The following is a 57671-nucleotide window of genomic DNA, read 5'->3' as shown; positions in this document are numbered from 1 at the left end:
TTCAATACCTGTTACAGTAGAAGTTAACTTTTCAGCTCCCATTCCAATAATCTCTACAGGATCTCCAGTATTTGCTACACCAGTCTCAATACGACCAGTTGCTACAGTACCACGACCAGTAATTGAGAATACATCTTCGATAGGCATTAAGAAAGGCTTATCTACTTCTCTTACAGGCTCTTCAATCCATGCATCTACTGCATCCATTAATTCCATTACAGTATCTACCCATTTTTGTTCACCGTTAAGTGCACCTAAAGCAGAACCAGCAATTACAGGTCCATTATCTCCATCATACTCATAGAAAGATAATAAATCTCTAATCTCCATATCTACTAACTCAAGTAATTCTTCATCATCAACCATATCCACTTTATTCATGAATACAACCATACGAGGAATTCCTACCTGACGTCCTAATAAGATATGCTCACGTGTTTGTGGCATTGGACCATCTGTTGCTGCTACTACTAAAATAGCACCATCCATTTGCGCTGCACCAGTAACCATGTTCTTTACGTAATCGGCGTGACCTGGACAGTCAACGTGAGCGTAATGACGATTTGCTGTTGCATATTCTACGTGAGAAGTATTAATTGTTATACCTCTTTCTTTTTCTTCAGGAGCGTTATCAATTTGATCGAAATCTTTTGCTTCTGATAAACCTGCATCAGCTAATACTTTAGTAATAGCAGCAGTTAAAGTTGTTTTACCGTGATCTACGTGTCCAATTGTACCAATGTTTAAGTGTGGTTTTGAACGATCGAAAGTTGCCTTTGCCATGTTTAATTTATTTTAATCTATTTATATTATTGTTCAATTTATTCTATACTATACTTTAAAAAGAGCCAATGACGGGAATTGAACCCGTGGCCTCTTCCTTACCAAGGAAACGCTCTACCCCTGAGCTACACCGGCTAAATATTAGAGCGAGAGACCGGGTTCGAACCGGCGACATTCAGCTTGGAAGGCTGACGCTCTACCAACTGAGCTACTCTCGCAATTATTTATAATCCATAATATTTATAACCTTCCTTTTAAAACTACTTTACTGGTATCGCAGTTAAAAAAGTGGGGAGAGTAGGATTCGAACCTACGAAGTTAAAAACAACAGAGTTACAGTCTGTCCTCGTTGGCCGCTTGAGTATCTCCCCAATTATAAATATTTCACTCTGTTAAAGAACTTGAGCCGATGGAGGGACTCGAACCCACGACCTGCTGATTACAAATCAGCTGCTCTAGCCAGCTGAGCTACATCGGCATTTTTTTTAATGCCATTTGGCTATAAAAAAAGCCCGCTATTTCTAACGGACTGCAAATGTATATATTTATTTAATTATTCAAAACATTTTTTCGATATTTTTTTTATAAATGTGCTCTTAATTTTTCTTTTCGCTTTTTTAACTGTCTTTCAAGCGACGCAATCGCCACATCTGTACCCTCTTCGAACGATTTACATTGTTTTTTCACAACGAAACTATCTCCGGGTACACTTACTCGTGCTTCAAAAATTTTATTTTCCTTATCACTGGTATTATCTAATTTCAAAAAAACGTCTGCTTTTATTATCTTATCGTAAAAGGTATCTAACTTATCCATACGTTTTTGGACAAAGTCTAATAGTTTTTGGTCTGCATTGAAGTTGACGGATTGGGTGTTTACTTTCATACTTCTAATTTATTATAGGTTAAACAATTATGCTATTTTTTTTTACTTCTTGGATGTGTGTTTAGATACACTTTTTTTAACTCTGCTATACTATTATGTGTATACACTTGTGTTGCAGCTAAACTAGAATGCCCAAGCAATTCTTTTACAGCATTTAGGTCTGCACCTTGATTTAGTAAATGTGTCGCAAATGAATGTCTTAATATATGCGGACTCTTTTTTACTTTAGTAGATGCTAAACTAAAATACTCATTTATTATTCGGTATACAAGTGTTTCGTAAATTTTAACTCCTTTTTGGGTTAAAAACAAAGACTCTTTATCTTCTATTATTTCTAATTGCTTTCTCGCTTCTAGATATTTGTTTATAGTTTGTATTACAGATTCTAATAATGGCACAAATCTTTCTTTGTTACGTTTGCCTAATACTTTTAATGTTTTATTGGAGGTATCGACATCTTTTAATTGCAACTGCACCAGCTCTATACGTCTAATTCCTGTAGAATAAAATAACTCTATGATTAGTTTATCTCGTATTCCCTTATAATCTTCTTGAAAGTTAAGCTCGTCTAATACGATTGCTATTTCGGCTTCAGAAAATGGAATCTGTATTTTCTTACTTGTTTTTAAAGCTTTGTGTTTTGCTAATGGATTTGCTTCTATTTCTCCTATTTTAAGAAGGAATTTATAGTAGGTGTTTAAAGCCGAAATTTTTCTATTAATACTTCTATTAGAAATTTCTTTTTCTACCATAGCGACTATCCAACTTCTTATTTGCGAATAGTTTGCGTCTTCTATACTTTCTTGATCGAATGCGGAAGCATTAAACATTAAGAAATCGGAAAGATCTTTTTCATAGGCTTTTATGGTCAGCTTAGAATAGTTTTTTTCTAACAAGAGATAATCGATGAAAGCGTTAAATAGCATTATTGAAGTTAATAGTTAATAGTTAAATGTACTAAAGTTTTACTGGAATTGATTTTAAAACAAAAAAATCCTACTAGTTATTACTAATAGGATTTAATATTCTATAAATACTTCTGCTTAATATTTTGTCGATCTCTCGCAAAAACGATAGAACGGTTTGTTTGAGCTCTTTTTATTTTTCATAAAAAAGCGAGTAGTGAAAGCGTGGTGCTCCTTCGCTAAAGCTTCGAAACATATAAATGCCTAATTTAAAAATTCACAGTCTTATTACTTAGTTGTAAATGATAAAGTTTGTTTGCTTTAGCGAAGGAGTATTTGCCCAAATAATTAATCTTTATATAAGGACGCTCTTTTGCTTAGATCTAAAATAAGCTGCTCATCTTCTTCACTTTCTAATAAGACGTTGTAACTCTTCCAGAAGTCTTTGTTGTATGGTTTTGGCGCAAAGATGTCTGCATCCCAATCTTTTTGTAGCTCGCTTGCTATTTCTTCTTTGTCTAAAATAATTTCGGAAAACAGAATTTCTTGTACCGTATAATAGTAACGTTCTTCTTTATTATAACGTGCTTCTTCTACTTTTGAAATCTTTAAAGATGGTTTCATTCCTACATTGACCAACTTTGGTGTTTCGTAATAGATATAGTTTGGATACATTTTGTCTTTATACTCCATGTAGGTGATTACCAACTTGTGATTGGTTTGCGTATCAAAAAGTCTTTTACTTCTATCTTTTTGCGCTGGAGATGCTGCTACCAGCTCATACTCTATTTTTTTAAAGGCATAGTTATCATAATAAATATATAACCAACCTTGTGCGTGATACCCTTCATTAAAGATTCCTTTGGTATCTAAACCTACAAAGTCTTTAGAATCTTCTATTTTAATTTTATATAGTTTACGCTCGTTATCTACTAAAATAGTATCTAGTTCAAATTGGTGCTTCTCTAGTATGTCGTCACCAAATATAGCTTTAGCATTGTTTGCATTACGCAGTACATTTAATTTTCCTTGAAAAAGATTTTGCAAACCGTTTATTCTATTATCATTCCATTTAATGGCTGTTAATAGTTGGTCTGTAGTAACCGATCTTCGGCTTATGTCTTTTGCTTTGAGTTTTTTCTTGGTATTTTGATTCTTATAAGATGCAAAAGTGAACAAACTATCCACATCACGAAGGTCATAACTTTTACGGACTTGGTCTACATAATTTTTAAATAGTCGGCACTTTTTGACGTATAACCAGAATCATAAACCGTTATCGCACTTTCGATTAGCCATTTAAATTCGTTTTTGTTACGTTCTTTATGTCTTAAGAATCCTTTTTGAATGTAGGAGGAATCCGGAAGGTTTCGTTCTAATTTTGAAATTGCTTTGACTACAATTTCGTTTCCTGTTTTTGGTCTTGCTTCTGCTATTAAAACCACTTCGTCTAAAGAAGCTTGCTCTTCGGATAGAAATATTGGAGCACTAGCATCAAATTCTTGAATTGGAATTCTAAAGGTAGAATACCCTATAGAAGAAACGACAAGTGTGTCTTGCTCGTGCTTTTCTGGCACTTGCAGTACAAAATTACCATCTATATTGGTTACGGTACCAATGGTTGTATTTTTAATATAGACACTTGCGCTTGCAATAGGAAAAGAGTCTAATGTATCTACAACGGTATTTTTAAGTTCGGTTTGCGCGTAACTGGTAACTCCTAAAAAAAGTAAGATAACAACAGCTAATTGTTTTGTGTTTTTAAATTGCATAGTATAAGTTTAATAGTTTCAGGGCCATTTTCTTAGTTAACGATTTGGAATACTAATTAGTATTTCATCTTAAAGGATTCTTAAATCGCCACATTATTTTGTAAAAAAAACAATGTAGCGATTTTTAAAATACTACTGAAATAATTTTTCAGCAGGTTTATATACTTTGAAATCTATTACCATTTCATCAAAATTGGGCTACAATTTTAGTGAAAATGGTAATGGAATTATTTTGCAGCAGGTTTATATTCTTTTTTATCTATAACCATTTTTGCTAATATTTCACGAAGAATCTCGCTTGTCCCTCCACCAATTGGTCCTAATCTGCTATCACGCAAAAGTCGTGCCATTGGATATTCTTCCATATAACCATAACCTCCTAAAAACTGCATACATTGGTATGCAACGTCATCTGCCATTTTTGTAGACTTCAATTTAGAGATGGTTGCTTCTTTTACCACATACTCTCCTTTATTAAGTCTGTTAGCCACCGAGTAGTTATATTCTCTACACATATCCATATCGGCATACAGATCTACAAAGCTATGACGTAATGCTTGAAACTTGTCTATTGTTTTTCCAAATGCGGTACGTTCACTCATATATTGTCTTGCATACTCTAAAGCATAATCTGCTCTTGCGTGTGCATTAATTCCCATAATTAAACGCTCTAAAGCAAAATGTTGCATGATATATGGAAAACCTTTTCCTTCTTCACCCATTAAATTACTTGCTGGAATCGTTACATTATCGAAAGCAATTTCTGCAGTATCACTTGCTCTCCATCCTAATTTATCTAGTTTGGTAGCAGAGATTCCTGGAGTATCTCTATCCATGATAAACATACTCATTCCGTTATGTCCTGCGTCTGGATCTGTTTTAGCAGCAACTACTAAATAGTCACTATATACGCCATTGGTAATAAAGGTTTTAGAACCATTAAGTACATACGTATCTCCTTTTTTAATTGCCGTTGTACGCATTCCTGCAACATCAGATCCTCCAAAAGGTTCTGTAATACAAAGACAACCTATTTTATCTCCAGTGATACTTGCTGTTAAATATTTTTCTTTTATTTCGTGGCTTCCTTCTTTATTAACATGTGTCATTGCTAAATAGGTATGTGCCCAAATATTAGCTGCAAATCCGCCAGAATTTATTTTTTGTAATTCTTCTAATAAAATAACGGTATAGAATAAATCCAGGTTTAATCCGCCATATTCTTCTGGATATGCTAAACCAAAGAAACCCATTTCTCCGAATTTCTTCCAAATGAAACGTTCTACAGTTCCAGTTTCTTCCCATTTATCTATATGTGGAACCACTTCTTTTTTTAAGAAGTCTTGTAAACTTTGTCTAAATAATTGATGCTCTTCTGTGAAGTACATGTTGTTCATAAAGTTGATTTTTTATTATATTCTAGTTTAGAGTCAAATATAATTTAATTATCTCGATTTTTTTTACTGGAAAGCCTTTAACTTTTGTTAATTCTTCAATAGATTGAAAACCGTCCCGCAACACTCTTTGTTCTATTATTTGATGTGCAACCTCGTAATCGATATACGGTATATTCACCAACTGATCCCTTGTTGCTTTGTTAACAGATACTTTATCTATTGCTTTTGGGGTTTTTACAGTAAATTCATTAGTAATACGTGTAATGACTTCTGGTTTTAGTCCGTAGACTTCCTGTAGTTGCACGTCTGCAATAAAACCGTTTTGCTTGTCTCTATATTTTACTATGCGATTGGAGTATGCTTCGCCAATCCCTCTTACCTTTTGTAACTGACTAGCGGTTGCGGTATTTAAGTCTATTTTCTGCTGAAATGTTTTTAGGGTATCAGAATCGCTCTTCGTTGTATACTTGGTATAGGTCTTCGGTTTTGGATTGGTAACCCATTCTGGGAATTTAAAAAATGGAGATATTTTATCTAATAGGGAATCGGAAACTTTAGTGACTTGCTGAAACTGTTTCACCGAGTTCACCCATTTATCTTGTTTTCTAAACTGAAGCAATCTATTAATTTCGATGCTTGTCATTCCTAAAGTATAGCCTTTATAATCGGTAATAAAGTTTGGGTTGAAGGGATATATCTTCGGTTTCCGGTTTTCTATTTCTACTGTACGAAGGGAATCCATTTCCTTTTCAAAAAGGGCTAATTGCTTTTGGTTTACGGGAATTTCTTCCGAAGAAAAATCGTTAAAAAAAGAAAAACACTGTACCGCAATGATAATTGCTAACCATAGAAAAATCCCATTTCGTTGTTTTTTAGTAAACACAAAATGGGATTTAAAAGTATTCATCTTAAACAGTTTAGTTTAGATGAAGTTACAAAAAAATATTTATTTTTCTATAACTCTATTTTTTATAGCGTCTTTATATTTAATTAATTCTTCACGTACTCTTGGCGCTAATAAAACTAGACCAATCATATTAGGAACCATCATAGCAAAGATCATGGCGTCTGAAAAACCAATTACAGAACCTAAACTTGCTGCAGAACCAATAACTACAAACACACAGAATAATAATTTATATGCATATTCCATTTTTTTAGATCTACCAAAAAGGTAAGCCCAACCTTGAAACCCATAATAAGACCAAGAAATCATGGTACTAAATGCAAATAATACTACTGCAACAGTAAGTACATACGGGAACCATGAAATAACAGATTCGAATGCTCCAGAAGTTAATAAAATTGCTTGTGCATCATTTAATCCTGCATTTGCAGCTGTTACATTACCAGTAATAATTAATACTAAAGCGGTCATAGTACAAACAACTACAGTGTCAATAAATGGTTCTAATAAAGCAACCATACCTTCACTTGCTGCATATTTAGTTTTTACTGCGGAATGCGCAATAGATGCAGAACCAACACCAGCTTCATTAGAGAATGCTGCACGTCTAAATCCTTGTACTAAAACTCCAATTGCTCCACCGGCAACACCTTCAGGGCTAAATGCGCCATCCCAGATAGCTGCAAAAGCATCACCTACCATATGGTAATTTGCAAATATTACAAATAAAGAAGCTGCTACATATATAACAACCATAAAAGGTACAATCTTATCGGTAACCTTAGCAATCTTTTTAATTCCTCCAATAATAACAATACCAACTAGTACAGCCATTACTACACCAAATAACCATCCTCTACCATGTAAAAAAGAAGCGTCTCCACCTGTAATACTTTCAACTAGTTGAAAAGCTTGATTTACTTGAAACATGTTTCCACCTCCAAAAGATCCTCCAATTACAAAAATCGCGAATAATACCGCTAGTACTTTTCCTAAACCTGCAAGTCCTTTCGCTTTTAATCCTTTCGTTAGGTAGTACATTGGTCCACCATAAACGGTTCCATCTTCCCCTATATCTCTATATTTTACACCTAATGTACATTCTACAAATTTAGATGCCATTCCTAAAAATCCTGCAACAATCATCCAAAATGTAGCTCCTGCTCCACCAATAGATACAGCAATTGCAACTCCTGCAATATTACCTAAACCTACGGTTGCAGATAATGCTGCTGTTAATGCCTGAAAGTGGCTTACTTCTCCTTCATGCCCTTCTACTCTAATCGTATCTGGATTATCATCTTCGTCTGTAAATTTTGATTTTTCAATTTCTACTTTATGATCTTCTCTTCCTTCTAAATCATCATACTTTCCTCTAACAATATTTACAGAAGTAACAAAACTTGTGAAGTTGATAAATTTAAAATAAAATGTAAAGTATAATGCTCCAAGAATTAAAGGGAACAATACCCAAAACACTTTAACCTCACCACCAAAATCTATCTGATAGAATATAAAATTCACAAACCATCCTGTTGCATCGCCAAAAATTTGGTCAATTTTCTGGTCAATACCAACCTCTTGCGCCTCTTGCGCAAAATTTATAAATGGTAAAATGAATGTAAAAATGGTAAGAAGATATTTCTTCATGATATAATTTAGTTAGTTAAAATTTTGATTTAAGTTAGCAAGATGCTAAAAAAAAATGATTTTTTAAAGCATAAGCTGTTAAAATAGGAGTCTAGTGTAAGTTGTACACGGTATTTAATTCTTTGATTTGTTCTGGTCTGCCAAGCACAATTATCTTAGCATTAGCTTCTAACTTCTGATCTGCTTCTGGATTTACAATATATTCTCCGTCTCCATTTTTATATCCTATTACATTGCATCCTGTCTTTCTACGTAAGTCTAAATCTCTTATTGTTTTAATACTTACATTGGTATCGTATAGTTTTTCGACTACTATTTCTTCAATGTTTATATTAGAGTTTCCTACAATCCCTAAATTATCTATAAATTCGATTAAATCTGGAACCACCACTAAAGATGCCATATGATCGCCACCAATTCTATCTGGAAGTATCACATTATTTGCACCTGCGAATTTCAGTTTTTTATAAGATGTTTCTTCAGATGCTCTACTAATTATACGCATATTGGTATTCATTTGTCTAGCAGAAAGCACCACAAACAAATTATCGGCATCACTTGGTAATGCAGAAATTAAAGTATTTGCTCTATCTATTCCTGCTTCTAATAAAATTTCATCTTCATTTGCATTACCATATATAAAAGGTATTTGCTCACTTTCAAATTTATCAATAACTTCTTTATTCTTTTCAATGACAACAAAAGGCTTTTTATAGGCTAGCAGTTTTTTTGCTGCTTGCTTCCCGTTTCTTCCATACCCACAAATAATAATGTGATTAGCAAGTGTATCTATTGTTTTTTGCATCTTTTTTTGTTTTAATTCTTCCAAATTATTTTTGCTTAAAATATATTCTGTGATTACAGATAAGGCATAACCAACAATGATAATACTCGTTAATATTAAAAAAATAGTGAATATTTTAGATACTGGATCTAGAGGTTGCACTTCTCCAAAACCTACTGTTGTAATGGTTATTACGGTCATGTAAAACGCATCAATCCAAGAAAAATGAGACAACAGTCTAAAACCTAATACACCAACAGCGAGTAGTATTACTAGCAAACTTATTGCAGTATAAATTCTAGTTCTAAAAAATCTTATAAAAGGGCTAATCATACGTTATAGGTCGAAAACCGAGGTTCGTTTGGTGTACACGATATCTTTTATTTTTATCCAGAAAGCTAAAAACAAATACAAAGCAAAGCCAAAACCAACGGTAACAAAAGTTAGATATATAAACGAAGTTCTTACCACTTTTGCTCGCATACCAAATCTATCTGCAATACGCTGACAAACATAATAACCATGTTTTTGAAAATATAAGAGAATGCGATAAAAAATGTTCATGACTGCAATTTAGTTAATTGTCCTGAATTTATTCTAAATCCGAATTTAAAATATAGAAATCCATAGTTATTGTTTGTTCTAACCACGAATACACAAATGTTTTTCTGAAGAATTATTTCTAAATTTTAGATATTAACTCGGCATACGGAAACTGCCTCTGAATACTAAGACTGAATACTACCCCTTAATCAAACTACTACCAATTGCACATTGCAAACATTTATTTTTATCGCAATATTCGGTTTTGAGTTGCAATAATGCCTGACTATGCATGGCCGATTTCCCTAAGGGTTTTAATTCGTGAAACTTGGTAACAATGCTATTTTTCTCGGAAGCTATTTCTTGAATAATACTAATAATAGCATCCGCAACATCTTTACCTTGTTGTTTTGCATAACTAAACTGAATGGGCACAATAGTATTTATAATGAGTAAATCTATAAACGACTTTGTAATTCTCTTTTTAGATGTTTTAGAAACTTTACCAAATGTAAAATGATTTTCCCAATACGAAGAAGTAGTAACCGCAAACAAGTTATAAATTTCGGCTTTTGTAGTTGCGTTTATTATTTTTGAAAACAAACTGCATTGTGAAGCATACACACTTGCTAGTTGTGAAATACGAATGGTCGGAAAATTTGGAGGTCGCAATCTAAAAAACTGAAAAGGAGTTACGCTTGCTCCCGACAAGTTATGCTTCTGTTTTAAAAATTGGTATTCCTTTTTAAGTTCCAGATAATACAAATCCTGTACATTGCCTTCTAACAAATCTGCTTGTCCAAAAAGCAAAGCCTCTAAACTACTTTGTTTGGTTTGTAGCTTTTGCACCAAGTTAAAAGGAAACGAGCTCGCCAGACTTAGAAAAGCATCCCCATTTACTTTTAGTCCGAAGTTTTTAGCAAGCATTTTAAACAGCACAGCCTCCCAATTATTTTTACTGACTTGTAGTAATTGTGTAATTGCTGTAGATTTTCGTTCTAAACGCTCAAAATACAAACGTTCTAACCAATTACTCAATACAAAATCGCTGATACTAGCAAAATCATTTTCGCAATTAATCCATTTTTGTTTTTTACTAAACAGCTTTTGGTAATTCTGCAAAGCCGTTTTACTAACCACATCTTTTAGTACTACTGTTGGAATTACGGTATTGTCTTTTCTGTGTATTTCAATATCATGTTCCCAAACGACATGCAAGATAACACTATCATAATTTTTGTCTTGCTCATGATTGTGTAAAAACCAATCGCTAGATTTTATATGAATCTCTACATTGCCTGCCCAAAGTTGGTCGTCAATTTTAATTTGTGCGTTAAGAAAATCTGGACCTGTATTATGGTTATGTGTACCAACTTGTAGCACAAAAACTGGTTCTTGGGCTGCTGTTTTTAAATTGCTATGCGTAAACTTTTTGTGCTGCCAAATATAATGTAGAAAATTTTCTATCATTATACTAAAATACATAATGTGATTTACATGGCAAAAAAGACTTCGTTCTTTGTTTTTTTATTTTTCAAAAAAATAGGATAGTTTTGTTAATCATAGCTATTATAAAATGATCCACCTCATCCTAGGCAACACTGGTTCCGGAAAAACCACCTACTCCAACCAACTAAAGAAAGCAACAAAAGGAATTATATTTTCGATAGACACCTGGAACAACACCTTATTTCTTGCAGATAAAAAGCCAGATGACGGATTGGATTGGTTTTTAGAAAGAATAGAAAGAGCAGAAACAATCATTTTAGATTTAGTGACGCAATTAGAAAACGCAAATACCGATGCTATTTTAGATTTAGGTCTTTCTAAATTAGCGCATCGTGAAAAGTTTAGAAAATTTGCAGCTTTGCATGACTTCCAAATAAAAACACACTTTTTAGATATTAGTAAAGCAGCTAGATTAGAAAGAGTATTAAAAAGAAACGAAGAAAAAGGAGATACTTTTGAATTTGAAGTCAGTAAATCCGATTTTGATTTTATGGAAACGTGGTTTGAAAAACCAACCGAATTAGAAATGAAAGACGGAGTAACGATTACGGAGTAAGCCTATAATAACCACATCATCAAGCCGAAAACACAAATAAATGTTAAAACGTTTTTTTATTTCTAAACGATTGGTTAGTTTTGTCCTGTAATTAGAAATATATCTAATTATACAGAAAGTAAACATGGCTAGAAAGAAACAATATATAGAATCAGAAGTTATAGACAAAGCAATGCTTTTGTTTTGGCGTAATGGTTATGAAAACACTTCTATGCAAATGCTTGAAAAAGAAATGGGCATTAATAAGTTTTCTATCTATTCTAGTTTTGGTAATAAGTATGGTGTTTTTTTAGAAAGCCTAAAAAGCTACAAAGCTAAAACAAAAACAATGTTTGATACATTTAAAGAAGCATCTAATGGTGTGGAAGATATCAAGCAGTTCTTTTACGACTCGGCAAAAATATGTGAGCAAGAAGGAAACGAAAAAGGTTGCTTATTAACCAATACCTATAATGAGTTTTCAGGAATAGAAGATGCATTAATAAATGAAGAGATGACTTCCTTTATGGAAGGTGTTAAAAATTTGTTCATTGAAAAATTAAAAATGGATACTTCTAAAGATGAAGAAACCATATTAAAACAGGCTAACTTTTTAGTTCTAGCAAAGCATGGTTTAGCTGCTGCAACAAGAGTAAATACTCAAAAAGAAATTGAAGATTACATAGAAATGACATTTATGAATATCTAAACTTTTTTTTATCAAATAACTAAACGATTGTTTAGAAATAAAACACAATTAATAACAAATTAAAAAAGAAAAATTATGACAACATTAAAAGTTCACAACATCGAGTCTGCACCAGAAGGTAGCAAAGCATTATTAGAGCAATCTCTTAAAGCAAACGGGATGATTCCTGGTTTACATGGTGTATTAGCTGGAGCTCCTGGAATTTTAGAAGCGTACCAAACCATTCATAAATTATTTACAGAAACTTCTTTTAACAAAGACGAATTAACTGTCGTATGGCAAACCATTAATGTAGAGCACGCATGTCATTACTGTGTACCTGCACATACAGCAATTGCAAAAATGATGAAAGTAGATGATGCTATTACCGAAGCATTACGTAACGAAACACCTCTTGCAGATGCAAAATTAGAAGCTTTACGTACATTAACATTAGCAATTACTCGTAACCGTGGTCATGTAAATCAAGAAGATTTAGCTGCCTTTTATGCAGTAGGATATGGTGAACAACAAGTATTAGAGATCATCTTAGGTTTATCTCAAAAGGTAATTAGTAATTACACAAATCATATTGCAAATACTGCAGTAGATGCACCTTTTAAACCTTTTGCTTGGTCTAAAGAGAATGTGGTTTCTTAATCCCTAGAACCACAGATATTGATTAATAGCTGTAAACCTTCCGTTAATTCGGGAGGTTTATTTTTGAAGTACAAATGCAAGAGTCCCCAAATTTTTAACATTAGAATGAAAAACATAAAAGATCAAATAATAAATATAATAGCCATAGGTCTCATGACCTTTTTTGCTATACCTAAATTACTAGGAAAACCACAAAGTGTTGCAGGCTTTAATCAGTTTGAAAAGGCATTGTATATTGATGCAGACTTTTTTAGAATATTTACTGGTATTTCTGAAATAGGCTTAGCACTTCTTATCTTATTTTTTGCTATTCAAAAGAATAAAACTATTGGAAAAATAGCATATACTTTATTATTAATCACCATGATAACCGCTTTATCTTTAGAGTTTTTCGCTAGACCTGAGCCAAAGATCGTTCTAGTCATTATTGCAGTAATACTTGCATTATTGGCTATTTACAAACTAAAGAATATTAAACAGTAAACACCATTTTTCTAATGAAAAAGTCTCTCAAAATAATCCTTGTTATATTTTTAGTTTTACTCACCTTTATATTAATTAGTACCTTTTGGGTTGCCGACTTAAGAACTCCCGAGATAAAAAACAACACACAAACCGAAGCGCAAATTACACATGCCAAAACCTTACTTAAAAATGCTATTAAGAAACAAGGCATGGATAAAATAAGTGATTATACAACCTATACTATGGAAGCTACAGACCATTGGGCTGGTATGCTTGGTAAAATAGGAAATCCGTATCGTTGGAATGGAGATAAAATGGCTTTACGTTTTAGTGTTGGAGATTTTGACGGACAAATAGAGGTTCTTGAAGGGAACCAAAAAGGCTTTAAAGCTGGTATACAGTCTTGGGATTATTATGAAAGTACGGATAATGCGTTTAATACAAATGTAACCGATAATGCCGGATTAACGTTTATAACTGCTGCTTTACATTATTTTATTGAAATTGGAAACCGATTAGATACTGCTCCGTTTATTAGATATGCAGGAACAGCCGAATTAAAAGGCAAGCAAATAGAAAAAGTATTTGTCAGTTGGGGAAATGCAGCAACCAAAGACTACGATCAATATGTAGTTTGGGTTGGTAAAGAAAGCGGATTAATTGAGGCTTTAACCTTTACCACTAGAGATAACTATAAACCAACACCAGCTTTTATGTATGGTTCGCTGCACTTTGACGACTACAGAAATATAGATGGCATCTTAATTCCTTTTAAGCAAACCGCACAAATTGGAGAACCATCTAATGACATTACAAATTATGTACATCAATTGCTAATAAGCGATTTTAAATGGAATAGTTTTCCGTTAGAAGACCTTCGTCCTTTTAAAAACATACCGTCTATTGGTAATGATAAACCAAAAAAATAAATAGCAAAATGAAAGAGAAATTAAAAATAGATATCGTTTCAGATGTAGTATGTCCTTGGTGTACTATTGGATATAAACGTTTAGAGAAAGCAATTTTAGAACTAGGAATTCAAGATCAAGTAGAAATTGAATGGCAACCTTTTGAGTTAAATCAGAATATGCCTGCAGAAGGACAAAATGTACAAGAACATATTGCTGAAAAATATGGTGCTACTTTAGAACAACAAAAGCATCACAACAACAAATGATTGAAGCTGGTGAAGAACTAGGTTTTACTTTCGATTATTTTGATGAAATGCGTATGTCTAACACTTTTGAAGCACATATTCTATTAGAATATGCCAAGTACTTTGGTAAGCAAACCGAATTAAAAATGCGATTAACGACTGCTTTTTTTAGCGAACGAAAAGATGTTTCTAAAAGAGAGGTTTTAAAACAAGCATTATTAGATGTTGGTTTAGATGCAACAGAAGCGATGTCTAAATTAGATGATCAAGAAATACGTGACGAAATAAAAAACAAAGAAGCTTTTTGGCAAAATGCAGGAGTGAATTCTGTACCAACTATTGTATTCAATAAAAAGAGTGCAGTAACAGGAGCACAACCTGTAGATGTTTTTAAGAAAGTATTAACCGATTTGGTTAATGCATCTTAAAACATAAAAAACAATGAAAAGAAAGTAAAATAGTTAGGTATGATACCTTAAGATTTTTACTTTTGAATATTCAAAAAATAATACAAATGAAAAACTTAAAAAATAAAAAAGCAATAATTACTGGAGGCGGAAGAGGTCTTGGTAAAGCGACTGCAATTGCTTTTGCAAAAGAAGGAATCGATGTAGCTATCACAGGGAGAAATGAAGCAGGTTTAAAAGAAACCGTTGCCGAAATAAAAGCTTTAGGTGTAAACGCTGTTTATGCTGTTTTTGATGTTGGTAATTATGACGAAGTAAAAAAAGGGATTAAAGATTTAGTAGATGCACTTGGATCTGTAGACATTTTGGTAAACAATGCAGGAATTGCTGCTTTTGGTACTTTAAATGAAATGGATGTAGAGCAATGGAGTGCGATAATACAAACCAACGTAATGGGAATGTATTATGTTACTAAAGAGGTTTTACCTTATTTAATAGATAAAAATGAAGGAGATATTATAAACATATCTTCTACTGCTGGTTTATCTGGAAATGCAACTACCTCTGCATATTCGGCATCTAAATTTGCAGTAATTGGTATGTCGGAATCTTTAATGAAGGAAGTTCGTAAAAACAATATTAGAGTTTGTACATTAACACCAAGTACTATCGCATCAGATATGTCAATAGATTTAGGTATTGCAAGTAAAGATTCGGAAGATAGCGTTTTACAACCTGATGATTTTGCAGAATTAATAGTTGCTGGATTAAACTTACCAAGAAGAGCGATGCTTAAAAGTGCTGCTTTATGGTCTACCAATCCGTAATGTATTGTTGGATATACATTTGAAAACATAAAAAAACCTCCTAAAATTTAGGAGGTTTTTTATTTATTATAGATGCTGAGACCCGTTCAGCATGACAATATGATTTCGTTTAAATAGTGAAATTGCTTCCTTCGAGGGAATTAAAAAACTAATCTAAATAACCCATTTTTTTCATCCAATCGTTATTGAACATTTTTCCAACGTAACGACTTCCATGATCATGAAAAAGAACAACTACAACATCGTCTTTTTTAAATTCGTCTTTTAATTGTAGTAGCCCTTTTATTGCTGCTCCTGCACTATTTCCTAAAAACATACCTTCTTCTAACGCTAGTTTTTGTGTGTATACAGCTGCATCTTTATCGGTTACTTTAGTAAATCCATCAATAATAGAAAAGTCTACATTTTTTGGTAAGATATCTTCTCCAATACCTTCGGTTACATAAGGATAAATTTCTTTCTCATCAAAGATTCCTGTTTCGTGGTATTTTTTAAATACAGATCCGTAGGTATCAATTCCCCAAACTTTTACATCTGGATTTTGTTCTTTTAAGTATTTACCAACTCCAGAAATAGTTCCTCCTGTTCCTACTCCAACCACAAAATGCGTAATCTTTCCTTCGGTTTGTTTCCAGATTTCTGGTCCTGTACTTTGGTAATGTGCTTTTGCGTTACTCGGATTATCATATTGGTTTACATACCATGAATTTGGTGTTTCTTCTCCCAAACGTTTAGAAACCGAATAGTAAGATCTTGGATCTTCTGGTGCAACATCTGTAGGACAAACAACAACTTCTGCTCCATGTGCTCTAAGTACATCTGTTTTTTCTTTAGATTGCTTATCGCTAATTACAAAAATACATTTGTATCCTTTTACAATGGCAGCAAGTGCTAATCCCATTCCGGTATTTCCTGAAGTTCCTTCTATAATAGTCCCTCCTGGTTTTAAACGTCCGTCAGCCTCTGCATCTTCAATCATGGTTAAAGCCATTCTGTCTTTAGCAGAATTTCCTGGATTAAAAGTTTCGTATTTAGCTAGCACCAAACAAGGTAAGTCTGCTGTTAATTTATTTAGTTTTACTAATGGTGTGTTACCAATAGTTTCTAGTATGTTATTTGCGTATTCCATGTGTTCTTCCCTTAAAAACGGGAATCTTTTTTTAATTCAACCTTTTATTCGAAGTGCAAAAATAGTTAAAAGGGAATAGTTAAAAGTTAAAAGTGAGTTTTTATTTTGCGTTAGCGATTGAGCAATTGTTGGAGCTCCTTGAAAAGAGCGACTTGTGAAAGCGCGGTACTACGAAGCTTTTGCGCAGTAGTAAACGCCCAACTTATAAAAACACTTCTGGCTGGCTTGTATGTTCTTGAAAAACCATTTCACTGAGATACACAGAGAATTGCCGAGTTTTCACAGAGAAAGATTAACTAGACGGAAGACAGAATACTGAGACTGTTAAGAAAAACCTACTCGAAACGAATGGCTTTGACTGGCGAAATTTTGGTAATGAGGTAAGACGGAATTAATAGCATGAGTAAACACAGAATAAAGGTTCCAATATTTAATGCTATAATATAACCGAAACTGATATAAACAGGCACTTCACTTACGTGATATACGGCAGGATCTAACGGGAATATTTTTCCATATTTTTGTGCGAATAGTAAGGTTAGTCCTATTAGGTTTCCCAAAAACAATCCTTTTAAAATAATATAGCCTGCGTTGTATAGAAACATTTTACGAATGCTCCAATTGTTACTTCCTAGCGCTTTAAAAATACCTATCATTTTTGTGCGTTCTAGTATTAAAACCAGTAATGCGGTTATCATGTTTATTCCTGCAACTAGAATCATGATACCTATAATACCATAGGTGTTTTTATCGAAAATACGAATCCACTCAAAAATAGAAGCATGTTTTTGTTCTACCGTTACTGCGTTTAATAAAGACGGTGTATTTTGAAAGACTTCTCTGTATTTATCGTTTAATTGCGAATAATCTTCTAATAAAACCTCGAAGCTTCCAACTTGGTCGGCTTCCCATTTGTTTAAACGTTGTATATGACGAAGGTCTCCAATAACATAGGTTTCATCAAATTCTTTTAATCCGGAATTGTAAATACCAACGATATTATATCGCAATGGTATTGGCATTGCGTTAGGATCTTCTTTTCTAAAGAAAGTGGTAAACGTATCGTTTAAAGAAAACTGCATGCGTTTTGCTAAATCTTCTGAAATTAGCACGTCTTGATTTCTCTCTTTGGTATAATCTGGTAATCTGCCTTCGATTAAAAATTCTTGAAAATAATCCCAATCATAATCTGCTCCTACCCCTTTTACAATGATGGCTTCAAAATCGGTTTCGGTTCTAATAATTCCGAATTTAGATGCCACTGCTTGCACGTTTTTTATGCCATCTACATTTTTAAATGTTGGGTAGAAATCTTGTTTTGTAGAAATTGGTTTTCCGCTTTCTTGCGAGTTATTACTATCGAAATTAGAAATAATAATATGTCCATTAAAAGCCGAAACTTTATCTCTAATTTTTTGTTGCAGACCAATTCCTGTGGCAACCGCGATCATCATCACTATGATACCAACAGCAATTGCCGCGATTCCAATTTTTATTATTGGTGCCGAAACACTACTTTTATACGCTTTACTATCAATAATGCGTTTAGCTATAAAAAACTCGAAATTCAAACTAGATTATGCGATTTAATGTTTTCAAAAATACAGTTTTATTATTTGTTTTGGTATTAATTTCTTGCGGAAGTAAGGCAAAATCTGAAGCTAGCAGTTCTAATATGGAAGTTATGGCTAAAAACGAGATCCTTCTACAAGGGCAGCAGGATAGCATACAGCAGATTATTAGCAAAGAATTAATTCTAGGTGCAAACCAAACCGAAGCCTATTTGCCTTTACTAAACGGAAAACGTGTTGGTATTGTCGCCAATCAGACTAGTGTGGTATTTAAAGAAACAAGTAAAAAGACAAAAGGCAAAAGCTACACACATCTTGTAGATTCTTTAATCGCATTAAAAGTGGATGTAAAAAAAGTATTTGCTCCAGAACATGGTTTTAGAGGAACTGCAGATGCTGGTGAAGTAGTTAAGGATGGTATAGATACCAAAACAGGTTTGCCAATTGTTTCGTTATATGGCAAAAACAAAAAGCCTTCGGCAGAACAGCTTAAAGGTTTAGATCTTGTGATTTTTGATATTCAAGATGTTGGTGCTCGTTTTTACACCTACATTTCTTCTTTACATTATGTGATGGAAGCTTGCGCGGAAGCAAATATTCCAGTTTTAATTTTAGATAGACCAAATCCAAATGGTCATTATATTGATGGTCCTATTTTAGAAATGGAACACAAAAGTTTTGTTGGTATGCATCCTATTCCTGTGGTGCACGGAATGACTATTGGTGAATATGCTAAAATGATTAATGGCGAAAAGTGGTTAGAAAATAATATACAATGTGATATTACTGTAATTGCTATGAAAAATTACACACACGATACGGTTTACCAATTACCAATTAAACCTTCGCCAAACTTACCTAATGCAAAATCTATAAACTTATATCCTAGCTTATGCTTTTTTGAAGGAACAAACGTAAGTGCAGGTAGAGGAACAGATAAGCAGTTTCAAATATTTGGTAGTCCTTTTTTAGACACTAAAATGTTTCCGTATACTTATACCTTTACACCAAAACCAAACGAAGGATCTAAGTACCCAAAACATGAAAATAAAGTCTGTTATGGTATGGATTTAAGCACTAGTAAGTATTTAAGTAGATTAGACCTTAACTATATTATTGAAGCGTATCAGGCTACAGAAAATAAGGAAACATTTTTCAACAACTTCTTTACCAAGCTAGCTGGAACTAGAGAACTACAAAAGCAAATTGAAAGCAAGCATACTGCTTACGAGATTAAGAAAACTTGGGTTAGAGGCTTAGCAACTTATGATGCTATGCGACAAGCCTATTTATTGTATAAATAAAAAGCCTCTAGAAAAAATCTAAAGGCTTTAAATACTTGCAAATGAATTTGCTTTGTGACTAATTCAACCTAGTTGTATGGTTCTCCGTTTGGTCTTAAATTTTCTGCTCTATACTCTTCACGAGATTGCACAGCATAACGACCATTTCTTCCATTAGTAAGGTTATAACTTTTATATTCTGTAGAATCTAAACTAGGTTTTTTTCTTTCTACAACTCTAGTTTGTCTCTCTGGTTTCGTTCTAACTATCTTTTCCTCTTTTACAAGTTTTACCTGCGCTATAGGTTCCTTTTTAGGTTTTGGCGTACGAGTAGCAACTCTAGTTTTCTTTTTAGGTGTTACTTCTTTTTTAACTCTTACCTTTTTTACAGGTACTTCTGCTATTACATCAGCAACGACCTTTTCTTCCTCTTTAATTATTGGATCTTTCTTTCTTTCCTTTTTAAGAGGCACTTCTGCTATTGCTTCTGCAACAACTGCTTCTTCCTCTTTAATTATTGGCTCCTCTTTTCTTTCCTTTTTAACAGGCACTTCTGCTATTGCTTCTGCAACAACTGCTTCTTCCTCTTTAATTATTGGTTCTTCTTCAATAATTTCTGGTTCTGGCGTAACCTCAGCAATTAGCTCTTCTTCTATTATAGGATCTTCAATTGGTAAAAGTCTAGAAATTCTAAAAACAATAGTTTTTTGGTATTGGTATATGTCATCACTCTTTTCTATTTGAAAAGCTGCAATAGTGTATTCTCCAACAGGAATAGATGCCAATGGAATACTAGTCTTTTTTAAACCTCTTTCTACTTCAAAAACTTTAGATGCGTATGTACCAATAAACTCTACTTTATAAAGATTGAAATCACTACTTAAATGAAGCGTATCTCCTGCTCTATTTAAATTGTGTTGTAAACTATTAGCTTCTGAGTTAACATTTTTTGCAATTGTAGAATATACTGTGTTTTGAGCAAATGATGTACTAAATGCCATCATGAACATAAACAAGCATAATATCGTAATTTTCCCCTCTTTCATTACGTGAATTAATTTAATCATTTTATTGAATTTGATAAGCGCTATTAATCAAAATCCGATTCAAAGATTACATTAATTTACAAAAAAAAGACACTTATATATGGCTTAAGAAGAAATATTCGTTGAATACCAAGTTTTACAGACGAAATGCTATTCGACTGAAATAAAAGACTTTAGTTTCTACCAAATTGAAGAAAAAACGTAAAACACTTTCGATTTTTTACAAAAACCAACAATATAACAAGCTTTCACTTCAATACACACAGCACTTTTAAAATTTTAATATTTTTGTTGCCAAATCTGCAATAATACATCTGGAAAATCAGTAATTATTCCATCGACATTAAAGTCTATCATTTCTTGCATTTGAAAAGCAGTATTCACAGTCCACGGAATTACTTTAAACCCTTGTTCTTGATAATAGTTTGTAGTTTCTTTATCTAACAGTTTATAATACGGACTTATTATTTCTGGCTTGTAGCTTAACTGCTTTAGTTTTTCTGAAATCCCTTCGGATGCATCTACCAAAATAGCCACTTGCATTTCTGGAGCTTGCTTTTTTATTTCTTCTAGAATACGTACATCAAAAGATTGCAAATTACACCTATTAAACACTTGATGTTCTTGAATAGTTTGTAAAACGAGTTTCACAAATTCTTTTGGTTTAGGTGTGAAAACACCATCATATACAGGAAGCGCTTTAATTTCAATATTGTATTTAATATTTTTATTTAATGCTTCAGAAGCACTAAAGACTTCATCTAGCGACGGTTTATAGGTTTGTATTTTTTCTTGATTGGGGAATCTTTCATAAAATTTTGTGCCACAGTCGAAATCTTTAATTTCTAAATATGATAATTGGTATAGATTGTACTTTTCACCATCCGGTTCTGGAATTTCTTTTCCGTTAGGATCTAAACAAATATCTGGATTCATATAAGGTTCGTGTGAGACAATCACCTTATTATCTTTAGATATAGCCACATCCAACTCTAAGGTATCCACGCCTAATGCTATTGCTTTTTGAAATGCAGGAAGTGTGTTTTCTGGCATTAAACCTCTACAACCTCTGTGTCCTTGAATATCTATTATTCGTGAAGTTTTACTATTCATAAATAGAAATGATAATTAATTTTCTTTTGCATCTAACTTGGTAGCATTTCTGTATTTTTGAAATGGTTGTTTTAGCAAATTAGTAATGCTACTGTTTTCTGCTTCGTGTGGAAAAACATCGACTCCATAGATTAATTTGTCTCTATCTAATTTCATGAATGTCCCCAAAAGTCTATCCCAAACCGAAAAAATATTTCCGTAGTTAGAATCGGTATAAGGCAACACATAATGATGGTGTACTTTATGCATATCTGGAGAAACCAAAAAGTAACTTAACACAGTATCAACCTTTCTAGGCAACTTAATATTAGCATGTGTGAATTGTGTAGCGATTAAAGATAGTGACTGATACAACATTACAATTGCAATTGGTGTACCAACGATAAACACTCCGAATAAAGTAAAAGCAAAACGGATAATACTTTCTAACGGATGATGTCTATTTGCTGTTGTTGCATCTACTTTATGATCGGTATGATGTACCAAATGCACCTTCCATAAGACATTCACTTTGTGTTCTACAAAATGGGCTAAATACGCTCCAAAAAAGTCCAGAAAAAATACACCTAGAAATACATATAAAACTAACGGCATTTCAGGTAACCAATTAATAATCCCAAAGTCGTTTGCTTTCACCCAATCGGCACTTTTAAGTAGCAAAAAAGCGAGTGCAAAGTTTATAATTATTGTTGTTCCCGTAAAGAATAAATTTGGAACTGCATGTTTCCATTTTTTATATTCGAATTTATACAGCGGTAAAACACCTTCTAATAGCCAAAAAAATGTAATTCCTCCAACAAGAATAAGACTTCTATGTAAGCTAGGAATAGTTTCAAAGTAGTTTATAAGGTTTTCCAAATTTGAAATGTTTTGTTTTAAAGATAGTAAAAACGATTTTTCTCGTAGCTCTTATTTTCTACACAAGGAATTACAGCAACTCAAAACAAAACTAACACGCTAAAAACTAGACCTTTATTCGTTTTTTCATTTCTTCTACAATATTAAAAGCTGCCGGACAAATAGCCACGTTTTTCATGGTAAGATTAGAAATTTGCTGAAACTTTTTTCTGTCTGTATGCGGAAACTCTCTGCATGCTTTTGGTCGCACATCATAAATGGAACAGTAATTATCTGCTCCTAAAAAGGTACAAGGTACAGACTGCAATACATAATCATTGTCTTCATCTACACGCAAATAATTAGCAATAAACTGCTGTGGCTTTTGCTTAAAATGTTTTGCAACTCTTTCTACATCTTTATCGGTAAACAAAGGACCTGTAGTTTTACAACAATTAGCACAGGTTAAACAATCGGTACGCTCAAATTCTTCTTCATGCAATTCTTGCATGATGTAATCTAAATTTTTTGGTGCTTTCTTTTTTAGCTTTGTAAAAAAGGTTTTGTTTTCCTTATGCTTATCTTTGGCAAGCTTTGGGAGTTCTTTTAGAAATTCTTCCATAAAGCAAAAGTAATTAAACTTGTTAATTAGAACGAAGTGATACAGCAAAATAATCAGGATGTTTCGACTGCGCTCAATATGACAGAATAATTAATTAAACACAGATTGCTGGATTCGCTTCGACTGCGCTTAGTGTGACTAATAACAATAAATAAAAAGATTTCCGTTTTCACGGAAATGAAAATAAAATTTTAATGAAAGATTTATTCGGAAAAGCCTTATTAGATTACCAAAACGGAAACTATACAGAAGACATTATTACTTCTACCAATATTAGTGATGCAGATGAATTACCGATTCCATATCTTTTTAGAAGTTTTTCTGAAATGCCTAAACTTGAGCAAAAAGCTTTACAACTTTCCAAAGGAAAAGTATTAGATGTTGGAGCAGGAGCTGGTAGTCATAGTTTGTATTTACAGGAAAAAAACATTGCAGTACAAGCTATAGATATTTCTAAAGGAGCTATAGAAGTTTGTAAAAAGAGAGGCGTTCTTAAAGCGGAAGTAAAAGATCTTTTAAAGGAAACCGAAACTTTTGACACTATCTTATTACTGATGAATGGTACAGGAATATTTCAAGAGCTGGATCAAGTGGCGACGTATTTGAAGCATTTAAAAAGTATTTTAAATCCGGACGGACAAATATTAATAGATTCTAGTGATATTAAATATATGTACGAAGATGAAGATGGTGGATTTTGGATGGATACTACTGCCAATTATTATGGCGAACTCGATTATTTTTTAAGCTATAAAGGAGAGGATGAAAAACCAATGAAATGGTTGTATTTAGATTTTAACACCTTGCTTACTGCTTGTACTTCGGTTGGGCTAAAATGTGAATTAATTACAGAAGGAGACCATTTTGATTATTTAGCACAATTATCATTATAATAATTAACAATTGCTATTAGTTCTTCTCTCTTAAAAACTTTATTTTCAATTTTGGAAACCAAGCTAGAACAATCACTAAAAAATTCCATGGCACGTTTTCTAAATGATTTTAATTCTGCGTAATTAAAAGGAATTGGAACCTCTTCATTTCTAACTAAAAGAGACTCTGTAATTACAGAAATTCTATTATTAGAATTATAATTAACTTTTCGCTTAAGAAGTTTAACCTTACCATCTACGATTAATTCAGCAAAACCCTTTTTATTTTTTTTCTTATTTTTATTAATGGTAATGATAGTAGCTTCTCTATTTTTTTTAATCCTTTTCCCTTTAACCTTTTTTGTATAGGAGACCTTTAAAATTACTTTCTCTATTTTTTTAGCTTCAATTAGTTTGACGGGCTTTCTATCTGCAATTCTAAATCTTAATTTATCATTTGCATAAAATGGACCTCCTGTTCCTCCTATTGGTAATTTTGCTTCTCCAGCTTTAACAGTTCCATCTATAAAATGAACTTCCGCTTTTGACCAAGAGTCATATTGAGCATGACTTAATTGTATACTACTGAAAATTATAAAAAGGAATAGAATATTTTTATTCATGCTAAAGTTTATAAGTTAAATCCTTTTTCGCTTAACTTATCTACTATCGTTCTATAAAAACCACTACTCCACATTTCAGAAATTTTGCTCATAGAAGCATTCATAGAATCTTGAGATCCCGTAATTTTTTGTCCGGTATCACTTCTGTAAAACTCGGTTAAAGCTACTTTATCCCCTTCGGTAAGGTTCCCTGCTTCTTTAAACATATTTTGTCCTGCTTTCGTTGCATACAAATCATTCATGTTTTTTACATCTTGGTGAGTAAAATGTCCGCGATACGCAGAAACTACCATTTGGCTTAATTCTTCTAACGATTCTGTTTTAAGTCCTTTAAGTTCGTTCCAAAGCGTTTCTGGAACCTCTTGTGAAGCATATTGCTCTTGCAACATACCAAACATTTGATCTACTACATCTTCATAATAGGCATACGTACCATTGCTCTTAATACATTGTTTTACGTCTTCGCTATACGCATCTACTTGTGCAAAAGTTGTTGTAGATACAATTAAGGCGATTACTAGTGTATATATTTTTTTCATGTTTACTTTCCGCGAAAGCGGTAATCTTAGTTAATAAATGTTTTTACAAAGAAAGCAATTATTGTGCCACGCCATCAATAAAAGTTTGCTGCACTTTTATATTAGTAATTTCAAGAACAGGAACTTCCATAATATCTTTATCTAAAATAATAAAATCTGCAAACTTACCAGCTTCTATGCTTCCTTTTTCTTGTTCTTCAAAATTAGCATGTGCTGCCCAAATGGTCATTCCTTTTAAGGTTTCTTCTCTGGTTAATGCGTTTTCTTTATTAAACCCATCTTCTGGAAATCCTTTTACATCCTGTCTAGCTACTGCAGCGTAAAAGGTTAAAAACGGACTTACCTGCTCTACAGGGAAATCGGTACCTAAAGCCACGCTTCCACTCTTTTCTAATAAAGCTTTATAGGCATAGGCTCCTTTTATTCTTTCCTTTCCTAAACGCTCTTCTGCCCAATACATGTCACTTGTAGCGTGTGTTGGTTGTATGGAAGGAATGATGTTTTCGTTTTTAAAAAACTCAAAATCGTTGTCTGTTATTACTTGCGCATGTTCTACTCGCCAACGTCTGTCTGTTTTTCCTTCTAGTGTTTTATTGTAGGTATTTAAAACAAAGTGAATTGCCGAATCTCCAATCGCATGCGTATTCATTTGATAGCCTGCTTTTTCAATTCGTGTCGCCAAGTTTTCATAATCGTCTAAACCAATAACCATGGCTCCAAAATGATCGTGTTTATCGGTATACGCTTCTTTTAAAACTGCTCCGCGAGAACCTAAAGCGCCATCTGCATACACTTTTACGGATTGTACATTAAGTTTTTCGGTTTTAATTTTTCCTTTAGGAAGGTAATAATCTAGGTTTTCTTTGGTATTGCTAAGCATAGCATACACGCGCATGTTTAGTTTTTTAGCTTGTTGTAAACTATCTATAAGTTGAATAACATCTTTATTTAATCCTGCATCAGAAACGGTTGTTAATCCTAAACTAGTACAAATCGTTTGTGCTTCTAGTAATGCTGCGATTTGTTCTTGCTTAGTTGGTTTCGGAAAAATGGCTTCTACCAACGCCATAGGATTATCTATTAAAACTCCGGTAAGTTTTCCATTTTCTAGAAGTATTTCTCCTCCTGCTACTTTGGTATTTTTGGTAATCTTAGCTAAGTCTAAAGCAGCTTGATTACATAACATAGCGTGACCATCAATTCTGCTTAATACTACTGGCGTTTCTGGAAATAATCTATCTAATAATGCTTTGTTTGGGTATTCTTTTTCTTCCCAATCGTTTTGATCCCAACCATGACCTATAATAAAAGACTTCTTTCTTTTGTCCTGAAAATCGGTTACTCTTTTTATAACATCTACAAAACTAGTGGTACCGACAAGGTTTACAATTTGGGTAAACTGACCTAATGTATAAAAATGACAATGTGCATCTATAAGTCCCGGAACGATGGTTTGTCCTTTAGCATCGATAATAGTATCTGCAACAAACTTATTTTTAATATCGATTGTATTACCAACTTCTATAAACTTTCCGTCTTTAATTGCGAATGCTTCTGCGGTTTCAAAGTTTGGATTTACAGTGTATACTTTTGCGTTGGTAATTATGGAGTCTACTTGTTGTTTTTCCGTATTACATGAGAAGATTAGCAATAGAATTGTAATGGAAAGAATATTTTTCATTGGTGGAAGTTTTTGTAAATATAATTTATTTGAATTAAAAAGACAGTTCTAAAGTTCTCTTGACAAAAACATAAACACTTTACAAATTCCAAACTTAAGGCTAGAGTTAATAACAAAAAAACACCCCTAATGAGCTACGCTCGGTATCTTCAATGAAAATATATTTTCATTTCGATAACCCTCGAGGGGACATCCAAAACATGAAAACTTAATTCTTAATAATCTTTGTGGTCTGTATACCAATTTCCGTTTTTATTTTCACAAAGTAAACACCTTGAGAGAATGCGCTTGTGTTTATTTCTGTATCTAATTTATTTCCTGTAAATGAAATGGTTTGTAACTGTCTTCCGTTTACATCATAAATAGAAACCGTTTCTAGTGCATTTTTACTTTTAATATGTAAAACATTATTTATTGGATTTGGATACATTGTTACAAAATCTTGCATTGAAGTTTCTTCTACACTTAAATTTTCACCAATAGTTGTTTCTTCATTATTGGTTATAATTGGTGCATTATAATCAAAATAAATTTCTGCATCATTAGCAAAAGAATCTCCCAAAGCTAAGGTTGCTAATGTTTTTATTTTAAAAGCAACATAGCCATCATTATTGGCATCATCAAAAGGAAGATTAATATCTTCGAAAATAAATTCAACGATATTATCTTCTTTAATATTGGTTACAAAATCGTGGCTAGCATGCAAAGGAATTAATGTAGACACATCATATTTAGCCAAATCTATTTCATCTTTCACCACAATATTTACAGCACTCGCTGTTCCTGTATTTTCAAAACGAATCATGTAATGTACATATTTACCGACTTGATCTGGTGTAATGATTTCACCTTGTAAACAGGTTTTATCATTAGGGTCTAAAGAATTAACAACAATTTGTTTTAATTGAAAATTATTATCTGAAAGCGTTTCGTCTGTTTCTAAAGGATAAATATTAGCGACTAAACCAAGTGGGTCCCCATCATTTAACGGAGGTGTTTCTGTTGGTGTATTTAAATTGAAAGTAACGAGTATTTCTCGAGTTTGAAATGGTTGCAAATTGGAATAAGACCATGTTAGCACATTTGCAATATCACTATCTATATTGGGTGTTGCTGAAACAAAGTCCATCAATCCAGCATTTTCATTATAAATTAACTCTAATGTACCAGTTAACGTTGTGCTTCCTTTGTTTTTATATATTATTTTATAATCGGCATCAAAGCCAGGACGCGCTTGATTTAATGGGATGATTACAATTTCTAAATCATCTTTTTCTCCATTAGGAGTGATACAAAAATCTTGGGTATAAGGACTAGCGTCTGATGGAAAATCTACTGTAAAACTTTCTGGGCTAACGTTAAAATAATCTGGATTTTCAAGAACTGGTCTAATTGTGTGATCACCTTCAGTTATAGGGATTGAATATGACTCTGTAGAATTAGAAAACAAAGTATTAGAGAAGCCATTATTTGTGATATTTAATTTAAGGCTAGGATAAACAATATCGTTTATATCACATCCATTATTATTTAAATCGATTTTATTTTGTCCTTCCATAGTATAAAAATCTCCTCCTGGAACAAACGAACAATAACTATTTATTGTTACATTAGACAGACCAGAATTATTCGTTATATAATTAAATAAAAAATCATAATTTTTATTATCAATACATACATAAGATAAATTATTACAATTAATAAGATTATAAAAAATAACACTTTTACCGTTTTTTGCATTTATATAAAACAAATTAGGACTATTAAATACATTCAAACTAAGTAGTGCTGTATTTGAAATATCTAAACTTGGTAATAAAGTTTCATCTGCTGACATTTGTTCTAATAAACTATTTTGACTAATATCTAAAGCTTCTAATGGATTATTAGAGCAATACAATTCTAATAATTCTAAATTATGTGACATATCTAATGATTGCAATTGATTTTGTGTAATAGTCAAATGTTCTAATGAAACATTTTGTGAAAGATCGATTTGTGTTAATTGATTCTCGGAAACTTCTAACCTGTTTAACAATAAATTATTAGATAAATCTAACGAAGTAATTTGATTTGCAGGTAAAATCAAGAGTTCTAACTGTGTTAATTGACTAATGTCTAAACCTTGCAAATTATTAAAAGTAAGATCCAATTCAATTAAATTAACAAAATATTCTAAACCAATAGTATAATAAATATTATAATCTTCTAAATCTAATTTCAGCACAGCTTCAGCTTCCGAAACTTGTATTTCATTATCGTTATTTGTATCTACATCTCCATCACTATAACCATCTCCATCAAAATCAGCACAATACTCATTAATTAGTGCGTTTTTAAAATTAGGGTCAGGAATATAAATGTTTTGAGCTTGAGCCATTGAAAAAGTAATACAAGCCAATACGAGTAGGTAAATATGTTTCATGAGGTTTCGTTTAAGATACTGCAATAATAGAGAGAAATAAAGAGTTTACAAAATAACAAAAGCGCTCATTATGAACGCCTTGCTTTAACACTTCCCAATTTATCTTTATTAGAAAACTAAAAACACCTTCCCTTAAAAAAGGAAGGTGTTTTTTATTCTTTATGAAATTAGTTCGTTTGAGATTTCCATCTTCGCGGAAATAAAAAAAAGCAATTTTAGAAATCAAACTTATACGTTGCTCCTGCAAGAAACTGTAATCCTTGAACAGGATAATTTTGCCAACGGTTATATTCTTGATTTGCAATATTATTCACTTTTGCAAATGCCGACCATCTATCGTTTAAATGATAACCAACATGTGCATTAGCATCAAAGTAACTTTTTAAGGTGATGGTTTCCGTAGGATTTAACAACGCTGGAAAAGTGATATTCTGAACATCATTAAAACCAGTCAATCCTTTTCGTTCTCCTACATAGAACAGATTTGCTCCTGCAAACCATTGTTTCGTTATTTGATAATCTAAAAATAGATTTGCTTTTAGGTTTGGAAGATTCCACGCTTCTGCTTCTTCATCTACATTATAGCTAAAATATGCTGCTTTGACTCCTAAGGTGAAATTTCTATTGATGTCTGCCTTTATCTCTCCAGAAACACCAAAGGTAGAAACGTCATCATAAACAATACCGAAAGCGTTTCCGTTTTGGTAGGCTTCATCTGCGTCAAATCCGTAAGGAACTAGATTATTTCGGTACATTGCTTTATCGCCTTCCGCTATATATTTTCCTTTAATATCATAACTCATTCCGTTGGCTATCTTTCCTTTTAAACCGACAAAAACATTATATTTTTGATCGGTTGGTGTCATAAATAAGGTAGGCGATACAAACGGATTTTCTTGTGCAAAATCATAATAGGTATTCTGAACCAAATCCCCTTGAATTCCTCCATAAGCGATTAAAATTTCATCTACCATTCTGTACGATGCTGAAATATTTGGATAGATAAAGAACTTACTTTTTCCGGATTCTGTATCATTTAAATAAAACAACGAAACTCCTAAATCTAGCGTTAAATCTTCTTTTATTAATTGGTATGTTGGTGAAAGTCCGATATTAAAGTTACCATATTTTAAGGCTTCTTCTGTAAAATAGTTTCTATCAAACTTCCCTCCTAAATAATCGATTCTTAAACCGATATTAAAGTCCAAATCTTGCATCGTAAAATCCCCATCGGTATTTACCAGAAATCTGTTTTCCCCAGAACTATTATTATCTCCAAATCGTCTATACAAAACGCTAGCTTCATTAATATACGAATCTGTAAAAGCTACATTTCCTCCAAGATTAAATCCGTAGAAAGTATGATCTACATCTCCAATGGCATCCGCTGCAGCGTCATCATACAAAGGCTGTGGTATACCATACCAATTGTATTTTTGGTGTAAAAACCCTCCTTCTATATTCCATGCCACATCGCGTTCGTTTCTAGCATAGTTTGCACTTACTTTGGTATTTGAAAAATTATCGTCTAAAAGGAGATCGTTAATACCGCCTTGCGAAGAATGATGACTGATATAACCACCTACACTTTCGGTTCTACTAATGGCATGATTTAAATATACTTCCCCTAAAATGGAAGTATACATTCCTGCTGCAAGTGTTGCATAATTGTCATATAACTTTGCTGGTTCTTCTTTATCTACCACTGCTGCTTTTCCTTTTGCTGGCGTAAAAGTAGATGCTACAGGAAATGAAAAAATATTGTATTTAATTTCCTTTTTGGCAGCTGTTGTTTCATCGTCTAAAGATGGAACTTCCTTTACTTTAAAAGCATCGGAAACCGTAGGTGTATATGGTTTTATAACCTGAATTACATCTGGATTTAAGGTGTCTTGTTCTCGTTCTTGGGAAAACGTAACCATTACATTAAAACTTAAGATGGTTAATACTATATATTTAAATTTGTTTTGCATATTCTTTGTATTCAATATTCTAAGGTTTAAAGCTTACTTTTTAGAGACCACTAATGATTGGATCAAATCCATCTGCCAAAGGATCGCATTCGCTAAAATTTTGTTCTATAACTGGATTATTTGTGAATAAACAAAATGTTCCAGATTTTAAAAAAGTCTGTTCGTTCTCCACTACAATTTTATATTTATACGTTCCATCTTGATAGGGTGTTATTCCGTTTGGTTGTTCTGATGGAAAAAAGTTTGGATACTCACCATAGTTTGAGCTTTCAAAAAGCACTTCATCATTACTATTATAAATAGTTACCGTATGATTCGCGTAAAGATTAATGTTATGTATTTTAAAGGTATCTCTAACGCCATCATTATTAGGCGTAAATAAATTAACAACTACTATCTCTCCTTGTGTTTGATCTAAATTATTAACGTTGTCACCAAAAACAGGATCTGGAGAACAACAACCTTCAAAAGCATCTTGATCTTCTTGGTTGTTATCATCATTGCCACAAGAAATAAACAGAACAAGACACATTATAATACCTAATATTTTTTTCATTCTTATATTTTTTCAGAATCATGAGATGCTTCTACTCTACCTTCGTAATTGCTTCGGAAGATAAATGCGCTCCGCATGACATTTAATTTTATCTTTTTTAATTATGAGATTCCTGCCTTCGCAGGAATTTGTTTAATCTTCTGGAACAACCGATGCATTTGTTTTTGCTTGTTCTGCTTTTATCTTACTTAATTCGGTTTGTGCTTCTGCAACAACATCTTCAAAGGCTGCAAAATTTTGTATCACACTTTCTAAAATATAGGTTGCTTGAAAGGCATCTTTTAAAGCGTAATAATTTTTCGCCATCACCACTAGACCTTTTGCGCTATAATATTTATATCCAGAATAGTCTTTTGCTAAACGTTGGATGGTGGTATTGGATGCTTCGTAACTTCCTGCTTTATTTTTAAAATATCCGTTATAGAATAAGGCTTCTGCAGCCGTTTCTCCTGTTGCTGTTAATTCCACTTGTGCATAGGCCGTTTTTGCTCTGTCTTCGTTTCCTGTTTTTATAGCAGAACGCGCAATAATCACATGTGCATCACTTTTAATTTTATTATCTAAGCTACTTTTTAATAGTACTTTTTCCGCGTAAGCGACGGCCTCATTATATTTTTCTAACTCGTAATTTGCTTTCATTAAATTAGATTGTGCAAAGATCACATTCTGCGGAAAGTTTGCTTCCGTTTCTAATCTAGTTAACACAGGAATGGCGTCTGTCCAATTTTTACTTTCTGTATAAATTTGTGCCAAACGCATCAAAGATTCTTCGGTAAATTCACTTTGCGAAGCTTCGGTAACATATTTAAAATGTGGTGCAGCGGTTTCCTTTAAATCTTTTTTGAAATACAATTGTGCGACATAGAAATGCGCTTGTAAAGCATGTAATCCGTTTGGAAATTCTTGCAAGTAACCATTAAACTGCTTGATTGCTTTATCGGTTTCATTATCTAAATACTTCTTTTCGGCAGCTTCATAGGTGGTATTATCTAAATCGGCATTAGTAACCTCGATATAATCTAAGGTTTTCACCCAAGAAGCATATTCGTCTACTTTTCCTAAATCGATATAAATTAAACGTGCTGTAGCAACTGCTTGATTTGCTTCTGGAGTTCCAGGGAAATCTGCAGCAACCTTTTTAAATTTGGTTAAAGCGGATTGATTTTCACTTCCATTATAATACACTAATCCTTGTCGGAGTAATGCTTTTGGCACAAATGCACTACGAGCATATTCACTATTTAAACGATCATAAGCTTGCATTGCTTTGTCCGTGTTTCCTGCTTTTACATAGGAATTACCAAGCTCATAAATTGCATCATCGCGTAATTTAGAAGCTTCATACGTATTTATAAACCTTTCTAATTGGGCAATCTTTTGGGAAGCATTTCCGGCATAACCAATACTTAATGCCTTTTGAAAAAATGCGTAATCGGCTTCGATTTTTCCTATTTTAATGGCTTCCTCATAAGCTTGAATGGCTTCGTTATACTGACTAGAAACAAAATAACCATCTGCCAAACGAAGATATGCATCATTCAATCTTACTTTGTCTTCTTTTCTTTTACTTATAAATTGATTGAAATATTGTGTTGCTTGTGTATAATTTTTCTGTTTAAAATAGGTGTATGCAATATTGTAATCTAAGTTGGTAATCTCTGGCGTTTTGGTTGATGAAGTTTGTTGTTCAAATTGTTTAAAACCAACTAAAGCATCATCAAAATTAGAAAGATTATAATCCGTTTCTGCTTTCCAGAAAGTTGCTCTTGCAGTATATTTAGCGTCTTGTGGTTCTTTTAAAGACGTATTAAAAAGCTTTAAAGCTTCCTGATATTTGCTTTCATTGTAAAATTCGATTCCTCTATAAAAAGTCACCTTTTGGTATGCTACTTTATTTTCAAAACTCTTTTTACCTTCTAATAATTTTAAAGCTTCCTTGTAGTTTTTAGAAGTGATATACGAATCGATTAGCAAGGTTTCGATTTCGCTTTTGTAGGCTGTTTCTGGATATGTATCTAAATAAGTAGATAACACTTGCGGAACAGATTGGTACGGATTTCCTATTTCGTAACTAATCTTCGCATAATTTAACCATGCATCCTCTTGAATTTTTAAGTCGTAATCCATTTCTGAAGCATTACGAAACGCGTTTAAAGCTTCTTGTTTTTTGTCTAGATTCACATAGCTTTCCCCTAAATGATAGTATGCATTTTGTGCTACGCTATTATTTCCTCCAACAATTTTATTGAACTCGTTGATGGCTTTCTGATACTCTTTTTGTTTGTAGTATGCATAGCCAAGCTGGTAATAATCGGTGTTATTCCACTTACCACGATTTCCTTCATATTTAGATAAAAAAGGAATAGCCTCTGCATATTTCTCTAAGTTAAAATAGCTTTCACCAATGATTTTGTTGAGTTGCGAAACTTCGGTTTCATCACTATTAGGAACTTGTTCTTTTGCTAGTTTTATAGCTTCTTCAAACTTCCCTAGTTTAAAATGTAAATCGGCTTGATAGTAAGAAAGCTTCTCTTTGTATTTCTCTTCTTCGCCAACTTGATCAAAATACTCATTTGCCTTATCATAATCATCACTTTGATATGCCATAAAACCAATATAATACTTGGCTTGCGATCCATATTCTTGTGAGTTTTCTACACGACTCAAATATTCTTTTGCTGTTTTAAAATCTTGCGTTACAAAAGCAACATACCCATTATTAAAGTTGAATCTTTCTTTTTCTGCTCTTGCTAATCCGCTTTCATCTACTTTATCATACCATTTTTTAGCGTGTGCATATTTTTCATTAATATAATAATAATCTGCAACATCTACATAAGCGGTATTTCGTTTGGTACTTGTAGGATAATCTGCAACAAAGTTCTCGATTAGTTGATCTGCATTTTGTTGGTTTAATCGCACGGCACAATTCGCTATATAAAAAGCACAATCACTTTCTAAAACATCTGCTTTTGCCGTTCTCTTTATTTGACTAAATAAAGATTGTGCTGCTAAATATTGTTGGTTATTATATAAGCTTAACGCTTTTTGATAGGCTACAAGATCACTGGTGTAAGTTGCAGATTGTTGCGCAAAGATTGGGAAACTACAAGCGATAGCTAATAGAAGTATGTAAAGGTTTTTTCTAGTCATGGACTATGTTTTTTATTAAAGAATCAAAGATAAATCAATATGTAAGTGATAACGAAATAATTTTGTTATAATTATAAACGACTTATTAAAAATTGGTAGATGAATACCGTGTTGAAATAAAAAAAGAGGTTGCATGTATCTTATTCCATTAATTATGAAGTATAAAGTAGGTTTTGGATTTTAGTTTTTAGAATTTGTCTTTTGGATTTGCGTTTTTTAGTAATACATTTACAACTCTTAAAAACCCATTTATTTTATGTCGAATCTTGTTTTACAATTAAAAGATGTTTCTATTTTTCAAGGAAACAACTTAGTGCTTTCTGATGTTAATGTAGAAGTTAACAAAGGAGACTTTGTTTATTTAATAGGAAAAACGGGTTCTGGAAAAAGTAGTTTCATGAAAACGCTTTATGGCGATTTGGCTTTAACTCAAGGTGAAGGACATATTGTAGATTATGATTTGCGTAAATTAAAGGAAAAAGATATTCCGTTTTTAAGACGAAAGCTTGGTGTTGTTTTTCAGGATTTTAAATTACTGACAGATAGAACGATTAACGACAATTTATTGTTTGTTTTAAAAGCTACAGGCTGGAAAGACAAGGATAAAATGAAAACTAGAATTGATGAAGTTCTAGATAAGGTTGCTATGAAAACTAAAGGTTTTAAGTTTCCGCATGAACTTTCTGGTGGTGAACAACAACGTGTTGCTATTGCTAGAGCCTTATTGAATGATCCTGAATTAATCCTAGCAGATGAGCCAACAGGAAATCTAGATCCGCAAACCAGTATTGAGGTTATGGAAGTTTTACAAGAAATTAATAAAAATGGAAATACTATTTTAATGGCTACGCATGATTATGCTTTGTTATTAAAATACCCAAGTAAAACTTTAAAGTGTGATGAAAATCAGATTTTTGAAGTGGTACAACGTAAGAGTTAAAATAGCCAATTAAAGAAACGTTTCAAGCCGCTTTCCTTTTTATCGTTACTTTCAATATCTTCATTTTTATCTTTTGAATTAGTGGATGCTGTTTTTTCAACCGCATTAAATTCGATAATAAATACTCCGAAATTATTTAATGTTTTATTTTCTGAAGGATTAACTGCTTGCATTGGCACGGTTATCTTAGCATCTTCCGTTAATGTTCCAGTTTTTAAAACACGGTCTAAATTCTCCACATCTGTAATTGAATACTTGCTTCCTTTTTCGATGTTGTATTCCGAGAAATCGACAACCACATCCTGCGCATCTTTATTAAAAAGCACCACTCGGTAACTATTGGCTTTGTATTCGCTTTTTGTGATATCTAAAACGTTGGCTAAGTTAAATGCTCCAATGTGCTTTTTTTGGCTGTTTGTATCTATATTAAACTTGGTTTTCCAATCGTTAAAGGAATAGTTGGTTTTATGAATTCGGAAACCTGCCGTGTTTTTTGAATAATATGTATTATTAGAAAACTTCCAATTTTCATTTTTAGCTAGATCAAAAACGGAGTTTGTAAAATTCATATACCCCGTATAAACAATGTTATTTGTAAAGGTTAGTGTTTTTGCATACAGTATTCTCAATGCGTTATTTCTTCCTAAAATAAGATTATTATCCACCACCACATTTTCTACTGGTGCTTTATGATAAAACCCTATGGTTAAAGATGGTGCATCGCCATTTACTTCATTTTTTAAATAGTTTGTGTTATGATATAAAATATTATTGGTAACCTTAATATTCTTTGCAATGTTTATAGCATTTCTATCGTCTGAAGCGACAATAATATTATCTACGGTAAATTTGTTTGCAGGCAAACCACTATTGAATACGACATTATTATCTAGGGTTATATTTTTAACGTATTCGAAATCGGCATCTCTTCCTGCAGACCAAACTTCAATACCTTTATAGTAATTATTAAAAATGACATTGTTTTTAATAATTCGTTGTTCTTCACTTTTATTTTGGACGTAAAATCCTTCTCCTGCTCCTCTTCCTTTTTCATTAATCACACCGTTATTGAAAACAAAACATTCAGTAATTAAGGTTCCTCCAGTGCTTTTCCAAGAACCAAAACCTAATCCAGGATTATTATATATTTTAAGGTTTATGAACTTGCAATTTCTTCCTTCTAAATGATAAACTCCTGCAATTCCCTTAAATTTCTTAATTCTAAAATCTCTATTAAAATCACCCAACCAAGTAACTTCAAAATCCTTATAAATTACTTGTCCGCCACGAATGCCTAGCGTCTGCCCGTTGGTAGAAGCAACATTTCCATTTAAAATCACTCGATCGTTTGGATATGCACTTACTGTTATATATTTATTTGGGATGGTGCTATTCAGCGTACTATTGTATCTACCATTATAAATACCTTCATGCAACCAAATAGTATCCTCACCTTTAACTGTTTTATTAGATTGGGTTAATGCGGTTTGCAAATCCCAAGGATTTTGCAACGAACCGTTTCCTGTAGATTTTCCTGGTGTTGTTTCATGGTTTTCTGGAAACACATGAAACTCTTGCTGTGCAACGCTTAGCGTTACAAATAAAGCAGACAAAATAGTAAGACAGATTTTCTTCATAGTAACAAAATTACAATTACTATACCAATAGCAAACAGATTACATTATTTTTGTTAGTTTTGAACAAATCTAACAAGCATTCATGCTCTCCATATTAATTCCCACATACAATTATAACATTAGCGCTCTTGTGGCGGAAGTGTATGCCCAAATAAAGGAGCTAGATGTGGCTTTTGAAATATTGTGTTATGATGATGGCTCCAAAGATGAAAGCATTATTGCTGCCAATAAAGAGATAAACAGTCTAGAGAACACAAAATATCATATCCTAGAAAAAAACATTGGCAGAAGTGCTATTAGAAACCTTTTAGCAAAAGATGCAAAATTTGAATGGTTGCTTTTTTTGGATGCCGATGTACTCCCAAAAGAAAAAGATTTTATTGCTACTTATTTAAAGTCCATAACCAATACATCACAAGTTATTTATGGCGGAATTTTGTATAGCGAAAAGAAACCGGACAAGAACCATTTACTACGTTGGGCTTACGGAAGAAAACGTGAAGCACTACCTACATTACAAAGAAACAAAAATGTTTACTTAAGCTTTTTAACGCTTAACTTTTTAATTAAAAAAGAAGTATTTAACGTTGTCTCTTTTGATGAAGACATACCTAATTTAAGACATGAAGACACCTTGTTTTCATATCATTTAAAATTAAAACAGATTAAAATAGAACATATTGAAAATCCAACATACCATTTAGGGTTAGAGGAAAGTAGCTTGTTTTTAAAAAAATCTATCGAATCTGTGGATGCTTTACATCTATTTTTAAAACAAAACTTAATACCTAAAGACTATACGCTAATAACTAAAGTGTTTTTTAAACTTAAAAAAGTAAAGCTTCATTATATGTTTGCCTTTATTTATAAAGTTTTTAAAGGTTCTTTTGATAAAAACTTACTTTCAAAAAAACCTTCTCTCTACCTATTTGATTTATACAGATTAAGCTACCTTTGTTATTTACACACGTAATTAATGCCATTTTTTTCCATAATAATTCCATTATACAACAAAGAACATTTTATTGTTAACACAATACAGAGTGCTCTTGACCAAACATTTCAAGATTTTGAAATCCTTATCGTTAATGATGGTTCTACAGATGGCAGTCTACAAAGTTTAAGCGTACTTAAGGATTCTAGGATCCAAGTGCATACTATAAAAAACCAAGGTGTTTCTCATGCCAGAAACTACGGAATTGAAAAAGCAAATGCAGATTATATTGCTTTTTTAGATGCGGATGATTTATGGCTAAATAACCATTTAGCACAGCTAAAAAAACTCACCGAAGATTTTCCTAATTGCGGTTTGTATGCAAACGCGTATGTAAAGAAAATAGGCGAAATTACATTAGAATCTGATTATATAGATATTCCGAAAGCTTGGAATGGCATTGTTAAAGACTATTTTAAATCTAGTATATTTAGTTGTATTGCTTGGACATCTGCAGTAATGGTTCCCAAAAAAATATTAGAAGATTGTAATGGATTTGATGAAAAAATCACATTTGGAGCTGGCGAAGACACCGACTTATGGATAAAAATCGCCATACAACACCAAGTCGCTTTTAATAGTAATATTACTGCTATTTACAACTTACATGCAGAAAACAGAATCTCTAACTCTAATACGAACTTAAGAAATTTTCTAGATTTAGAGGCCTATGAAGAAGAAGCAAAAAGCAATCCTTCATTAAAAAAATATATAGATTTAAATAGGTTTTCTATTGCTTTACAATATAAACTTGTGGGTAATAAAAAGCAGATGGATTTTTACTTAAAACATTTAGATAAAAGTAATTTAAATGCAAAACAGCGTTTTTTACTTAGTTGTAATAAAAGTGTTTTAGTATTCTTAATGAAAACACAAAATGTACTAAGACAGTTTCATGTTAATTTAAGTCCGTTTAAATAACTCGTAGTCTTTATAGTCTCTTATGTAGTCGCTTTCATCGTATTCTTTAGAAGCTAAAACCAAGCATACAGAACCAGAAGAAAAATTATCTATTTCACGCCAGATCCCAGGGACAATTAACAAGCCTTTATTGGGTTTATTTAATGTTATTTTTCTTTCGTTTTCACCATCTTTTAAATGCACTTCAAAACTACCACTTAAAGGAATTAGAAACTGATATAAGTTTTTATGCGCATGACCACCACGATAAGAATCGCTTGGTACATCATATAAATAATATACTCTTTTAACGGCAAATGGTATGCAATCTTTTTCAACAACAGCTAGCTTACCTCGAGTATCACTTACTGTTGGTACTTCCAAAATTTTAACGTCGTTTACGCTAGTTTTCATTTAAATTTTCAATTAGTTTATTCCAGTCTTTACTTATATTTTCTACAGAAAACTTTTCTACACTTTGCTTTGCATTTGCTTTACAATGTTGATAAAGTGCTTTGTCAAATATAAAACTATTCATTGCATCTGCTAAGGCATTTACGTCATAATTTTCTACTAACAATCCATTTTTCCCGTTTTCTATTACTTCTTTTGGTCCCGAGGTACAGTTAACAGCGATCACAGGAGTTGCTAATGCTAACGATTCTGGAATTACCATAGGAAAACCTTCGTGTCTACTTGTAAGCATGGTGAATAAAGCATTTTTCACATACGGATACGGATTTGTAGTAAACCCCTTGAATACCACATCGTTTTCGAGCTGTAATTCTTTGGTGTAATTTACAATCTTATCATAATCTTCGCCATTCCCTAATATTAATAATTTAATATGTTGTTCTGGCAGTTTGGATGCTTTATATGCTTGTAATAATAAGGTGATATTTTTATGGTGATCGTCTATTCTTCCGTAAAAAATAATATAGTTGTTATTTTCTATTTCAAATGTATTAGCTTCGGAAGCCTTTTGCTCTATCTCTTTAAAGTTAAACGCATTATAAACGGTATGCATTTTTTTAATTTGAAATTCTTCTTTAAATTTCTGACTAATTTCTTCTGAAACAGCAGTAAATGTTTCCTTTTTATACAACCAATTATTCAGCCATTTATAAGGTGTAAACGTTTTTTCTTGCACGTAATTATGAAGCACATAAATTACAGGAATATTGTTGTACAAATATTTAGTAAAGATACATTCTCTATACGCCAACACACGATATCTGTTATCAATAACAACATCGAAGTTTTCTTTTTTAAGGTATTTCTTAAATTTTCTGAATCTTTTGATTTTTCCTAAAAAAGTATCGTTTTTATCTTTAAATTCCCCTAAGTTAAAAAGCGTACCAGAATATGCGTATTCTACTTGCGATAACATTGTTACAACATGAATATCATAACCTAAATTATGCAAAATATGCGTAAGGGTTGCCGAAGATTTTTCTGCTCCTCCTTTTGCAAGTGAAGAAGTAACTACGCAAATCTTTTTTTTATTGTTATTTTGCAATGGATAATTTATTAGAAACCAAATATAGTAAATGAAAATCTTATTATTAGGAGAATATAACTCTTCACACTATACTTTAAAAGAAGGATTGCAAAAACTTGGCCATGAAGTATTGGTTGTAGGACATGGCGATGGATTTAAAAAAAGAAAAGTAGATGTATCTTATTCTTTAAAATACACCACCGGTTTTTCTAGTAAAGTAAAAATAGCCATATATAAGTTATTTGGTTTTGACATTACTTCGTTAAGTGTTAAAAAGCAATTTAATGGTTTTAAAGAACAACTAACTGGCTTTGATATTGTACAACTAATTAACGAAACCCCTTTTAACACCATACCTAAAGTAGAAAAGGAACTGTTGGATTTTATTTTTAAAAACAATAAAAATGTTTTTTTACTTTCTTGTGGTACAGACTATGTTAGCATAAAATATGCACACGATAAAAAGTTTAGATACTCCATACTCACGCCCTATTTTAATAACAAAAGCACGAAAAAAGATTTCTGGCATGCTTTAATGTACTTAACTACTCCTTATGTAAAGCTGCATGAATATGTCTATAAAAATATAAAAGGGGTTATTGCTAGCGACTTGGATTACCACATCCCTTTAATAGGAAATGAAAAATATTTAGGAATGGCTCCTAACCCTATTAATCTAGAAAAATTGGAATATATAGATTTAGAGGTATCTGGTAAGATTGTTATTTTTCATGGTATTAATTCTTTTAATTATTACAAAAAAGGGAACGACATTTTTGAAGAAGCTTTAGTTCTTTTAAATAAAAAACATGCGGATAAAATAGAAATTATTACTGTAAAAAGCTTACCGTACAAGGAGTATATTAAGGCTTTTGATACCGCACATATTTTATTAGATCAGGTATTTGCTTACGACCAAGGTTTTAATGCATTAGAAGCTATGGCAAAAGGAAAAGTGGTTTTCACAGGAGCCGAACAAGAATGGCTAGATTATTTTAATATTGAAGAAGATACTATTGCGATTAACGCTTTACCGGATGCCGAAAAAATTGCTGAAAAACTGGAGTGGCTAATCTTAAATCCGACAAAAATTAAAGAAATATCTAGAAACGCTAGAGTTTTTATAGAAAAAGAACATCATTATGTAGATGCTGCAAAAATATATTTAGAAAAATGGCAATCTAAAATTTAATCTAAAATTCTAGGGAAACGCAACTCTAAAGATACTCTAGTAATATCTTCATTATTATTTACGGCAGCACCATGGATTAAGAAAGGGGTGAAAATTAAAGCTTCCCCTTGCTTTGGGTTTGGCCTTATCATTTTAATACTTCCGGTTTTGGTTTCTAAAATACATGGCACATAATATATATTACCATTTATCTCTGCTCCTTTGCTTTCGGTTCTTAAAATTTCGTTTTCCGGAATTAAATGACTTCCAGGAAGAACGGGTAACGACGCCTTTTCATTACAACCAACAATTGGTATCCAAACATTAATAATGTCTTCCCAATAGCTTAAATACCCATCTCTGTGTGGCGGATTGATATCTAACGAGTTTGGTCTACTTATTCTAATCTGTATATGTGATTTTTGCAATTCTTCTACCCAAGAGGTTAGCTTATACCCTAAAATATCACCAAAACGCTCTGCCAAGGCATCTATATTAAAATCGAAATCTTTGTTTTCTAAATTTCTAGTAATATCAATAACTTGATTATGTAATTCATTGGTATTAACAACCTCATGGTATTTTTCAAGCGTAAACGTTTCTTCGTTAAAAGAAATATTATTCGCTTTTATGGCATCTATAATATTTTGGGTTAAGGACTTCTTTAATCTTTCAAATTCATCATTTATAAAAGCATTAACCACTTTATAGCCTTCAGCTTCCCAAGACATTTTGGATAAAACACTATCGTCTTTATTGTATAGCAATTCTTCTTTTCCCCAGAAAAAATCACCTTTCACTTTAAAAGCATAAGGTATATTATCTAAATAAATATGACAGGTTTTTGTATTCATGATTTAAACGTCTAAGTCTTTTTCGTCTTCTTCAATTTCATCTGGAATCACACCAAAAAGTGAAGAACTAAAGATTAATAAAATGATAATATAATAAATTGCATAATTAACAAAGTGTGCAATTGCTGCTCCCTTTACACCATATAAATCTATAAAATAAATACTAGCTAGATACATTAAAAGCACAGAAAAAGCTTCGGTTATGATATAGTGCCAAAACATATTCTTAGCTAAGAATTGATAGGAAATTACAACCGATAATACTTTGACAAAATCACCTAATAGCTGCCAGAAAAACAAGTCTTCGACGGGTTTAAATTCGTCAGTAAAAACAACTGCTATTATAAAAGATCGAAGCACATAAATAACAACCAAACCTAAAGCAAATATTGGAACGATGGTTTTATAGAAGCCAAAAATTTCTTTTCTAAATTCTTTAACGTTATCAATTTCAGACAAACGCGGTAAGATGTATAATGTTAATAAGGAGCTTACAAACATTAAATAATATTTAGATATTCGTGTCATTGCTTCCCAAAAACCTGCTGCTTGTAAACTAACGTTATCTATGATGTAATTTCTAACAACAACAGAGATTATTGGCAAAATGATGGCCGAAAACAGTGCCATAATAGAATAAGAACTTAATTTTTTTATAGAAGAAAGTCTAACGTTTTTAACCTTGACTAATGGGATTAGACTTCGCTGATTTAAAACACCAACTAAGGTTATTAAAAAGATTAAAGATTCTGCAATTACAATTGCTATTAATGCGCCATCTATTCTATTCAACCAAATTAAAAGAACGGTTACAACGGTCCCGAGAACTTGACCTATTATATTAATAATCAGTATTATTTTATACTTAGAAAAGCCATTTAAAATGGAAAAAGCGAACATGTTTAAGGTATAAAAAGGCAATGCAATTGCAAATATTTTTATAACATAAGCATAGTCACTATATCCCGGAAACAGAGAATCATTAATGTAATCTGCATTAAAGTAACACAAAAAAGAAACCAGAAAAGTAGAAACAAAACCTATGTAGAACACGGTAGATAAAGTTTTACTTAACTCTAAAGCATTCTCTTTAAATTCTGCTACATATTTTACAACACCATTGTAAAGACCTAGAATTGAAATGGATTGTGCAGATCGTAAAAAATCACGCAAATTCCCTATTAAAGCCATTCCTTCTGCACCTATAAAATATGCAATAGCTTTAGAGGTTAAAAAACCTGTAATTATCTTCGTTAAAACTGCTGCCGAATTTAACGAAGCAACTTTAAATAGAACATTAGAGTTTATATAATTTAATAAGCGTTTCAAATATTTAAGTATGTTCTTTTATTGTATTTAGATCTTTATGATTCTAAATACAGATAAAACAGTTTCAATTAATATGCGTTTATAGTTTGAATAATTTGGGTAATTTCTTTTTCTGTTAAAACAGGACTTATTGGTAAACTTACAATGTTTTTATGAATAAGTTCTGTTACTGGTAATTTTAAAGAAGCAAAATCCTTTAATGCCTCTTGCTTATGTGGAGCAACAGGATAATGTATTAGTGTTTCTATTTCATTTTGCATTAAAAAGTTTGTAAAATGAGTTCTATCTTCTACTAAAACAACAAAAAGATGAAACACATGATTTTTAGAATTATCATAAAATGGAAGTGTTATTTTCTCGTTTTTAATTTCTGAAATAAAACGCTTTGCTATTTCTCGTCGTTTTTCATTATCTGCATCTAACTTTGGAAGCTTTATGTTTAAAAAAGTGGCTTGTATTTCGTCTAACCGATTATTAAAACCAATAGAGTCATGCACGTATTTTTTGGTAGACCCATAGTTTCTCAGTTTTCTTATTACTGCAGCTAAGGCATCATTATTTGTAGTAATAGCTCCTCCATCACCTAATGCGCCAAGATTTTTGGCAGGATAAAAGCTAAATGCAGCTACGTCACTAAGATTTCCTGCTTTTTTATTGTTTTTATATACTGCTCCGTGTGCTTGTGCTGCATCTTCAACAACCAATAAACCGTGTATTTTTGCGAGTGTATTTATACTTTGCATATCTGCTATTTGTCCGTATAAATGCACCGCAAGAATCGCTTTGGTATTTGGTGTTATTTGTTTTTCTATTTCAGAAAGGGAAAGGTTATACGTTTCCAAATCTGGCTCAACAAAAACAGGTTTTAAACCAGAATGCATAACCGCTAAAAAACTTGCTATAAAGGTGTTTGCAGGCACAAGTACTTCATCATTATCTTGTAACAAACCAAGTTCTTTATAGGCTTTAAAAATTAAAATTAAAGCATCTAAACCATTACTTGTTCCAATACCATGTTTGGTACCACAATAGCTTGCAAAATTGGTTTCAAAAGTAGCAACTTGCTTTCCTAAAATATAATAACCAGAATCTAAAAACTGTTTAAATTGTTCTTGAAACGGAATATCAAAACGTGCATTAATCTTATGTAAGTCTAGAAACTTAATCATTGTTAATTAATTTATAAGCTGCATTATAATCTTCATCTATACATTGGTAAAAAATCACTTCTCCGTTTTCCTTTAGTGGAATATAAGAATTATTTGCTTCTTTAGATTTCAGTAAGGTAGTATCTTCTGCTAATACAGAAAAAATATTTCTAAATAAATTCACATTGGATTTAAATTCTAAAGTACTAGCATCTATATTATTTGGCCATTTAATACTTAGCATGCTATTAAATGCGGAAACTATTTCTTCTTCATTAAGCTTTTTATTTAAGACCTCTAAAACATAGTTTAGACCAACAAAACCTCCATGATCTGCAACTATAATTATCATTGGATTTTTGTCGTACCTATTAATATTATCAATTAAATTTTTAAGCCAAATATTTGTATCCTGCAACCTTTCTAAATACGCAACTCGCTCTCCATCTATACCTAAAGTACTAGATTTACGGTATGCTATGTGACTAGGAATAGTGCTTTCTATAAAGAAAAAATTATTGGAACTTGTATCCATTTCCTTCAAAACGCCTTCAAAATCATTAACAATATCAATTCCTGGAATGTAACCAGAATCGTACTTTAAAATTTTGTTTTCTGGCACATTGCAATAATCGAATTGTAAAGGCACTCTATCAATTAAAAAATGAGAATTATCTGTTAACAAGTAAGAACTGTAGTTATTATTCTTTAAAATATTTAAAACATTATTCTGTTTTCCACTAATAACTTGATTTGCATGGAAGGTTTTTAAATTTCCTTTAAACGTATTAGAATAATAATGATGTTTCATTGCAAACATAGAAGCATTAGAGGTTAGCGTAGAATAATAATTACTTCTAAATCCTTTATAATTAACAAATCCATCTGCTTCTAACCAATTATTAAACGCTGCATTATTAAAATTATAGGGAGGCTTACTTATCGCCTCTATGTTTGCGTAACCATCTGGCTGAATCACATAAATATTTGGCGTATGTACTAGTTTTACAGCTTTTATGTCATCTGTTAAAGCAACCCAATCGTTTTTGTAATTACTAGCAAAAATCACTTTTGGTACTAAAGTAAATACACTCATAAATGCGAGTAAAAATTGTAAAACAATAATTTTATTTAAATACTTATATAGCACTAAACTAGCTAGTCCTGAAATTAAAAGGATTAAAAAAACCGGTTTCTTTTCGAAATGAAAAATAACAACACTTAATAATCCAAAAAAGGTCATTAGATTGATTGCTGTTAAAAGATACTTTTTTGATTTTACAAATAGTTTAAACCTTAAAAAGAATAAAGAAACTATTACGAGCACTAACGGTAGGACAAAGCAGACACCTAACATAAATAAATGCTGTGTACTAGCCCCTACTAAATCTAAATTATTACTATAATAATGCAGTAAAGGATATAATCCAGATGCTACTACTGTTGTAATAACACTTTTAAAACTATAACTTTTTAAAAACGAATTCATATAAAAACTGCATCTAGTTTATTTATATTATTTAAATCTATTTCGTAAAAATCTTGCGTAATTGTTCTTGCTCCAAAACCTTCTTTCCAGTATTGAAGTCCTTGGTTTATATTTTTACTTTGGTTTTCATTAGAAATTCCGAAATCAAAATACGACTTATCTTTAAAAACCTCATGAATTAAATGAAGGTGTAAGAAGTCTAAACTTCCAATGATATTTTTATCTGCATTACCCGAAATATATTGCGAATGTGCCACTTGCTTGGTTTCAAAAATAGTTGTCCCTGCTACAAGAACATTGTCTTGATACACATTAAATTGTCTAATATTTTTTGGAAACTTACTTTTTAAACTTATAATTTCTTGTAAAGAATGTACTGGCTGTGCTTCATGTTTTGCATTCAAATTTGGAATAAGAATGGTATTCCAAAAGGCATCAAATGCTTCAACTTCTTTAACCACCAAGTTTTGTTTTAAAGCCCTTTTATTTCCAGCAATTCGGTCTTTAGATAGCTTTGGCTTGTGTTTTAGGTTTAAAACCGCAAGGGTGTCTCTTTTAATTAAATCGGCCTTTAATATAAATGACAAATACTGCATTTCATCATTAGGAATAGGGCTATAAATAGCAGGCAACTGTTTTAATTGAAGCGTTTCAAATCCGTGTTCTTTATAGTAATTCAAAACAACCTTTAAACATTCTGCAACATCTTTTAGTTTAAGTTTATCTGAGACTACTAAACCTCCGTACGTTAATCCTTGATGTGAATAGACTTTTTTATCTACAGCATTTGCGGGTAAAACTGCAATTAATTTTTCATCCTTATAAATCATTAATGAGCAATCCTCAAATCTATCTTGATGATACTCCATAAAATCTCTATCAAACAAGAAAGTAGCATTTTTAGCTTTGGCTATAAAATCATTCCAAAGTGCTTTATTTTCCGATTTATATTTTTGGGCTTTTATATTAATAGGTCTTGTTTTTTAATTACGGTTGAAAATACTAATTATATTAATAAGTACTACTTAAACTTATTAAAAACAACTTCTCCTTTTTCATTTATAAGCTCATAAACACCAAAAGGTGCTCCTTTTTCCATTACGGAGTAACTTTTATCTTCTTGAAGATTTTCTAAATATTTTTCGTCTTCAGATAAATAGGCGAATAAAATTCTAAACAGGTTTACATTTGTTTGTAATTTGTTAGAAAAATCAGGTTCTTGTTCTGGCCATCTTATCGCTAATGCTGAAGTAAAAATACTCTTTACTAAATGGTCTTCCGTTAGTTTCTCTTTAGATTGCAAAGAATATTCTAAACCTACAAAACCGCCATGATCTGCCACAACAACGATTAAACTATTACTATCCACTTTCGCGATATAATCAATAGTATCTTTAAGCCAGTTGTTTGCATTTTTTAGGTTTTCTATATATTCTAATCTTTCCTTTTCTATTCCAGAAGAACCGCTTTTAAATGTGGAAACATGTCCCGGACTAATTTTTTCAATGAAATAAAAATTGTTACTATTCTTATTTTCTGGGACCACTTCTTTTAACTCCTTTAAAAGGTCCCTCCTTTTTCTTTTTGAATTTGCCATATAAGCAACTTCCTCCAAACCAATATTACTATAGTCATATCCAATTTCAGGTTTATTGACTAATAAATAAGGCGTTTCAATTAATAAAAAAGTCTTATAGCTATTCTTTTTAAAAATAGAAACTACAGGATTATCACCAACAATAATATTTCTAGCGTTATAGAGTTCGTTCAATCCTGGTTTAGGAGTATTATAATAATGATGCTTCATGGCGAACATGGAGCTGTTGGAACTTAATGTAGAAATATAATTACTTCTGTAGTTTTCATATAGCTTAAAATCCTTTTCCTCTAAAAAAGATTCAAAATCACTATTATCAAAATTATAATTTTCTTCTTTTAATTCTGAAAAATTCGCGTATCCATCAGCCTGTATTATATAAACATTCGGCTTCTTTTTAAAAACAACACCTTCAATATTGTCTGCTTGTTCCATCCAATCACTTGAATAGGTAATATGTCTAATTAAATCTGGCACTAACTTCGCAAAAACTAATCCTGAAAGGATGAATTGCAAAATGATGATTTTTTTAAAGTGATCTTTTAAAAAGACTGCAAGTATGAAAGCGCAAACGAACACAATAGCTAGTATTTTATAATTAAAACCATAGGTACTAATAACTATTAAAAATACAAAAAGACACAAATTTAAAACTGGAATTAAATACTTTGTATACTTATGGACAGACGGTATTTTTATGAAAACCTTATAAAGTAAGTAAAATGAAATTATTGGAATTAGTAAATAGAAGCATAAAAAGAAAAAGAACTGACTCCATGAATTTATTAAAGTAAAATTCTTGTCGTAATAATACAATAACGGGTATAATCCTGCAGCAATAGCGGCAATTACCGGAAATTGTTTACTACTGCCTAAAAAATCTAAAACCTTGTTTCTTATAGCACTAATCATTTTATCGGGAGGTTAATTCACTAATTTATTAAAAACAACTTCTCCTTTTTCATTTATTAGTTCATAAACTGCAAAAGGGGCACCTTTTTTTATTACCATATAGCTTTTATCTTCTTGTAAGTCTTCTAAATACGACTCATCTTCTGCTAAATGGGCAAATAATATTCTAAATAAATTAACTGGCGTTTTAAATTTAGAGTCAAATTTAGGTGCCTCACTTGGCCACCTAATCGCCAACATACTAGTGAATATAGATTTTATAATTTTTGAATCGTCTTGTTTTGTTCTAGCCTCATAAGTAGAATTTAGACCTACAAAGCCTCCATGATCTGCACTAATAACTATAAGTGCATTTTTATCATTAGTATCAATAGTTCTGATTATGTTTTTAAGCCAAACATTGGTTTCCTGTAAACGATTTAAATATATTTCCCTTTCTTCTTTAGAATCTGTACCATATTCTGAAGTACTAACGTGGCTAGGAGATATTTTTTCAATAAAATAAAAGTTAGAAGTATCCTTATTATTTTTATATGCCGTTTCTAAATCTGCAATTATATCATATTGTTTTTCAAATCCTCTAGAAAAATAAGATAAATTAGAATAATCTATATTGCAATAATCATAAGCTAATTTCGGTCTATTTACTAATAGATAAGAAAATTCTAATAATAGATTTGTCTTATAATTGTTCTTTTTTAATATAGATAATACTGGATTTTCACCAACAATAATATCTCTTGAATTATATAATTCTGTTTGACTTTTATTTGGAGAATTATAATAATGATGCTTCATCGAAAAAAAAGAACTATTAGAACTTAAAGTAGAAAAATAATTACTTCTATAGTTATAATATTTCTTAAAATCATTATCGCTTAAATATGCATTAAACGCACTATTATCAAAATTATAATGTCCTTTATCTAGTTCTGAAAAATTAGCATATCCATCTACTTGAATGACATAAATATTGGGCGTGTTTTTAAAGACTACTTCTTCTATTGCATCTGGTTGTTGTGTCCATTTACTAGAGTAGGAAACAAATCCACTAATCTTACTTATCAATGAAGGAATGACAATAATTCCTAAAATTAATTGAATAACTACAATTTTCTTAAAGTGTTTATAGGTCAATAAAGCTAAAAAACCGGCTATAAAAACAAACAGTAAACCTAGTTTTTTTTTGCTTATTCCATTAGTATTTACATATAGCAATAAGGTAAAAAAAGTAAAGTTTAAAACAGGAATTAAATACTTTCTTTTTGTTTTTAGTACATCATATTTTTTAAACAAAAAATGCAAAGAAGCAAAAAGCACTATGGGAAATAACAAATAGAATAAACAATAAAAGTAAAATTGCGACCAAGAATTTACTAAAGTGAAATTTTTCTCAAAATTAAAAACTAAAGGGTAAAAACCTGCCGCTATTGCCGCGACAATTGGTGTTTCTTTATTACTTCCTAAAAATGAAATGAATTTTTTCCGTAAATTACTTAACATGTTTTGGCTTTAGTAAAAACATTACCCGTTCACTATTTGCAATAGGTTTCTTTTCTATAACCTCAAAATAAGTTGTGTAAGCTGCTTCAAAGTTTTCTAAAGAATACCAATCAAAATGGTCTTTAAAATCTACCTTACTATTTAACAAACGTTGTACCCAAGAATCGTTTCTTTTTGGAAACTCGATAACCAAGTGCTTAGAAAACGAAGCAAAAAATTGCGCAGACATTTCAAAAGTTACATTACCAGATAAAGACATGTGATGAATTACTGCCAAAGCTAATGTAACATCTGGAGCAAAATCTTTCATTCTATTAATAAAAGAATCTCGTTCTTTATTTTGAAAACCTATAGCTGCAGAAGGATTTAAAACGTCTAAAACAAAAGGAGTAATAAAGGTTTCTTTATTTTCTCTAATGGTTTTATAATTAAAATCTACTGCATTATTATCAATATCACAAACCAAGGCTTGCTTTAAATCTGTATTTATTTTTCTAACAAAAGTACCATCATTTCCACCAACATCAATTAGCGTTTTTGCTTGTACATTTTCTATCCACATATCAATTATTGCAGATTTTTCTACAAAAGCATCTGTACTATAATTGGTTTTATCGTAGTAATTACCCCATTCGCTATGCTCTTTTAAAGACAGTTTTTTAATATAATCATACAAACTTTGTATGATGTTTAATTGTCCTTTTTTAGATAATGCAGTAGCTTTAGATTCGCCTTTATAATCTTCGTTATGCTTGTCTTCAAACTTTGCTAATAAGTGAATATTAGAGTATAAAAACGGATTCATTTTTGTTTTAAACGGAAGCATAGAAGCTAACATCTTAATAGGAATTCCATCTATAAAATTGCTCATCAACTTTAAAGATTGTGCGCCGTGATAATGAGCCAAAACTAATGGTCCTAAAAAATGGGTAATAAATTGTTTGTATGCTCGCCAAGGTGTATTCTCTTGATAAAAATCGAAAGAAAGCGTATCTATAAATATAGCTTTCCCCTCATGAAAGGCCACATTAAATGCTGTTGCATCTTTAAGTGAAAATCCTTTTTCTAAGCTGTATTTCTGAAGCTTTAACGTTAATAACGCAGCTTCTTTATACATGTTAAAACTCCACTCGTAAGGATAGGTTATAAATGGAATATTATCTGGTTGTATAACAATCTTATCTTCGGTTTTTGTTATTTCGCTATGCGGAACTAATAGTTTGTTTTTAAATAAACTATCAAAAAAACCAGAGGATGTTAAGGCGTTGTATTGTTTAAAATATATAGGAAATATTGCTCGCTTAATAACTCCTTCTTCCGTAAAAATATAACCAGAAGGATCTCTAAACGAAGAAGCGTGCTTGCTGTTATCTATCACGAACTATAGTTTTGTTTCTGAATCTTGATCTTTAATTTCGATATCGTCAAAAATATCTTCTTCTTGGTTTTTAGAAAAACCTAATAAGGTTTTAATCTTATACATTAAACCTTTAGAAAATAATATAACACCAGCTACTGCTGCTACAACTGCTTGAATAATCATTGCGCCTAAACCTGGATCGAAATATAATAAATGCATATTGAAATTTTTTGTAAATATACTAAACTTAAACTTTACAATTATCTTAATTTTTTAGTTTAAATATCTCTAATGTATTTCTACACCAATAGAAAAGCTACTTACAATGGCTTCATTTAAAACTAGATAGTTTTAAAATACAGATATACCTAAAACCAAAATTACGCCAAATAGATTCACAGTATTAGCGTGAACTATTTGACGTAATTTTTATAATTGGATACTTAAGTTCTTACTTAAGCGATCTTGTTTCTTTTTCTATCTGTTTCCGATAACCAAATTTTACGTAAACGTAAGTGGTTTGGCGTTACTTCCACATACTCATCTTTTTGGATGTATTCTAAAGCTTCTTCTAAAGAGAATTTAATTGCAGGTACAATTTTAGCTTTATCATCTGCTCCAGAACTACGTACATTACTTTGCTTTTTAGCTTTAGTAATATTTACAGCCATATCATCTTGACGAGAGTTCTCACCAATTACTTGACCTTCATAAACACTTTCTCCTGGCTCAATAAAGAACTTACCTCTATCTTGTAATTTATCAATAGAGTAAGGAATCGCTGTTCCGTTTTCCATAGAAATTAAAGATCCAGAAATACGTCCAGGAATATCACCTTTTAATGGTTGGTATTCTTTAAAACGGTGTGCCATAATAGCCTCTCCAGCAGTTGCTGTTAGTAATTGGTTACGTAAACCAATAATACCACGAGAAGGAATCATAAACTCACAAATCATTCGTTCACCTTTAGCGACCATACTTAATAACTCACCTTTACGCTTCGTTACAAACTCTACCGCTTTACCAGATACTGTTTCTGGAAGGTCAATGGTTAATTCTTCAATTGGTTCACATTTAACACCATCAATTTCTTTAATGATTACTTGTGGTTGTCCAATTTGTAATTCATAACCTTCACGACGCATCGTTTCGATTAAAACCGACAAGTGTAATACACCACGACCAAAAACCATAAATTTATCTGCACTACCGGTTTCACCAAGTTTAAGTGCTAAGTTTTTTTCTAATTCTTTTTCTAAACGATCTTTAATATGACGAGATGTTACATATTTTCCATCTTTACCAAAGAAAGGAGAATCGTTAATAGTAAATAACATACTCATTGTAGGTTCATCTATTGCAATAGATTTTAAACCTTCAGGGTTTTCGATATCTGCAATGGTATCACCAATTTCAAATCCTTCAACACCAACAAGAGCACAAATATCTCCAGTTTGAACGCTTTCTACTTTCTTACGTCCAAGACCTTCAAAAATAAATAATTCTTTAATTCTTGTCTTTGTAACTGTTCCATCTGCTTTCACTAGAGAAACTTGTTGTCCTTCTACAAGAGTACCTCTTTGTAATCTACCAATCGCGATACGACCTGTAAAAGAAGAGAAATCTAAAGATGTAATTAACATTTGAGTAGTACCTTCTTCAAATTTAGGAGTAGGAACATGCTCTATAACCATATCTAATAATGGTTCTACATTGTCTGTTTCATTTTTCCAATCGTCACTCATCCAGTTGTTCTTAGCAGAACCATAAACGGTTGGAAAATCCAACTGCCATTCTTCAGCTCCTAATTCGAACATTAGATCGAAAACTTTTTCATGTACTTCATCAGGAGTACAGTTTTCTTTATCTACTTTATTAATAACCACACAAGGTTTTAATCCTAAATCAATCGCTTTCTGTAATACAAAACGTGTTTGAGGCATAGGACCTTCAAAAGCATCTACTAATAGTACAACACCATCAGCCATATTTAATACACGCTCTACTTCTCCACCAAAATCGGCGTGACCAGGAGTATCAATGATATTAATTTTTGTGTCTTTGTAAACTACAGATACGTTTTTAGAAGTAATTGTAATTCCTCTTTCACGTTCTAAATCGTTGTTATCTAGAATTAAGTCCCCAGTATTCTGGTTTTCTCTAAATAGTTGACAATGGTACATGATCTTATCTACTAATGTAGTTTTACCATGATCTACGTGTGCAATAATTGCGATATTTTTAATATTAGCCATAATAGTGCCTTATTTTAAGCGTGCAAAGGTACATTAAATTCTTGTGATAATATGCATCTTATTAAGTATTTATAATTTCTATAAAATATACTGACGCTCAACCGCTTATAAATAGCACTGTAAAAAAGTCCGTTTTTATGATTTTAACACTTTAACAAACCATAAATTAACATAACCTCTTTTTTTAGTTAATTATTTGTTATAATAGCAAAACAATGTAATTTTTATTCCTATTTTTCGTTCTAATATTTAATTACCCCCTAAAGTAATTAAAACAAAATTTTAATTTTTCCCTAACTGAAAAAAATAGCATTATGAACCTAATTACAAAGTACTCCAAATTTGTCCCATATTTATATTTCCTAACTATAATAGCGTATTGGTTTACAGACATTAACAAAATAGAAGGTGTTTCTGCCTACCCTATATTATTGTTTGGCATTCCATTTATATGGCAAATAATAAAACCTAACAACAGATTAAATTTTGGTTTAGGTATCACTTTTGTGTGTTTATCTTCTTATATGATAATTGCCTATATTTCTGAATCTCTTCAGATTGTTAATTTTTCAAACGTTACAAAACAGGTTGCCGTTTATAGCGGATTGTTTGTAGCCGCTAACTTTATCATGGCATTATGGATTATGAGAAATAGTATGAAAAAGAGTTTTTAATTTGATTATCTTTGTCGCTTAAATTTTAAGTAGATGAATCTTCAAGATATTCCAAAGATAAAACATACCAATTCTAACAATTTTTTCCTTTTAGCAGGACCATGTGCTATTGAGAGTGAAGAAATGGCATTTCGTATTGCAGAAAAAGTATTAGAAATAACCAATAAATTAGAAATACCTTACATATTTAAAGGAAGTTTTAAAAAAGCAAACAGAAGTAGAATTGATAGTTTCACAGGTATTGGAGACGAAAAAGCATTAGAAATTTTAAAGAAAGTTTCTGAAAAATTCGATGTACCTACAGTAACAGATATTCACGAAGTGAGCGATGCTGCTCTTGCTGCAAAATATGTAGATGTTTTACAAATACCTGCATTTTTAGTCCGACAAACCGATCTAGTGGTTGCTGCTGCAAAGACAGGTAAAGTGGTAAACTTAAAAAAAGGACAATTTATGAGTCCGGAAGCCATGAAACATGCGGTGCAAAAAGTAAAAGACTCCGGAAGCGATAAAGCTTGGATAACAGACAGAGGAACTATGTTTGGCTACCAAGATATGATTGTAGATTTTAGAGGCATACCAACCATGCGTCAATACGCTCCTACCGTTTTAGATGTTACACACTCTTTACAACAACCCAACCAAAGCGTTGGTGTTACCGGAGGAAGACCAGATATGATAGAAACTATTGCACGCGCTGGAATAGTAAACAATGTAGATGGTTTATTTATTGAAACACATTTTGATCCTGCTAACGCAAAAAGCGATGGTGCAAATATGTTACATCTCGATAATTTAGAAAAATTGCTTACCAACTTGGTAGCTATTAGAAAAACCATAAACGCATTATAATTACCCCAAATTTCTTTTTAATGAAAAATGCAACGCTAAAATATTTAGCACTATTCAGTCTTATATTACTTTCAACTACTACAATTGCACAAGAAGATGTTATTGCTCCAGAAAAATATACCGCTAACAATAAAGGAAAGTTCTTTATAAGCTGGGGAGGAAACAGAGAAACCTTTTCTAAATCGGATATTAGATTTCAAGGTGATGGTTATGATTTCACTATTCATGATGCTTCTGCAAAAGACAAACCAAAAGGTTGGCATGTCGATTATATAAATCCGACAAGGATGACCATACCACAAACCAACGTAAAGGTTGGTTATTTTATTTCCGACAAATACAATGTTGCATTTGGTGTAGACCACATGAAATATGTAATGAAAAGAAATAAATTCAAAAACGTGAGTGGTTATATAGACCTTCCAGAAGAGGAAGAAGGCAGTATTTACAATCAAGAATTTACTGGTGACGAATACTTTGTTTCCAAAGATTTCTTAAAATTCGAACACACTAACGGATTAAACTATGTGTATTTAGAATTAAATAGATTTGATGATATCTCATCCCTTTTAAAAATCAATAACACCGATACTTTTCAAATAAATATAACCGAAGGTTTTGGAGCAGGAGTTTTATACCCAAAAACAAACACGACACTTTTACAAAAAGATAGATATGATGAGTTTCATCTTGCCGGTTATGGTGTTTCATTAAACGTAGGATTAAACCTTACTTTCTTTAAATACTTTTTTATTGAAACCGATTTAAGAGGTGGTTTTATTAATATGCCAGACATTAGAACAACTAGCAATACTAATGAAAAAGCATCACAACACTTTTGGTACTTACAACGTGTTATTTCTGTTGGAGGAAGGTTTAGAATTTAATTATTAAACATTTCCGTTTAAAAGTTTCCAAAATAAAGAAACAACGCTCCTCCTTCTTTCAAGGAGGAGAATGAATTTTAAAGAAAGAGTTGCTTTTCTTTTACTATCTATTTATAAAAGCTTTTGTCTTTATTTTTATAGACCTCTTGAAGTATTTCTATAAAAACAGCACCCTCAATTTCTTCCAAGGTTTTATATCGTAAGGACTTTACTAATTTGCGGTTTTCACTAACCAAGTGTGCTTCGTATTTTTTAGGCAAATGAGCAGCATGCCAAAAACCAACATCTACAAACTCCTTTTTATGGCTTGCATTTAAATAACAAATAGGTTTGCTATTTATATAATAACACGGAATGCGCCACTTATATTTC

At 31.8% G+C, this 57671-nt stretch carries 53 protein-coding genes, 4 tRNA genes and 1 pseudogene (2 of these 58 cut by a window edge); 16 read left to right on the top strand and 42 right to left on the bottom strand.

What is annotated here, in order from left to right; translation table 11 throughout:
- The 15 genes from tuf to AMD28_RS05160 all read right to left on the bottom strand — a co-directional run.
- A protein-coding gene (tuf, locus tag AMD28_RS05225; RefSeq protein ID WP_055443103.1) for an elongation factor Tu crosses the window boundary here: on the bottom strand, positions 1–783 show its 5' portion. Its footprint begins 405 nt before the window's first position; only the first 783 of its 1188 coding nucleotides appear in the window; the start codon lies at positions 781–783; its stop codon lies off the left edge, out of view.
- A 63-nt stretch (positions 784–846) separates the two neighbouring features.
- Positions 847–918 (bottom strand) — tRNA-Thr (locus AMD28_RS05220).
- A gap of 10 nt (positions 919–928) precedes the next feature.
- Positions 929–1001, bottom strand: a tRNA-Gly gene (locus tag AMD28_RS05215).
- Between the two features lie 71 nt (positions 1002–1072).
- A tRNA-Tyr gene (locus AMD28_RS05210) sits at positions 1073–1154 on the bottom strand.
- Positions 1155–1187: 33 nt separating this feature from the next.
- A tRNA-Thr gene (locus AMD28_RS05205) sits at positions 1188–1261 on the bottom strand.
- Between the two features lie 104 nt (positions 1262–1365).
- Entirely contained in the window at positions 1366–1668 is a 303-nt protein-coding gene (gene hpf, locus AMD28_RS05200; RefSeq protein ID WP_055443102.1) for a ribosome hibernation-promoting factor, HPF/YfiA family, read from the bottom strand.
- Positions 1669–1700: 32 nt separating this feature from the next.
- Positions 1701–2594 (bottom strand): tyrosine-type recombinase/integrase, encoded by an 894-nt coding sequence (locus tag AMD28_RS05195; protein ID WP_055443101.1) that lies wholly within the window; start codon positions 2592–2594, stop codon positions 1701–1703.
- Between the two features lie 327 nt (positions 2595–2921).
- The gene (locus AMD28_RS18850; RefSeq protein ID WP_241492446.1) at positions 2922–3761 is read right to left on the bottom strand and encodes a hypothetical protein; all 840 of its coding nucleotides are present in this window, start codon (positions 3759–3761) and stop codon (positions 2922–2924) included.
- A gap of 32 nt (positions 3762–3793) precedes the next feature.
- Positions 3794–4345, bottom strand: a complete 552-nt coding sequence (locus AMD28_RS18845) for a carboxypeptidase-like regulatory domain-containing protein (RefSeq protein ID WP_241492445.1) — start codon at positions 4343–4345, stop codon at positions 3794–3796.
- A 227-nt stretch (positions 4346–4572) separates the two neighbouring features.
- Positions 4573–5742 (bottom strand): acyl-CoA dehydrogenase family protein, encoded by a 1170-nt coding sequence (locus AMD28_RS05185; protein ID WP_055443100.1) that lies wholly within the window; start codon positions 5740–5742, stop codon positions 4573–4575.
- A gap of 22 nt (positions 5743–5764) precedes the next feature.
- A complete protein-coding gene (locus AMD28_RS05180) occupies positions 5765–6649 on the bottom strand; it encodes a ComEA family DNA-binding protein (protein ID WP_055443099.1) in 885 nt (294 codons plus the stop codon).
- A 39-nt stretch (positions 6650–6688) separates the two neighbouring features.
- Positions 6689–8299, bottom strand: coding sequence for an alanine/glycine:cation symporter family protein (locus AMD28_RS05175; protein WP_055443098.1), 1611 nt, complete (start codon positions 8297–8299; stop codon positions 6689–6691).
- A 91-nt stretch (positions 8300–8390) separates the two neighbouring features.
- A complete protein-coding gene (locus AMD28_RS05170) occupies positions 8391–9416 on the bottom strand; it encodes a potassium channel family protein (RefSeq protein ID WP_055443097.1) in 1026 nt (341 codons plus the stop codon).
- Positions 9417–9419: 3 nt separating this feature from the next.
- On the bottom strand, positions 9420–9647 hold the full coding sequence (locus tag AMD28_RS05165; protein WP_055443096.1) for a PspC domain-containing protein: 228 nt from the start codon (positions 9645–9647) through the stop codon (positions 9420–9422).
- 177 nt (positions 9648–9824) lie between these two features.
- Positions 9825–11096 carry a DUF2851 family protein gene (locus AMD28_RS05160; RefSeq protein WP_055443095.1) on the bottom strand — a complete coding sequence of 424 codons (1272 nt, stop codon included), beginning with the start codon at positions 11094–11096 and terminating at the stop codon, positions 9825–9827.
- A gap of 106 nt (positions 11097–11202) precedes the next feature.
- On the opposite strand from AMD28_RS05160, the gene AMD28_RS05155 reads away from it, so the two are divergent.
- The 7 genes and pseudogenes from AMD28_RS05155 to AMD28_RS05125 all read left to right on the top strand — a co-directional run bounded on the left by AMD28_RS05155 (position 11203) and on the right by AMD28_RS05125 (position 15873).
- Positions 11203–11691: a P-loop nucleotide/nucleoside kinase family protein gene (locus AMD28_RS05155; RefSeq protein ID WP_055443094.1), complete on the top strand. Its 489-nt coding sequence runs from the start codon at positions 11203–11205 to the stop codon at positions 11689–11691.
- Between the two features lie 124 nt (positions 11692–11815).
- Positions 11816–12379: a TetR/AcrR family transcriptional regulator gene (locus tag AMD28_RS05150; RefSeq protein WP_055443093.1), complete on the top strand. Its 564-nt coding sequence runs from the start codon at positions 11816–11818 to the stop codon at positions 12377–12379.
- 75 nt (positions 12380–12454) lie between these two features.
- Positions 12455–13018, top strand: coding sequence for a carboxymuconolactone decarboxylase family protein (locus AMD28_RS05145; RefSeq protein ID WP_055443092.1), 564 nt, complete (start codon positions 12455–12457; stop codon positions 13016–13018).
- A 105-nt stretch (positions 13019–13123) separates the two neighbouring features.
- Positions 13124–13501 carry a DoxX family protein gene (locus AMD28_RS05140; protein WP_055443091.1) on the top strand — a complete coding sequence of 126 codons (378 nt, stop codon included), beginning with the start codon at positions 13124–13126 and terminating at the stop codon, positions 13499–13501.
- A gap of 14 nt (positions 13502–13515) precedes the next feature.
- Positions 13516–14412 carry a hypothetical protein gene (locus AMD28_RS05135; protein WP_055443090.1) on the top strand — a complete coding sequence of 299 codons (897 nt, stop codon included), beginning with the start codon at positions 13516–13518 and terminating at the stop codon, positions 14410–14412.
- A gap of 8 nt (positions 14413–14420) precedes the next feature.
- A pseudogene (locus AMD28_RS05130) lies at positions 14421–15067 on the top strand (DsbA family oxidoreductase).
- Between the two features lie 86 nt (positions 15068–15153).
- Positions 15154–15873 (top strand): 3-ketoacyl-ACP reductase, encoded by a 720-nt coding sequence (locus tag AMD28_RS05125; RefSeq protein ID WP_055443089.1) that lies wholly within the window; start codon positions 15154–15156, stop codon positions 15871–15873.
- A 148-nt stretch (positions 15874–16021) separates the two neighbouring features.
- Here the strand turns inward: AMD28_RS05125 and AMD28_RS05120 are convergent, their stop codons facing one another.
- The gene (locus tag AMD28_RS05120; protein WP_055443088.1) at positions 16022–17002 is read right to left on the bottom strand and encodes a PLP-dependent cysteine synthase family protein; all 981 of its coding nucleotides are present in this window, start codon (positions 17000–17002) and stop codon (positions 16022–16024) included.
- Between the two features lie 335 nt (positions 17003–17337).
- Positions 17338–18573, bottom strand: coding sequence for an ABC transporter permease (locus AMD28_RS05115; protein ID WP_055443087.1), 1236 nt, complete (start codon positions 18571–18573; stop codon positions 17338–17340).
- A gap of 8 nt (positions 18574–18581) precedes the next feature.
- On the opposite strand from AMD28_RS05115, the gene AMD28_RS05110 reads away from it, so the two are divergent.
- On the top strand, positions 18582–19877 hold the full coding sequence (locus AMD28_RS05110) for an exo-beta-N-acetylmuramidase NamZ family protein (protein ID WP_055443086.1): 1296 nt from the start codon (positions 18582–18584) through the stop codon (positions 19875–19877).
- A 68-nt stretch (positions 19878–19945) separates the two neighbouring features.
- Here AMD28_RS05110 and AMD28_RS05105 read toward each other — a convergent pair whose 3' ends face one another.
- The 4 genes from AMD28_RS05105 to AMD28_RS05090 all read right to left on the bottom strand — a co-directional run bounded on the left by AMD28_RS05105 (position 19946) and on the right by AMD28_RS05090 (position 23474).
- Positions 19946–20923, bottom strand: coding sequence for a hypothetical protein (locus tag AMD28_RS05105; RefSeq protein ID WP_152975551.1), 978 nt, complete (start codon positions 20921–20923; stop codon positions 19946–19948).
- 258 nt (positions 20924–21181) lie between these two features.
- Entirely contained in the window at positions 21182–22015 is an 834-nt protein-coding gene (locus tag AMD28_RS05100; RefSeq protein WP_055443084.1) for a glycerophosphodiester phosphodiesterase family protein, read from the bottom strand.
- Between the two features lie 15 nt (positions 22016–22030).
- Positions 22031–22873 (bottom strand): sterol desaturase family protein, encoded by an 843-nt coding sequence (locus AMD28_RS05095; RefSeq protein ID WP_055443083.1) that lies wholly within the window; start codon positions 22871–22873, stop codon positions 22031–22033.
- A 106-nt stretch (positions 22874–22979) separates the two neighbouring features.
- Positions 22980–23474 carry a YkgJ family cysteine cluster protein gene (locus tag AMD28_RS05090; RefSeq protein ID WP_055443082.1) on the bottom strand — a complete coding sequence of 165 codons (495 nt, stop codon included), beginning with the start codon at positions 23472–23474 and terminating at the stop codon, positions 22980–22982.
- A gap of 194 nt (positions 23475–23668) precedes the next feature.
- Between AMD28_RS05090 and AMD28_RS05085 the strand changes: the two genes are divergently transcribed.
- A complete protein-coding gene (locus AMD28_RS05085) occupies positions 23669–24367 on the top strand; it encodes a class I SAM-dependent methyltransferase (protein WP_055443081.1) in 699 nt (232 codons plus the stop codon).
- On the opposite strand, the gene AMD28_RS05080 is transcribed toward AMD28_RS05085, so the two are convergent.
- From AMD28_RS05080 to AMD28_RS05045, 7 genes are all read right to left on the bottom strand, one after another.
- Positions 24343–24969: a hypothetical protein gene (locus AMD28_RS05080; RefSeq protein WP_055443080.1), complete on the bottom strand. Its 627-nt coding sequence runs from the start codon at positions 24967–24969 to the stop codon at positions 24343–24345. The genes AMD28_RS05085 and AMD28_RS05080 overlap by 25 nt on opposite strands.
- Before the next feature lie 8 nt (positions 24970–24977).
- The gene (locus AMD28_RS05075) at positions 24978–25508 is read right to left on the bottom strand and encodes a DUF2059 domain-containing protein (RefSeq protein WP_055443079.1); all 531 of its coding nucleotides are present in this window, start codon (positions 25506–25508) and stop codon (positions 24978–24980) included.
- Positions 25509–25566: 58 nt separating this feature from the next.
- The gene (locus AMD28_RS05070; protein WP_055443078.1) at positions 25567–27189 is read right to left on the bottom strand and encodes an amidohydrolase; all 1623 of its coding nucleotides are present in this window, start codon (positions 27187–27189) and stop codon (positions 25567–25569) included.
- 208 nt (positions 27190–27397) lie between these two features.
- Positions 27398–29614 (bottom strand): T9SS type A sorting domain-containing protein, encoded by a 2217-nt coding sequence (locus AMD28_RS05065; protein WP_083478242.1) that lies wholly within the window; start codon positions 29612–29614, stop codon positions 27398–27400.
- A 215-nt stretch (positions 29615–29829) separates the two neighbouring features.
- On the bottom strand, positions 29830–31587 hold the full coding sequence (locus tag AMD28_RS05055) for a TonB-dependent receptor (RefSeq protein ID WP_055443075.1): 1758 nt from the start codon (positions 31585–31587) through the stop codon (positions 29830–29832).
- 40 nt (positions 31588–31627) lie between these two features.
- Positions 31628–32143 (bottom strand): T9SS type B sorting domain-containing protein, encoded by a 516-nt coding sequence (locus AMD28_RS05050; protein WP_055443074.1) that lies wholly within the window; start codon positions 32141–32143, stop codon positions 31628–31630.
- Positions 32144–32275: 132 nt separating this feature from the next.
- On the bottom strand, positions 32276–35296 hold the full coding sequence (locus AMD28_RS05045; RefSeq protein WP_055443073.1) for a tetratricopeptide repeat protein: 3021 nt from the start codon (positions 35294–35296) through the stop codon (positions 32276–32278).
- A 256-nt stretch (positions 35297–35552) separates the two neighbouring features.
- Here AMD28_RS05045 and AMD28_RS05040 point away from each other — a divergent pair, with 256 nt between their 5' ends.
- On the top strand, positions 35553–36236 hold the full coding sequence (locus AMD28_RS05040; RefSeq protein ID WP_055443072.1) for a cell division ATP-binding protein FtsE: 684 nt from the start codon (positions 35553–35555) through the stop codon (positions 36234–36236).
- Here the strand turns inward: AMD28_RS05040 and AMD28_RS05035 are convergent.
- The gene (locus AMD28_RS05035) at positions 36233–37873 is read right to left on the bottom strand and encodes a right-handed parallel beta-helix repeat-containing protein (RefSeq protein ID WP_152975550.1); all 1641 of its coding nucleotides are present in this window, start codon (positions 37871–37873) and stop codon (positions 36233–36235) included. The genes AMD28_RS05040 and AMD28_RS05035 overlap by 4 nt on opposite strands.
- A gap of 82 nt (positions 37874–37955) precedes the next feature.
- Here AMD28_RS05035 and AMD28_RS05030 point away from each other — a divergent pair, with 82 nt between their 5' ends.
- Together AMD28_RS05030 and AMD28_RS05025 are read left to right on the top strand one after the other, a co-directional pair.
- Complete coding sequence (locus tag AMD28_RS05030) at positions 37956–38846, top strand: glycosyltransferase family 2 protein (RefSeq protein ID WP_055443070.1); 891 nt, start codon at positions 37956–37958, stop codon at positions 38844–38846.
- A gap of 3 nt (positions 38847–38849) precedes the next feature.
- Complete coding sequence (locus AMD28_RS05025; RefSeq protein ID WP_055443069.1) at positions 38850–39788, top strand: glycosyltransferase family 2 protein; 939 nt, start codon at positions 38850–38852, stop codon at positions 39786–39788.
- On the opposite strand, the gene AMD28_RS05020 is transcribed toward AMD28_RS05025, so the two are convergent.
- On the bottom strand, positions 39771–40181 hold the full coding sequence (locus tag AMD28_RS05020) for a sugar 3,4-ketoisomerase (RefSeq protein ID WP_055443068.1): 411 nt from the start codon (positions 40179–40181) through the stop codon (positions 39771–39773). The two genes, AMD28_RS05025 and AMD28_RS05020, sit on opposite strands and share 18 nt — an antisense overlap.
- Entirely contained in the window at positions 40171–41286 is a 1116-nt protein-coding gene (locus AMD28_RS05015) for a glycosyltransferase (protein ID WP_055443067.1), read from the bottom strand. The genes AMD28_RS05020 and AMD28_RS05015 overlap by 11 nt, the downstream gene beginning before the upstream one ends.
- Before the next feature lie 31 nt (positions 41287–41317).
- Here AMD28_RS05015 and AMD28_RS05010 point away from each other — a divergent pair, with 31 nt between their 5' ends.
- Entirely contained in the window at positions 41318–42460 is a 1143-nt protein-coding gene (locus AMD28_RS05010) for a glycosyltransferase (protein WP_055443066.1), read from the top strand.
- On the opposite strand, the gene AMD28_RS05005 is transcribed toward AMD28_RS05010, so the two are convergent.
- From AMD28_RS05005 to typA, 10 genes are all read right to left on the bottom strand, one after another.
- Complete coding sequence (locus AMD28_RS05005) at positions 42457–43293, bottom strand: phytanoyl-CoA dioxygenase family protein (protein WP_055443065.1); 837 nt, start codon at positions 43291–43293, stop codon at positions 42457–42459. The two genes, AMD28_RS05010 and AMD28_RS05005, sit on opposite strands and share 4 nt — an antisense overlap.
- A 3-nt stretch (positions 43294–43296) precedes the next feature.
- On the bottom strand, positions 43297–44622 hold the full coding sequence (locus AMD28_RS05000) for an O-antigen translocase (RefSeq protein ID WP_055443064.1): 1326 nt from the start codon (positions 44620–44622) through the stop codon (positions 43297–43299).
- 68 nt (positions 44623–44690) lie between these two features.
- Positions 44691–45791 carry a DegT/DnrJ/EryC1/StrS family aminotransferase gene (locus tag AMD28_RS04995; RefSeq protein WP_055443063.1) on the bottom strand — a complete coding sequence of 367 codons (1101 nt, stop codon included), beginning with the start codon at positions 45789–45791 and terminating at the stop codon, positions 44691–44693.
- Positions 45784–47259, bottom strand: coding sequence for an alkaline phosphatase family protein (locus tag AMD28_RS04990; RefSeq protein ID WP_055443062.1), 1476 nt, complete (start codon positions 47257–47259; stop codon positions 45784–45786). The genes AMD28_RS04995 and AMD28_RS04990 overlap by 8 nt, the downstream gene beginning before the upstream one ends.
- The gene (locus AMD28_RS04985) at positions 47256–48146 is read right to left on the bottom strand and encodes a GNAT family N-acetyltransferase (RefSeq protein WP_241492444.1); all 891 of its coding nucleotides are present in this window, start codon (positions 48144–48146) and stop codon (positions 47256–47258) included. The genes AMD28_RS04990 and AMD28_RS04985 overlap by 4 nt, the downstream gene beginning before the upstream one ends.
- 134 nt (positions 48147–48280) lie before the next feature.
- Positions 48281–49768: an alkaline phosphatase family protein gene (locus AMD28_RS04980; RefSeq protein WP_055443060.1), complete on the bottom strand. Its 1488-nt coding sequence runs from the start codon at positions 49766–49768 to the stop codon at positions 48281–48283.
- A 12-nt stretch (positions 49769–49780) separates the two neighbouring features.
- Positions 49781–51271, bottom strand: a complete 1491-nt coding sequence (locus tag AMD28_RS04975; RefSeq protein ID WP_055443059.1) for an alkaline phosphatase family protein — start codon at positions 51269–51271, stop codon at positions 49781–49783.
- On the bottom strand, positions 51261–52649 hold the full coding sequence (locus AMD28_RS04970; RefSeq protein WP_055443058.1) for a hypothetical protein: 1389 nt from the start codon (positions 52647–52649) through the stop codon (positions 51261–51263). Before AMD28_RS04970 ends, AMD28_RS04975 begins: the two co-directional genes overlap by 11 nt.
- A gap of 3 nt (positions 52650–52652) precedes the next feature.
- Complete coding sequence (locus AMD28_RS04965) at positions 52653–52850, bottom strand: hypothetical protein (protein WP_055443057.1); 198 nt, start codon at positions 52848–52850, stop codon at positions 52653–52655.
- Between the two features lie 236 nt (positions 52851–53086).
- Positions 53087–54886, bottom strand: coding sequence for a translational GTPase TypA (typA, locus tag AMD28_RS04960; protein WP_055443056.1), 1800 nt, complete (start codon positions 54884–54886; stop codon positions 53087–53089).
- A gap of 314 nt (positions 54887–55200) precedes the next feature.
- On the opposite strand from typA, the gene AMD28_RS04955 reads away from it, so the two are divergent.
- From AMD28_RS04955 to AMD28_RS04945, 3 genes are read left to right on the top strand one after another with little or no spacing between them, the layout of a single operon-like run.
- Complete coding sequence (locus tag AMD28_RS04955) at positions 55201–55560, top strand: hypothetical protein (RefSeq protein ID WP_055443055.1); 360 nt, start codon at positions 55201–55203, stop codon at positions 55558–55560.
- Between the two features lie 33 nt (positions 55561–55593).
- Positions 55594–56412: a 3-deoxy-8-phosphooctulonate synthase gene (gene kdsA / locus AMD28_RS04950; protein WP_055443054.1), complete on the top strand. Its 819-nt coding sequence runs from the start codon at positions 55594–55596 to the stop codon at positions 56410–56412.
- 20 nt (positions 56413–56432) lie between these two features.
- Positions 56433–57299, top strand: a complete 867-nt coding sequence (locus tag AMD28_RS04945) for a hypothetical protein (protein WP_055443053.1) — start codon at positions 56433–56435, stop codon at positions 57297–57299.
- Positions 57300–57406: 107 nt separating this feature from the next.
- On the opposite strand, the gene AMD28_RS04940 is transcribed toward AMD28_RS04945, so the two are convergent.
- Positions 57407–57671: the 3' portion of a DUF1801 domain-containing protein gene (locus AMD28_RS04940; protein WP_055443052.1), read on the bottom strand. Its footprint extends 104 nt past the window's final position; the window shows 265 of its 369 coding nt (coding positions 105–369); its start codon lies beyond the right edge, outside the window; it ends in the stop codon at positions 57407–57409.

Source organism: Lacinutrix himadriensis (genome assembly GCF_001418105.1).
GTDB lineage: Bacteria > Bacteroidota > Bacteroidia > Flavobacteriales > Flavobacteriaceae > Oceanihabitans > Oceanihabitans himadriense.
The sequence above is the reverse complement of the archived record's forward strand: the minus strand, read 5'-3'. Positions and strand labels throughout refer to the sequence as shown.

Excerpts from the sequence above, each read along its gene's own strand:
- hpf (WP_055443102.1), bottom strand. The coding sequence starts at position 1,668 with ATGAAAGTAAACACCCAATCCGTCAACTTCAATGCAGACCAAAAACTA.
- AMD28_RS05195 (WP_055443101.1), bottom strand. The coding sequence starts at position 2,594 with ATGCTATTTAACGCTTTCATCGATTATCTCTTGTTAGAAAAAAACTAT.
- AMD28_RS18845 (WP_241492445.1), bottom strand. The coding sequence starts at position 4,345 with ATGCAATTTAAAAACACAAAACAATTAGCTGTTGTTATCTTACTTTTT.
- AMD28_RS05185 (WP_055443100.1), bottom strand. The coding sequence starts at position 5,742 with ATGAACAACATGTACTTCACAGAAGAGCATCAATTATTTAGACAAAGT.
- AMD28_RS05180 (WP_055443099.1), bottom strand. The coding sequence starts at position 6,649 with ATGAATACTTTTAAATCCCATTTTGTGTTTACTAAAAAACAACGAAAT.
- AMD28_RS05175 (WP_055443098.1), bottom strand. The coding sequence starts at position 8,299 with ATGAAGAAATATCTTCTTACCATTTTTACATTCATTTTACCATTTATA.
- AMD28_RS05170 (WP_055443097.1), bottom strand. The coding sequence starts at position 9,416 with ATGATTAGCCCTTTTATAAGATTTTTTAGAACTAGAATTTATACTGCA.
- AMD28_RS05165 (WP_055443096.1), bottom strand. The coding sequence starts at position 9,647 with ATGAACATTTTTTATCGCATTCTCTTATATTTTCAAAAACATGGTTAT.
- AMD28_RS05160 (WP_055443095.1), bottom strand. The coding sequence starts at position 11,096 with ATGATAGAAAATTTTCTACATTATATTTGGCAGCACAAAAAGTTTACG.
- AMD28_RS05155 (WP_055443094.1), top strand. The coding sequence starts at position 11,203 with ATGATCCACCTCATCCTAGGCAACACTGGTTCCGGAAAAACCACCTAC.
- AMD28_RS05150 (WP_055443093.1), top strand. The coding sequence starts at position 11,816 with ATGGCTAGAAAGAAACAATATATAGAATCAGAAGTTATAGACAAAGCA.
- AMD28_RS05145 (WP_055443092.1), top strand. The coding sequence starts at position 12,455 with ATGACAACATTAAAAGTTCACAACATCGAGTCTGCACCAGAAGGTAGC.
- AMD28_RS05140 (WP_055443091.1), top strand. The coding sequence starts at position 13,124 with ATGAAAAACATAAAAGATCAAATAATAAATATAATAGCCATAGGTCTC.
- AMD28_RS05135 (WP_055443090.1), top strand. The coding sequence starts at position 13,516 with ATGAAAAAGTCTCTCAAAATAATCCTTGTTATATTTTTAGTTTTACTC.
- AMD28_RS05125 (WP_055443089.1), top strand. The coding sequence starts at position 15,154 with ATGAAAAACTTAAAAAATAAAAAAGCAATAATTACTGGAGGCGGAAGA.
- AMD28_RS05120 (WP_055443088.1), bottom strand. The coding sequence starts at position 17,002 with ATGGAATACGCAAATAACATACTAGAAACTATTGGTAACACACCATTA.
- AMD28_RS05110 (WP_055443086.1), top strand. The coding sequence starts at position 18,582 with ATGCGATTTAATGTTTTCAAAAATACAGTTTTATTATTTGTTTTGGTA.
- AMD28_RS05105 (WP_152975551.1), bottom strand. The coding sequence starts at position 20,923 with ATGATTAAATTAATTCACGTAATGAAAGAGGGGAAAATTACGATATTA.
- AMD28_RS05100 (WP_055443084.1), bottom strand. The coding sequence starts at position 22,015 with ATGAATAGTAAAACTTCACGAATAATAGATATTCAAGGACACAGAGGT.
- AMD28_RS05090 (WP_055443082.1), bottom strand. The coding sequence starts at position 23,474 with ATGGAAGAATTTCTAAAAGAACTCCCAAAGCTTGCCAAAGATAAGCAT.
- AMD28_RS05085 (WP_055443081.1), top strand. The coding sequence starts at position 23,669 with ATGAAAGATTTATTCGGAAAAGCCTTATTAGATTACCAAAACGGAAAC.
- AMD28_RS05080 (WP_055443080.1), bottom strand. The coding sequence starts at position 24,969 with ATGAATAAAAATATTCTATTCCTTTTTATAATTTTCAGTAGTATACAA.
- AMD28_RS05075 (WP_055443079.1), bottom strand. The coding sequence starts at position 25,508 with ATGAAAAAAATATATACACTAGTAATCGCCTTAATTGTATCTACAACA.
- AMD28_RS05070 (WP_055443078.1), bottom strand. The coding sequence starts at position 27,189 with ATGAAAAATATTCTTTCCATTACAATTCTATTGCTAATCTTCTCATGT.
- AMD28_RS05065 (WP_083478242.1), bottom strand. The coding sequence starts at position 29,614 with ATGAAACATATTTACCTACTCGTATTGGCTTGTATTACTTTTTCAATG.
- AMD28_RS05055 (WP_055443075.1), bottom strand. The coding sequence starts at position 31,587 with ATGCAAAACAAATTTAAATATATAGTATTAACCATCTTAAGTTTTAAT.
- AMD28_RS05050 (WP_055443074.1), bottom strand. The coding sequence starts at position 32,143 with ATGAAAAAAATATTAGGTATTATAATGTGTCTTGTTCTGTTTATTTCT.
- AMD28_RS05045 (WP_055443073.1), bottom strand. The coding sequence starts at position 35,296 with ATGACTAGAAAAAACCTTTACATACTTCTATTAGCTATCGCTTGTAGT.
- AMD28_RS05040 (WP_055443072.1), top strand. The coding sequence starts at position 35,553 with ATGTCGAATCTTGTTTTACAATTAAAAGATGTTTCTATTTTTCAAGGA.
- AMD28_RS05035 (WP_152975550.1), bottom strand. The coding sequence starts at position 37,873 with ATGAAGAAAATCTGTCTTACTATTTTGTCTGCTTTATTTGTAACGCTA.
- AMD28_RS05030 (WP_055443070.1), top strand. The coding sequence starts at position 37,956 with ATGCTCTCCATATTAATTCCCACATACAATTATAACATTAGCGCTCTT.
- AMD28_RS05025 (WP_055443069.1), top strand. The coding sequence starts at position 38,850 with ATGCCATTTTTTTCCATAATAATTCCATTATACAACAAAGAACATTTT.
- AMD28_RS05020 (WP_055443068.1), bottom strand. The coding sequence starts at position 40,181 with ATGAAAACTAGCGTAAACGACGTTAAAATTTTGGAAGTACCAACAGTA.
- AMD28_RS05010 (WP_055443066.1), top strand. The coding sequence starts at position 41,318 with ATGAAAATCTTATTATTAGGAGAATATAACTCTTCACACTATACTTTA.
- AMD28_RS05005 (WP_055443065.1), bottom strand. The coding sequence starts at position 43,293 with ATGAATACAAAAACCTGTCATATTTATTTAGATAATATACCTTATGCT.
- AMD28_RS04995 (WP_055443063.1), bottom strand. The coding sequence starts at position 45,791 with ATGATTAAGTTTCTAGACTTACATAAGATTAATGCACGTTTTGATATT.
- AMD28_RS04990 (WP_055443062.1), bottom strand. The coding sequence starts at position 47,259 with ATGAATTCGTTTTTAAAAAGTTATAGTTTTAAAAGTGTTATTACAACA.
- AMD28_RS04980 (WP_055443060.1), bottom strand. The coding sequence starts at position 49,768 with ATGATTAGTGCTATAAGAAACAAGGTTTTAGATTTTTTAGGCAGTAGT.
- AMD28_RS04975 (WP_055443059.1), bottom strand. The coding sequence starts at position 51,271 with ATGTTAAGTAATTTACGGAAAAAATTCATTTCATTTTTAGGAAGTAAT.
- AMD28_RS04965 (WP_055443057.1), bottom strand. The coding sequence starts at position 52,850 with ATGCATTTATTATATTTCGATCCAGGTTTAGGCGCAATGATTATTCAA.
- typA (WP_055443056.1), bottom strand. The coding sequence starts at position 54,886 with ATGGCTAATATTAAAAATATCGCAATTATTGCACACGTAGATCATGGT.
- AMD28_RS04955 (WP_055443055.1), top strand. The coding sequence starts at position 55,201 with ATGAACCTAATTACAAAGTACTCCAAATTTGTCCCATATTTATATTTC.
- kdsA (WP_055443054.1), top strand. The coding sequence starts at position 55,594 with ATGAATCTTCAAGATATTCCAAAGATAAAACATACCAATTCTAACAAT.
- AMD28_RS04945 (WP_055443053.1), top strand. The coding sequence starts at position 56,433 with ATGAAAAATGCAACGCTAAAATATTTAGCACTATTCAGTCTTATATTA.